Genomic DNA, 50,237 nt, shown 5'->3' on the forward strand with positions numbered 1-50,237 from the left:
CCCTGACCATCTACGCAACCGTCCATCATCTCTACACCCGGCATCTGCCGAAACGCCGCGCCGGCGCCCAGGACGCCCCCGGAGGAGCTCACCCGATCCCGAAAACGGCTGATCACCACGCAGATAGAGGGTGGGGAATTTTACTCCGACAGTTTTGGGGAAGCTACGTCCGACGTTGACAGCAGGACAACTTCGTTCAACTCGAAGTGTGGGAAGAGCAGGAGTTTGTCGAGCGCGAGCTGTTTCCGCGCGACGACAGTTGGGGCTTGCCCCGGATCGACGAGCTTCGGAGGGGCGCGACCGGGATGGCCTTCATCGAGCGCATCGAACCGCGCATGGTCGGCACGCCCCGATATCGGCTTGAGGGTGCGATCGACATGCTGCAATTCACTGCGCTCGCCACGGCCATGTACGACCGGCGCCGGCGCGCCGACGGCGACCGCCGTCTGGTAGAAACCAACAGTTCGACGGGCGAGCAGCGGATCGTGACGGTGCGCGAGCTCACGCCCGGTTACGATCAGGTGCGCTGGTCGGGTCGCCGCTTTTTCGACGACTGGAGCGCGTCGAGCGCCGGTCGTGCAGGCCACCGGGCCTGCCTGCGCTGGACCTTCAATACTTCTGATTACACCGATCCGAGTGGCAAGCGGGAGCTGAGCTTCGTTCCGCAGTGGGCTCATACGCGCAAGATAGCGGAACTGAAAAACACCGGTAAGCTCGATGTGTACAGCCTGTACGGCAAGCTCACACAATTTGATGAGCGCATCGGCATGCCGTTCGCATGGTACTTCTACGGCCTGCACGGCAACCTCGTAAAGAGCGGCCAGATGGAGCGGGTGCTCGAGGCGGCCGAAGACGGGCTGATCGTGCTGCCAGAGCACGACTACCAGGTGCTTCGCCGCTGGAGCCAGAATCCGTACGGGTTCTGATACACCTGTCTGTTGTTGGCTAGTGGGCGGCTGGTCCGTCCGGTGAGCTGTCACGGAGCGCACGGGATAAGGGACAGTCCGTTAGTCGGACGACACGCCGTTCGCCGGTTGTTAACCCTGCCCGGCACGGCTATACTGTAGACACGTCTGAAACAGCAGACGTCGGGTTTGGCGACCTGAACAAATCAAAGCGCAAACGCCGCGCAAAGCGGCTTTTTTGTGCCTGCGCCTCTGCACGCCGGTTCTATGGGCGGGCCCTGGTGGGGAGACCTTCGGGTCTGCCGGTTTCTTTGGTTCCGGTTCGCCAACCCTGCCTTGTGCCCGCTCACCCCATTTGGCGATGGGCAGCGGAGTTCGACCGCAAACCAAAGAGGCCGCATCATGAGCAACACCGCCGCGCCTGGCTTCAGGCAACCTTCCCATCGTTTTCCTTCCTTCTCAGTTCGCATACCTGCATTTCTTCTCGCCGTCCTAGCGACAGGCATTTCTGCCTGGATATCCATCATCGCGGGAATTGAACGAGGGGGAGCAGCGTCAGAACGTCTCGCGTGGGCGGCCGTAGGGCTTGTCCTGTTGCTCGGCGCACACCTGATTCCAGCGCTTACTCATGGGGCGACGTTGCATGTGCGTTGTACGGCCGTGCTGCTATGGCTAGTGTGCATGGTCAGCACCGGCTATGGGCATGCGACATTCTTTCTTGCCGCGCAGCGCCATGCTGGCGAGGCGCGTGCGGCTCAGGTGCAACGTGACTTGCCCGCAGTGCCCGCGCTTCCAGGTCGTGCGCCGGACGCGATCGCTCGCGAGCAGGCCCGCGTGACCCGTGCACTGCTCGTGGCGCGCTCGACACATTGCACAGTCCGCTGTGAATCGCTCGACATCAGGCGTGAATCGCTTGCGGCCCAACTGGCGGCGCTTGGAACCGAAGCGAACGAAGCACGCCGGCGTGAAGAAGCCGCCGACAGGGAAATTGCCGCGCGCGATGCACTGAACGCTAAAGCGGATGCAGCGAGAAATGATCCAGTAACGTCGCGGGTAGCAGACGTGCTTGGCGCACCGCGGGGAACGATCGATCTTGTGTTTGCTCTCTCGATGGGCTGGTTGCTGGAAGGCGTCGCCTGCCTGGGCTGGATGATCGCGCTTTCCGGCCCCTCGCGCATCAGCAGTAGTGCAGAAGACGTCTCAGTATCGTCGAGTAACGCCGCCTTGCTTGCCGGTAGCATGTCGCTGGGGGCCAGTCCCGTAAAGGGCGAGACGGCCGTAGCGGACGAGCATGGTTACCGGGTTGAAGTCACCGGTAGTCATGCGATTCAGACCGGGAGTAGCGGACGCACCGATCATCGGATGCACAGCGTCGTCAATTCAGAACTGGTGCAGCTAACGAGCGCGATCGCCGACGGGCGAGTGCGGCCAACCGTCAAGGAAATCCGAAGATTCATGCAATGCTCACAGGCGAAGGCCATGCGGTTGAGACACCAGTTTCTGGAGGTCGCCGGTGAATCACAGGACGGCCTGCGGCTGGCCGCTTCGGGAGCCGGTGTGGGTTCGGTTAAACCGCGACTTGTGCATTCCTTTGCCGAGCAACCGCAGGCTGCGTGAGCGAACGGCGCTGCGTTGCGTCAGCCTGCCCTTGTCGTTACGCTGATGGACAAACTATTACCGGGAAGAGGATGAATACAGTTTCCCTCGACGCGATCGGGGCAGGCCTACCGCTTGCCGCCGCCGTCGCATACCTTCCGCGCACGCTGGATGTAACGACAAAGTTCACGTGCGCGATGTTCGTACTATCGGTGGTAATCTCATCGGCGTTCTCGTACTGCGATGCGAATGCCGTCCACGTCGTGCCGGGTGCGATCCTCCTATGTGTGAGCATCTGGCTTCCGCGCGCGCGAGGTCACAATCGCGAGATTCCGGCTGCGATGATCTTCGCGTTGACGTTCATATCGATTTTCCCGGTCGATATATACGGTGCCTACACCTGCCATGCTTCGAGCGGGCAGGCCCGGATCGGGGGCGCCGGTTTTGGTGATTCTCTGCTCCACACGCCGCTGTCCCTCTCAGTAATCCACAGTTTGATCTACTACTTTTGTGAGCGGGACGAAAAGCGTGGCCAGGTCCCGTTTGGCAACTTTCTGCGGCGGCAGTGGGCGTTCACGCTGGGCGATGGAAAGCCGGGCGCGGCCGCTCCGGCGGAGTAGCGACAATCGGTTGCCGGACCGGCGGGTGGCCAACACAGGCCGATTGCGGCAGGTCACGGTAGCTGTACCCGCACGCTCTCGCTACTCGAAAGAGTCCAGCGCGAACAGGGAGCGTGCGGCCCTCGCGTAGCAGGCCCCTGCATTCCACGCAATGCTCTATACTGTATAAACATACAGTGTTTGGAGGGCTTATGGGCGCGTTGCCGGCACGTGTCGAGGAAATCCATCCGTCGCTGTGGACCTATACCCGTGGAGTACATAGTTTGAGAGCGAAAAGCGTGAAAGCGTTCTGCGGTGGGGTCGCCAAGGACTCTCCGTTTCGATGTATGCATACATCGAACTACATCGTTTCGGTTATCGGCTGTTCAGGCTCCGAGGATCTTTCGTATTGCACGCGCGAAGCCGACATCGAACACAGTCCGACCGTGTTCGTTCACAATCTCCCCATGGCTGCTTTCGTGTAAGCCGTGTCCATCAAGGTAGTCGGCAGAGACCGCCTTCTCCAGCGCTTCACGTTCTGAAGGAGTGAGCTGCGCGTCGTGGCCGTGCGTCGTTGTTGGCAAGACGATGGCGGCTCCTGGGCCGCGCGCACCGATTGGGCGCCGGTCCACGACGACTTGAGCGTTAGATTTCAGAAGGTTGACCTCGGCCCGGAGCTTGTCTCGCTCCCCGATGATCGCTTGCATGATGGAGCGGATCGCGGGGTCTTGAATACGCATGAGGTATTCGTGGCTTGCCAGCGGTTTCGATGGTTGAAGCGTCGGTGGCCCGGCATACGTTGCCCAGGACAAAATCAGCTTGCGGTAATCCGCCGATTGCATGTTGTAGAGGACGCGCCCCTTTAGGATGCCTTCCGCCTCCGCCAGGCGACCAATGGTTGAGAGAGAAAAATCGCACGAGCCTAACTCCTGATGCCTACGGCAAATCTCATGCAGCGCTGTCAGCCTAGCAAGCCGATGAGCGCGGCCGCCTTTGGCGAGCAGCGTGCCAAGAACAATGTCCGGGTGGCCGATTGTTGGGCTGTTCATCCTTGCGACTCGTCGATGGATTGAGGCTTGCGCGTGAGCATGCCGGTGGCATTGCATTCCGGCAGAAACGTGGCGAAATCGACGCCAAATCGCTCGCTCAAGCTCTGGCCAGCATCCATCAAATTGATGACTTGCCGCGTTCCCAGCACCGGATTGGCGGGGTTCATCTGCCGTGCGAGACGGCGCATGAATGCGTTGCCAACGCGAAGTTGCTCTGCCTCACTCAGCATCATGAAGACGGGCGACAGGTTATCGCGATATAGCACAGCATCGAGCAACTGACTTCGACGAAATATCGCCTTGCCAGCATCGAGATCAGGATAGAGTTCGACGTCTTCGCAAACTCCAGCAAGCTGAAGCAATTCCGATTCGGTGTCTTCAAACGCGATATGCACGTCGCTCGCGGTGCCCACGGCCACCAGTTGAGTAGAGTCTTCGACGAGCCGGTCGAGCGCGGCCTTACAGCGTTCAATGAGCCGCCAACAAGCGGTGAGATCCTCCGCGAAGTCGTTGAATCGCTTCATCGATCCTTCCCACACGCGCTCTGCTTGCCGAAAGGTATCGAGATGAAGGAAGACCTCGCCAGCGTCTTCAGCGTCAGCTTTCTGCTTCTTCAGATCAAGAAGCACGCCCTCATTCGCGAGGCAAGCATTGCGGGCCTCGTCGAAATGGTAGGCGATCGTGTTGAAGTGCGCGGCGAGCGATGGAAGGTAGTGAGGCTCCGTCACAAACCAGCGGCATCGAACGCAGTTGCGATTCCCTCCCGGAACGGGAGCGTGCTTTGCGTTGCCAACAGCAGTACCTGGCAGAACCATCGGACCTCCGTTGTGGCATCCACCAATCGAACGGTTCTCCATCGAATCGCTGGCGTTTCCTCCAGCGAGGCACAGGCCGTGGTGCATTGGCATCCAGCCCAACGCGTTTCTTGCCGCTGGATGCTCAGCGATTGCATCTGCAACACTACCTACACTATTGCAGATCGCGCTTTGCACAAGTTCCTCGTGCGCAGTATCGAGCAGGAAATTCTGAATGCTCGCATTCTTATTGGCATCCAAACGAGTCTTCGCATCGAGGAGGACATCGCGAATATGGGTGGCTCCAGGCTTGGTGTAATACAAGGTCATGACCAACCGGCTATGACCGACAAGCTTCTGCAGCACAGGGAACGGCACCTGGCCTTCCAAGGCCAGGGCGGTGACAAGGGAGACTCGCAAACTGTGAAGTGGGAACAACGTCCTCTTCTTGGATTGGGGCGGCAGCAGCCGAATCGGCGTTCCATTGTGGTGAGTCTCGGAACGCACGGCGAGCCGTGATTCAAATGCCTTCAGCAAATAGAACCAGCACGAATTGAGCGCCTGATCCTGAAGCGGAAAGTTACGCATTTGTGCCGTTGGGTATTCTGGCAATCGGAAGAGAAAGCACGCGTCGGGATAGCGCGCCAACTGGAAATCAGTCTTGACGATGATATGTCGACGATCCAGTTCGGCCCATGAGGTTCGACGGGAGATGGGGTTGTACTTCTCTTGCCAGTTACGCAGCTTCTCGATCCAGTAGAAAACATTCTGGTGAACTGCTCCGCCGTGCATCCACGGCAGCAAATAGCCCTTCTCCGGCCCTGACTTCGAAACATCGGCAGTCTTGTTCGTGTTGATATACAGGACCGCTAGTGGGTCCTCGCTGCTGCTGCGATCATAGTCGCGCCTGAACACACCCTGCTGTAGCGGTCGAAATTCGCTCCCCTGCGCAATCTCATTGCTGTTCAGTTCCCAACGACCTGCCATATAGCGCCAGGTGTCTGCCTCTCCAGAGTCAAGCACACGGACCTGGCTAGTGCGTAACGGCAAGATGAGCTTCACAAGCAATGCGACCCAGCGCACTGGACTCCACATCTGCAACACTTGACCACCGCGATAGTTTCGACTCAGCTTACGTATGCGCCACACGCAATCCGGATCGTCGCGATCAATCTCGTCTTCGGTCACGTCGAACCAATCAGGTGCGCTCGCACCCATATGGCCGATCTTGCTCCCGAGCGCCCCTTGCGCCCATTGCCAGTCGCGAAAATGGGGTCCCGCCGCCAGCATCTGCCGAAGTTGGTCGATGTAGCCATAGGGCAGCGGTGAGTAAACGCTCTCGCCGCGCTTCGGCAACCCCGCTTTCGACATACGACGTACCGGGTTGCGATAGCCCTGCATTAATACGGCATTATCGTCTTTACCAATCTGACTGAAATGCCGAAGCAACACAAACTGCAGAAAAGCGTGGATAAGATTATTCGCGCTGATGCCCCAAGGAGAGTCAGGACACGCCGTTCGGTGAAATTCTGGAACCTGTGTCGTTTGCGCCAGGAATACACTCGGGTCCAGCGGCAGGCTCTGCAGAATGAGGTAGCGCTCGAAGAAAGTCGATAGGGCCTGCAGTCTCTGGTGTAGACCATGCGTTTCCCCACCGAGCCACTCCAAGGCGAAGACTCTCCAGGCTGCAAGTTCTGGATAGAACTCCACCACCCAGGCCAGGGTTGCATCCGAATCGCGTCGCATGCTGCGCTCGGTCCTTGCCGCCTTGCGACGCCCCTTCGGTTTAGTTGGAGAGGTCTTGTACATGTGTTTGCTCGGTCACGTGGAGATGTGGTTAGTCCGATGAACGGACCAAATCCGACAGAGGCGTCGTAAGAAGTCCATCCAGCCGGTGCGCCGCTTGCTGAAGTGCTTCTCGGGCTTCGCTAAAGCTTGCTTGTGTGTAGATCTCCTGGCTCTCGATGGAGGCGTGATGCATGAAGCGGCGAATCATCGACTTATCGATCTCTGCACGCCTCAAGCGCTGGCCGTAGGCGTGTCTGTGCCCGTGAGGGGTGGTGCCAAGCGCCTTACCGACCTCGAGTCCTATGCGTTTGCATGCGGCCGCATGAGCCTTGTTGTATTGAGTGAGGGTGTACATTGCACCGTATGGCGCGTGTCGAAGGTTCACGAAGGCGAAGGGATGATCCCGGTCAAAATGCGCCAGCTGCTTCAGATAGCGTTGCCATAACTCGAGAAACCACTCGCCATACTCCGGCACGAACCAGTAAGCTTGCTTGTAGTAAGGGCCGTCGTGCATACTGCCTTTCCAGCCGGCATGGCGACGGTCCATCAGGTCTGTACGCGGCACAAGGCGGAAGCGCTGGCCGAGGTATTCTGCTCGGTTCGAGTTACGCGGTCGTCCTCGCTCGTCACACCAATCGGCAGGCGCGATCCCGTAGTGCGGATGGTGGATGAGGACCTTGGCTTGACGCGGGTCCTGTGGATCTGGAAATACGTCCTGAACGTAAAGGTGAAAAGGCTCCGACTCTCGAAATCCCGCGCCATGGAGCAGTAGCGTGATCAAGATGCCACGATAGTCGTAACGATCGCCGTTGCGAAAGCCTTTGAAGAGCAACGCTTCAAAGTGACGTTCTGGAAAAGCTGGCGGCTCACCTCGCGCGACCCTCGGGATTCTCCCGTAGCGAAGCCAATATCGTGTGGCGCGCGCGGTGGAATTCGACGACCACGTATGCCCAAGGAAGGCCTTGCTTCTACGATATTGGTAAGCGGCTTCATCAATCTGTCGATCGAACGTGCTGCCGAGGTACCGAGGATTGACGCTGGCTGCTTCAGGACGAACTTCGCCCAACCAATTGAAGAAGTCGCTCAAATGGATGATGATGCGTGCCGCGTCGTGCGGCGAGCGAGGTGGCCAGCAAAGGCCCGTGGCGTCGAGTCCTGTTTCGCGATTGAACGTTCCTGTGTACAGGCGCTTCGCGAAATTCTGAAACAGTTGATGAGGGTCGCGTTCGGCGGGGTTGAGCTGAATGTACTCAAGAAAGAGCCGCACCGATCGCGTCACCTTGCGCATCCATTCCAGACTGCGATCGTGGCTTCTATGCAGGAAATAATCAATCAGCGGCTCGAGTATCCCCGTCGCGGCAAGCAAGGCGGGGATCTCAGTGTAGACGCCGGTTTCGTCCGTGAGGACCTTTGCTCTGATGCTGACGAACATCGCTCGACAGAAATAGCAAACATCCTACGCACGCTTTAAGTCACCACGTTGACCGTTGTAAGTCATCGCTGCTCCTGAATCGACTCACCGATGAGAGAGCCGTGCCGGCGCGCACTTCGCTGCGATAAAAAAGCTGAAGGCGGATAGCGACGAGACAAGCAACACCGTCCATTCGACGGCGACATACCCATGCGTCAGTCCCCAGATGCTCGCCGCTGCGATGGGCGCGATGCCCTTCGCAATGTTCGACGGAAACGACAGCATGCCGCTGATCGCGCCGTAGCCCTCCGTCCACAGAAACTGCTGGACGATCGTGCCGCGCAGGATCGTCATCATGCCGTTGGCGGCGCCATAGCAGAGCGCGAAGATCCACAATAGCGCAGCGGATTTGCCAGCCACGATCAGGACGACCGTCGAGACGGGAAAGAGTGTCACCACGATGAAACCAACTGTCGTGATGGTGACCTTGCGATCGAATGCGAACCAGACCGCGCGGGCGATGACTTGCGCGGGTCCGATCAGCGCCATGGTGATGACCAGAACCGTGTTGGTGACGCCGCGCTCGACCATCAACGGAACCAGATGAAATGTGAGCGCGGCGAAGGTCGCGTAGTAGGTTGTGAAGCACAGCGCGAGCGCCCAGAAGGTAGGCGTGCGCAGTGCACGTCGCGTTGCCGCAGCATCGACCGCCATGCGCTCCGCGCTCGGCTGGGAAGCGTTCGGGTCGATTCGTGAGGAGCGGATCGCGACGACATGAATCGGCAGGCAAATGATTAGATTGCACGCGGCCAGTGCGACGAGCGCGAGACGCCAACCGGCCACATCCACGAGGAACTGCGTGATCGGAATGAAAACCGTGCTCGCGAATCCCGCAACGAGCGTCACCAGTGTGATCTTGGTCTTGTATCGCAGCGGATAGCGATGCGTGAGCACGGCGAAGAGCGGGTCATAGAAGGTCGCCGCCATCGACAAGCCCAAGCCGATCCACGCTACGAAGAGAATCGTGAGCGACGATGTGGCGGACCACATCAGCAGCATGGCTGCCGCGATCAGCGATCCGATGGACATGACCCGACGTCCGAGCCCGTGGTCGATCCATTTGCCCACCGGATATGCTGCGAAGCCCGAGACCAGCAGTCCGAGCGAGAGGGCCGCATTCGTGGACGTGCGGCTCCAGCCCATCGTCTGCTCCATGGGTACGACCAGCAGCGAAAACGAATAGTAGACCGAGCCCCACGACACCAGTTGGGCGAGCGCGAGCGCCCAGGTGGCCAGTGATTCGGCGCGATCCGTCGAATTACTCGACTTCACTGTCGTCGGTGTCGGCGTTCTGTGTGCTGTGCTCATGGCTCATTGCTGCATTGGCGAGGGCGGAAACAGATGTAGGGGTCTTCTCTTTACGCTCGCTGTACCTGTCGGTCAGGTAATCCGAGCGGTCGCGCACGAGCAGCGTGAATTTATAGAGCTCCTCCATCACATCGACCACGCGGTCGTAGTACGGCGATGGCTTCATGCGTCCGTCCTCATCGAACTCTTGAAACGCCTTGGCAACGGAGCTCTGGTTGGGAATGGTCACCATCCGCATCCAGCGGCCAAGCACGCGCAAAGCGTTCACCGCATTGAAGGATTGCGAGCCTCCCGACACCTGCATGACCGCTAGCGTGCGCCCTTGCGTCGGCCGGATGCTACCGGAATCGAGCGGCAGCCAGTCGATCTGATTCTTGAACACGCCGGTCAGTGCGCCATGTCGTTCCGGGCTGCACCACACTTGGCCCTCGGACCAGATGGACGCTTCGCGCAATTCGACGACCTTTGGGTGGTCTGCGGGCACGCTGTCGGCGAGTGGCAGGCCATGCGGATCAAACACTCTGGTCTCAGCGCCGAACTGCCGGAGGATGCGTTCAGCTTCAAGCGTCAGCAGCCTGCTGTACGACGTGGGTCGAAGTGAACCGTACAGTAGGAGGATTCGGGGCGGGTGCTGCGAAATCGCATGCGCCTCAAGCTTCGCGAGATCGGGTATGTCGAGATGCGAGGCGCTGACGTGCGGCAGGTCGTTGATCATATAGATGTGCGGTTACAGATGGCTCGTGTCGACGTCCGACTTGCCAATCCGGAAGGCTCCGCAACAAAAGTGGCGTGCGGACATTAGCGCCGACGCTATCGACGAAGCCAAACTGCCTTCCGCCCCGTTGCGCGTTTCAGCGACTCGCGCTTCGTCGCTCGTTAGAAGTCCAACACCGTTCGTGTCACAAAACCGAGCGAGTCGCGATCCCTCGTACCGGTCGTTTAATCGGTACAGCGCGCCTGACAGGCTGTGCTCCCTGCGGCCATTCACCAGAATCGCATAGACCTTGAATCCGTCGTCAGAGAGGCGGTTGCGTGTTTGCAGGAGCGGAGCTTGCCAGTTACAGCGCGGGACCTGAAACAGGGTTGGCACATCGAGTAACAGGACAGCAGCCGCTGTTGTGCCGCCTAAGACAAATCGCATCAAGTCCTCATGCCCGCTTCGAGTCGCGGTTAAATCCATTGCTTCCGCGAACTGCCCGGCCTCCCGGCCAAGCGATCGTAAGAGTGCATCGATCAAGGTTGAGGTGGACATACTGACTGACTGCAAAGCAGCGGGTACATTCGATCCAGCGATGTTCCTGAGTCTCGCGCTGCTGGACTTCCGTGCCGGGCGCAATCGAAGCGCGATCGCAGCCGTCATCGGGTTGCAGCGCGAGCCAGAGGAACCAACCCACAACGAGGGTGCTGTGATGTCAACATTGTTCATGACTGGACTCCAATTAAGTGCCATCCCGCGCTCGCGCGAGCTACAGGGTAATGGCACGCGACATGAGTACCGCACTGGCCGGACACAGGGTGCAAGCCTGTTGCGTCATTAGGATCGTTGGGGGCGCCGCCTCGCGCATGACGGCCCTGAAACCAGTCTTCTCGAAAAAGGCCGAGGTGTCCGTCGTGAGCAGCCATGCAGTGCGAGCACCTGCATCGAATGCCTCGTGCAGCAATACAAATAGCAGGTTGCGACCGATGCCCATGCCTCGATGCCCGGACGCGACGACGATCGAACGGACGAGCGCATCACTACCGTACCGTTCGAATCCACCGTAGCCGATGTGTACACCGGCTAGCGTGCTGAACTTAAAGAATGCGCGTCCGGGCTCGGACAGGTCATCGACCGGTAGTTGGGCATCCCTCATAGTCTGCACGAAGGTGGCGTCGTCGCCCGGGATTGCCCGGGCGACGATGAACGGTACGCCATCCTCCTTTAGCATCTCGCGCTCGGGTGCATGAGCCAGTACGTCAACAACAGCGTCCGAAGGTCGGCATAGACGTGTGCCGCGCGGCGTCACGACAATCGGTCGATTGATCAGCATCGGATGGACCAGCATCGCGTCAATCAGTTGCGCATCGGTCAATGCCGCATCGTCGAGTCCGAGTTCCGCATACGGCGTGCCTTTGATCCGGAGTATGTCCCTGACCGCCAGTCCGGTGTCCGTGATGATCCGCTCGAGCGTTGCGCGATCCGGTGGTGTCTTCAGATACTCGATGACGCATAGGTCTTCACCGGCTTCGCGCAACATAGCGAGGACATTGCGCGACGTACCGCAATCAGGGTTGTGGTAAATGATGATGCTCACGCCCGCTCCTCACGCGGTCTCGTACCAGCGCTGCGAGCGGTTCACAACGCCAACCACGAGCAGCATGACTGGCACCTCAATCAGCACGCCAACGACAGTCGCGAGCGCCGCGCCCGACTGGAAGCCGAACAGGCTGATCGCGGTCGCGACGGCCAGCTCGAAGAAATTGCTTGCGCCGATTAGACTCGAAGGCCCGGCTACGCAATGCGCCACACGGAGCTTACGGTTCAGCAAATAGGCCAGCCCGGAGTTCAGAAAGACTTGAATGAGGATCGGGACAGCGAGCATCGCGATGACCAGCGGCTCGCGGACAATAGCCTGCCCCTGGAAGGCGAACAGGAGGACGAGCGTAGCGAGAAGCGCGCATATCGAATAGGGGCCCAGACGAGACACCGTTCGATTGAAGTGTGGCTCACCCTTCGCGAGAAGCGTGCGACGCAGGACCTGCGCAATGACCACTGGGATGATGATGTAGAGACCCACCGACGCGATGAGCGTATTCCAGGGGACAGTGATGGCGGATAGGCCAAGGAGAAGCGCCACGATCGGTGCGAACGCAACGATCATAATCGCGTCGTTCAGCGCCACTTGCGACAAGGTGAAATAGGGATCGCCCTTGCAAAGCTGCGACCAGACGAACACCATCGCCGTGCAAGGGGCGGCGGCCAGCAGAATGAGGCCGGCAATGTAGCTGTCGAGTTGCGCTGCAGGCAGCCAGGGAGCGAAGACGTGGCGCACGAAGATCCATCCGAGCAGCGCCATGGAGAAAGGCTTGACCAGCCAGTTCACGAATAGCGTGACACCGATCCCGCGCCAATGGCCTTTGATCTGGGCCATCGCACCAAAGTCGATCTTGATGAGCATCGGGATGATCATCACCCAGATGAGCACGCCAACTGGCAGATTGACCTGCGCGATCTCCATGCGACCGATAGCCTGGAACAACGACGGCAACCATTGGCCCAGCGCGATGCCCGCGATGATGCACAGCGCGACCCACACCGTCAGGTATCGCTCGAAGAAGCCAATGACGGGGCGGCCCGCGCGAGCAACCGAATCAGTGCTGCTCATTGGATTCCTCGGCCGGACGTTCGCCAATTGCACGCACTTCCTTCTGCGCTGCATTGCGATCAAGTATGTTCAACGGCAGGTTCACAAACTGACTCACCCGCGTCAGGATCTGCCGGTAGACCTTCGTAAAGACTGCGCGCTTCTGCTCGTCGCTGCCCACAAATGCGGCAGGATCCTCAAAGCCCCAGTGCGCGGTGATCGGCTTGCCGGGCCAGATCGGGCAGACCTCTCCCGCCGCCTGGTCGCATACGGTGATCACGAAGTCCATTTGCGGTGCGTCCGGCGTACCGAACTCATCCCAGCTCTTGCTGCGTAGCCCTGCCGTGTCGTAGTCCAGTGATTCGCAACGCTCGAGCGCAAACGGATTGACCGCACCTGACGGATGACTACCTGCGCTGAACGCATGGAAGCGGCCCTTGCCGAGTGTGTTGAAGAGCGCTTCGGCCATGATGCTTCGGGCACTATTGCCCGTGCAGAGGACCAGAACGTTGTAGGTCTTGTTGCTCACGTGGCGCTCCGTTTAATATCTGCGCCCGCGCAGCAGGCATTTGAAGAAACGTAGGTACTGCGTGAACGGTCGCGCGACTCACCATAAACTGGAGCATGCTCAAGCGTTCTAAATGTCTCCCACGCGACTCCCTGAGGATCGACAGTCCACGCCTTGTCCGACTTTGCGTAACAACAAGTCGTCGCCGTCTGGTTTGAAACAGGCAGCTCAGCGCTTGCAAAGCGGGCTCGCATCTCGGCGAGTTCATCATCTGACTCGACCTGGATGCCAAGATGATCGATGCCCGGCTTCACGCCACGCTTCGAAATGGCGAAGTTGACCTTAGGATCGCTCAACTCCCACTTGCGATAGTCCGACTTCGATACGGTCGGCTCCGTGCCTCCGAACATAGCAACGTAAAAGCGAGTGCTCGCTTCGAGGTCTTCGACAGCGACATGAATGTGCATGCGTTTCATGATTTAGCTCCTGTGCATTGCGGCACACCTTGAACGGAACAGTCGGCGCCAGCACAGCAGTTCTCAGTCAAAAACCCGAGCAAGCCGTTCATCGCGTCGAAATTGGCTGAATAGAAGATGAATCGTCCCTGCTGGACGCTGTTGACGAGGCCAGCATGCGACAGGTCTTTAAGGTGAAACGACAGACCGGATGGCGAGAGGCCAAGCTGCTGAGCGATCTCACCAGCCGGCATGCCTTCGGGGCCCGCGACAACCAGTGCGCGGAAGATCGCCAGGCGCGATTCATGAGCGAGCGCGCCGAGCGCGCGTACAACGAGGTTCGAGTCCATGGCAGCATCATAGACCTGTCGATTCAAAGATTCAAGTAATCTTGAAACGACAGAGCGACAGTGTTTGGTCGATTAATTAGGGACGGGAAATAGCGGGCGGAATCGAAGAAGATTGGACTCGACCTCCAACCTGGAACTCAAACACTTGGGCTAGAATACCTGTATATTTATACAGTACTTCTGGAGCTAAATCGTGAGTCGGACTGCGTTAGCCGCACAGCAGTTACGCACGCCCGAGGAACGGGCGCGCTCCATCGATGCTGCGCTCGACAGAAATATGTATTCGGAGTCGGGGGGAATAACCTTGTGGCGCGGAGCGCAGCTGGCGCGGGGCGGTGGACGGACGATCGATACAGGCTATGCCAGCCTCTCGACGGAGCTGCCGGGCGGTGGATGGCCCTTGGGCGCACTCACTGAGATGATGCTCCAGCAGACAGGCATTGGGGAGCTGCGCCTGCTGGCTCCGGCGCTCGCCGCCACGAAGCGACCCATCACCTTGGTCCAGCCACCGCAAGAGCCAAATGCTCCGGGGCTCGCGTATGTGGGCGTCCCGCTGGAAAACACCTTGCTGTTACGGCCCAAAACGACTGCCGACTCCCTGTGGTCTGCAGAGCAGATCCTCCGTGCGGGGACGTGCGGCGCGCTTCTTTTCTGGCAAAACCACGTCAAAGCGGAATGGCTGAGGCGGCTGCAGGTCGTCGCGAAGTCAAGCGAAACCCTGTTTGTCGTTTTCAGACCGTTGGCGGCCGCGATGGACCCGTCGCCGGCTGAATTGCGGCTCTCGGTCCGGCCAACAACTGACGGCGTGTCCGTCGAAGTCGTTAAACGAAAGGGACCTGCCGCCGCGCAGCCGATCGTGGTCGAGCTTCACCCGTCGCCCGTGCTGCTCAGCCGCCACGCCAGGACCCGCCGTCCTGCGACCGTAAGTCGACGAAGCCTCGCCGAGACCACGTCGGCGTGACGAACGCGGACACGGCGCGTCGGTCGTGTTAACGTTACGGGCACCGCCCCGAGGTTAGTCTTTGCTGCCCAGCTCGCTATGTTTGTGGGAGTGGGTCGCACCATGAATCAGTTCGTAATGCGCGCCCTTGCCGCTGCGGGTTGGGGGGAAATGCTCGCCTTCGACACACGTCACTTCAAAGCCACTTCCGCCGTCGCCTTCCCGGACTACCTTGTAGATGCCCGAGGTCTTCACAATCTCGCCGGGTTTATGCTGCTCTGCCATGTCTTCCTCCGCGGTTGTTCTTCGCCGACGAGCAACCGCTGTGCCTCCGCCGGAGGAGGCACACGACGTGCGCATGCTCTGCACCGATTCCGCAAGGCCTTCCCATGATTGACGTGCGACGACTGCGCAGATTAGGGGCCGTCAGGGCTGAAATGCCCGGTCGTATCGCGCCGCAGCTTGCCGTGCTCGCGAAGCAGCCGCCGGCGACAGGGCAATGGTCTTACGAGATCAAGTTCGATGGCTATCGGCTGCTATCGAAATGCGTGGCGGGCGTGCCGACGTTTTACACGCGCAACGGCCATGACTGGACCGATCGTCTGCCGGCGCTGGCCGACTCCCTTGGCTCCTTGCCAGTGAAAAGCGTCTGGCTCGACGGCGAAGCTGTCGTGCTCAATGAAAGCGGCCTGCCCGACTTCAGCGCATTGCAGAATGCTTTTGCACGCCGTCGCACGTCCAGCATCGTGTACTTCGTATTCGATCTTCTGTACCTGGACGGATTCGACCTGCGTCACGTGGCTCTGCATGAGCGCCGCGATCTCTTGCGGCAGTTGTTGGCGGAAATAGACGACGCACGTCTGCGATTCAGCAATGACTTTGAGCAGGACGTCCATTCATTGTTGGACTCTGCCTGCCGCATGCAGCTCGAGGGCATCGTGGGCAAGCGGGCAGACGCGACCTATACCGAGGGCCGCTCGCCCGACTGGGTCAAACTGAAGTGTCGGCGGCGCCAGGAGTTCGTGATCGGAGCCTACACGCAATCGCGAGGCGCGCGAAGCGGCGTTCGGGGCCTGCTCCTTGGCGTCTTCGAGCGCGACGGCTCGTTGCGTTACGCGGGGGCGGCCAAGGCTGAACTCAGGCCGAAGCAGCTGCAGGCGTTCGCGGCCTCGCTGCACGAGCGCAAATCGCCGCCGTTTCTTAATCCGCCGGCGCGAGACCCTGATCGCGAGGTCGTCTGGGTTGAACCCGAGAAAGTGGTCGAAGTATCGTTTCTTGAGTGGACGCCGGTAGGTGAGATTCGGCAGGGCGTCATGGTCGGCCTGAGAGAAGACAAAGACGCCAGGGAAGTGCGAGAGGAAGGCGTCGATCTCGCGATGTCAACAGGCGCAGGAGAGCGTCTCTCATCCGGAGTCCGTCCGGTGCGGATCACCAATCCCGGCCGGATCATCGATCCATCGTCGGCCGTCACAAAGCGCGACCTGATCAGCTACTACGAAGCGATGGCCGACTTGATGCTGCCGCAAATAGGCAACAGGCCCTTGATGCTCGTGCGCGCCCCCGACGGCATCAGCGGCGCGCTAATTTACCAAAAACACGCCGAATCGCAGCGCTTCGTGGCGGTCGAGAGCTTGCCGCCGTCTCTCCATCCCGGACATGCCCCCCTGCTTGTCGCCAACACGCCCGCTGCCCTCGTGGAGTTGGCCCAACTGAACGTCGTCGAGATCCACTGCTGGAACGCGAGCGCACCGAATCTCGCTAGCCCTGACCAGTTCATCCTGGACCTTGACCCGGACCCTGCGCTGCCTTGGAGAACGATGCGGGAGGCGGCCATGCTGGCCAAGGTACTCCTTGACGAGATCGGGCTTGAGTCGTTCTGCAAAACCAGCGGCGGGAAAGGTTTGCATCTTGTCATCCCGTTGCGGCCGATTCATGCATGGGACGAGGTCAAGCGGTTCTCGCATGCGATTGCACGCCATCTTGCGCGTGTCGTGCCCGAGCGCTTCTCCGCGGTGTCTGGTCCTCGAAACCGAGTCGGGAAGGTCTTCGTCGATTATCTGCGCAACGGGCGCGGCTCCACGACGGCTGCCGCGTATTCGGTTCGCGCTCGCCCCGGGCTCGGCGTGTCGGTGCCAATCAGCTGGGACGAACTTGGCGCTGTTGAAGGCGGCGACCAGTGGAATGTGCGCACCGCACGGCAGCGCAGGGATATGCCGTGGGGCGGAATCGAGCGGCAGCAGGTCATCACCAAGCAGATGACTGCAAGGCTCCAAGCATGAGCGCCACGCGCAATACTCAAGATCCTGACGTTGGTTGCCGTAACACATGATGGCCCGCCGCGTGTGACGGCCTTGGATATTCACATAGCAACGCGCAATCCTTATATAATTTCACTCATTGCATTTAGTGATTAAAATCAACATTGCAGGAGTGGAGCATGTCACAAAAAGATCGGAAAGCGGAATTCCGCAAGGCACTTATCGAACTGGTGAACTCGCACATCAAATCCAGCGGAATCACGCCGGAGGAGGCCGCCACGGTGTTTGCCGAAGAGGCGAAGACCGCGCTGGACCATCTCGGGTGGAAGCCTCAACCCCAGCGGGCCGCAAGCGAGCATCTGGTCGTTGCGGCCGCCTGTCTGAACGACGGTCTGGTAATTCCGGTGCCACGCTTCGACGCGCTGTTCCCTGTCTCTGAATCGGCGATTTAGCGCGTTCGAAGCTAGCAGTCCCAAGAGCATCGCCTTGCCATGCAGAGAGGGCGGGCATGGCGCGCAAGAAGCCAACGCCGGTACGGGCTGACGTATCGATCACTTATAGGAATAAAAGATGAAATCGCGCAATCCACATGATGTTTCCGCTTCACGTTACGGCCGTCGCTGGATGATCGGCATCTTCGTCGCGTGGCTGGTTGTCTTCGAACTGTTCAACGGTCGCATGTACGGATGGTCGGCGCCCGCAACGAACCATGACATCGTCCGATCGGCTGTCGTGCTGGTCATCGGCTGTGTCGTCGCGCTCGTCGGTGGCAAGCGAGCGGAAGCGAGATACAAGCGTAACCGGCGAAGCGCGTTCTGAAAAAGTCCATCCATATGAGTGAGCAACACAGCGAGACAGGCGAGAGCTCGGCGGTTCTTGAGACCGTGGAATCGACAGACAGCCTCGAGGCGAGAACGCTTAATGTGAGGCAGGGAGCCTTTGCCATTGCGACCACGCAGGACACGTTGAACCGCCTGCGCACAGGTAACCTCGGGCCGTGCGTCGCCTTCTACGGCATCAACCGACGAGCCGGCGTGACATTCATGAGCCACGTCGACGGCAACCTGTGCGGCTTTCGCGCATTGGAGGATCGTCTCTCGAGCGCTACCAATGGGGACCTCGAAAGTTTCGCGCTCTATGCCACGACCAACTACACGATGACGGCGAGGCTAGCATGCCTCGCTCTTGTCGGCGCGGCGTATCACTGGTTGCCCTTATGGTTGTGGCTGGGGTTGATAGCCGTCGTCGTCGGCTTTGGTTTCGCAAGCCTTCTGCAGATCTACGTCTTCGCCCGGCGAGCCTTCGGCACATGGCGCATCAAGCTTTGCACGCCGTGGCAGTTCTCCGGACGCGTCGAGGTCAGTCTTGATGCTGCATCAAGCGGTGGCCCGGACGTGCCGCGACGCGAGACCGTTTCCCGCGCTGAAAGTGAGCGTCGCTACGGTCGACTCCATTGTTGGGTGTCGGGTCAACGGGAAATGACCCCGACACGAGAGGTTTTGAACCTTGCGTCGGAGCGCGATGCACTGCGCGAAGTTGTGCAGGCGCTGGACTCATTCCAGCGCGAGTACGGCGCGCAGGCGCTGGACCCTGACGGCATGCCGGGCAACGAGCATTACCGGCCGAAGCTGGTCGAGCTGGTGTCGAAGGCCCGTGCCGCGCTAGCTAGCCGCCCGACAGAGTGACGGCGATGACAGTAGGGCGCGATCTGACGCCGCCAGTAGACCAACTTAGCTAAGTTGGCTAGAATGGTGTCGTCCAAGGGAGCGATGTCATGCAAAATGCCAACATTCACGAAGCCAAGACGAATCTGTCGCGGCTTGTCGACGCGGCAATAGCCGGAGAAGAGGTCGTGATCTCCAAGCGGGGTAAGCCGGCGGTCCGGCTCGTACCCGTCGAATCCGAAAAACCTCTCCGGCGCTTCGGCGTAATGCGCGATAGCATCCGCATCGCCGACGACTTTGATTCGCCGCTGCCCGACGACATTCTCGCCGCTTTTGAGGGACGGTGATGCGCCTGCTGCTCGACACGCATATCTTCCTGTGGGTGGTCGCCGACGACGCAAAACTGAGCGCCGCGGCCCGCGCGACAATCTCGGAGGCGGCAGAGGTGTTCGTCAGTAGCGCGAGCATCTGGGAAGCCTCTATCAAGGCGGGGCTGGGAAAGCTGGACGTCGATATTGACGCCCTCGTAAGCGCCATCGAGACGAGCGGGTTCAACGAATTGCCCGTCATCGCGGCGCACGGTGCCGCCGTACGCCATCTTCCAGACTTCCATCGCGATCCGTTTGATCGGCTGCTGATCGCTCAAGCGAAACATGAGCCAATGCATTTCATGACGGTTGATGGTCATCTTGAACAGTACGCACCTGACCTCGTCATGAAGGTCTGATGCGGGTGAGCCACGTCGTTCCGGAAACAACCATGTCGCCACAACAAGCCCTTCAAATCGTCCAGCAGCTCGCGGACGGCATAGACCCGACGACCGGCGAAGTGCTGTCTGCAGAGAGTCCGTTCAATCAGCCGGAAGTGATCCGCGCGCTAAATCTCGCATCGAACGCACTCAAGGCACACGGGCTAGACGCCAAGGCAGCACCGACGCAAAAACCCAGACCAGAAAACGCCGGCCGGTCGTGGTCGCCGCAAGAAGATGCAGAGCTGCTTGCCGAATTTGATGCTGGTATCGTGCCTAAGGAATTGGCTGTCAAACACGGCAGGACTAAAGGCGCAATCGAGTCCCGCCTCGTGAAACATGGCCGTATCCAGCGGTGACGCTTGCCATACTCCAGGCGCGATGAAATGTGTCCGTTAAACCAAAGAAAGGAGTAGATCTTGTTGCGACGAATGATGACCGAAAAGGGCTATCCCGTGGAAGCGTACGCGATGGCTGCTGTGCTCTACGGATTCTGTGCGGCCGCGATGTTGATCGCAGAGTTCAGCACGCTTGACCTGTATTACTTTGAGGCGTGGTCTTTCCGCTGGATCGGTGGCCTCGTCGGCGTGATCGCTCCGCCTTTGGTAGCGGCAGTTTGGTTCGTTCGTAATGAGTGGGACACGTGGCTTCCGAAACGGATTCTGGCAGGGTGGTGCCTGGGTATTGCAATCGCCGCTGCCGGCGTGACCATCCGTGCTTGGTTGCATATCTAACTCGGGAAATGCCGCCGTCTATCACGAGCAAAGCGAGCCATGTCCAACCTTACCCCGGCGCTGGCCTTGCGGGCCGCAATCAACCTTTTGCGAGATTCTGCCGAATCACGCAAGATGCCCAACGGCGAGCCCCTAACTGATGCCGTTGTGCAGTTCCATTTGGACGCCGCTGACACGCTGGAAGAGTCCCTAACGGACCTCCGGGACCACGAGTAAGAAAACAAGAGCATCGGGGCAAGCTGGACATTCTCAATCTGCTTGAACGAGGCGAATCGGGGCAGCGGCCGCACCGGATTGACAGCTATTTTCGAAAACTTCCGCAGCTAAAAGATGGTATTTTTCCCCGCCTTTTTATTTGCCGCATACGCCAATCTGGTCATTGCTATTCGCGGTCTTGTCTTGAAAGGACGTGACGGGGTTGTGGCGCAGCTGCATTTCGTGTGCTGCCTCGTGGGCGTACTCGGTTTGTTGTTGGGATTCGAGATGGTCCCCGATCCGACCAAAGGCATCGCGGGCGACGCATACAACTGGAGCCCCGTTGCATTTTTTGGGTTCGGGGCGGCAACCATCGCGCTCTTCGTTGCGCGGCTGCGTAAGCAGGAACGCCAGGATCGTCGCGACCCGCTCACGCTGCGCTTCGGTACAGCGATGCTAGCCGTACTGGCAGGGCTCTACATCTGCGGCACGGCGGTTGATCACTGGTGGTTCTTTCGTGATTCTGAAAAAGCAGGCACAGCAGAGGCTTCCTTTGTAGGCAAGGACGTCAATTGCAGCAGCTCAGTGCTTGTGAGACTGGATGGTAGAACCGCGACCTACCGATGTCCGACGCTGATCGAGTTCGGCCGCGATTACAGTCAACCGTTTGTGCCTTGGCCTTCCTATTCTCAAGGCATAACAGACGGTCGACATATTCTCGATGCGCTGGCGAATGCCGACGCGCAGACTGAAACCAAACAAGCGGTACGACACACGCCAGCGGACACGCAACCCGCGGCTTCCGGCCCGTAATTGATCGGGGCATCGAGTTCGATATACCCCTGATATAGTTTCGGCCATGAATACCTCTCTTCCCCCCGATTCCGCCAACAGGGACCGCATGCGCGCGCTGTGCGAGCTGGCCGGCTCGCAGGCTGAAGCGGCCGCGTTGATCGCCAAACATACTCGTCGTCCATGTAGCGTGAGCGCCATCAAGTCCTGGACATGCTCGCCTGACTCGACGCGCGCAAGAACGTGCCATGAATGGGCGGTCGAAGCCCTGGAAAAAGAACTAAAAAAACTTGGTCGCAGCACTTGACGCGGTGTACATGTACACCGCATTATTGAGTTGTCTGTCATCCATCTAGCGATGGATTCCGTTTGTGTTTGCGAGACAGGTGCGCCGCCCGGGGGCGGTGCCGCAAGCAGAACCAGCAACTCAACAAGAACGCAAAATGACCAAGTATCTTCAAGACCTCACCAACGCCGTAGCAGGCATGTCCGTGCTGCAGGCGACTCTCTTCTGGCTTTTCATTGGCATCGCGTTCGTCGCCATCAGGCGGATCTACGCGCGACTCGTCCATCACAAAAGCGCGCCCGCGGCGCCGGCACAGCATCACAACATCGCCTTCTTACTCGCGCTCGCTTCGGTGTTCGCACTTTGCCTTTCCTTTCCGTTCCACATCGTTCTCGCCGACGACCAGTTCGACTGGATCTCTGCCTGCGTGGTGCTTTATGGAACGTGCTGGGTGGCGATCGGTGCCGTAATGAGCAGGGAGCAAGAGGTCGACATGCTTTCGTTGATCGACACGCAGAAGGGGGCGACACCGAATGCGATTGAAGTGGCCACCGTTAAGGCCCTCGTCGATGCATCGCGTTTTTGCCGCAACGGCCTAATCTTTGTCGCCCTCGGTGCCGTTATCCAGATGGGCCATCTCGTCTACAAAGCTCACCCCGAGCTGTTTTTCAAGGTCGCAGTTGCGCAAGCTGACCCGGCGATGGGTGCCACCATCACGCAAACGCCGGCGCTCGCCGCCTTGCGCGACAGCCAGCCGTCGTGACGATGACTTACTGGCTGTGAGCTGGTAGCGCTCTATGCCAGTTGGTGAGGACGAAGGCAATGGGCGAGTGGACCAAAGAAAGCGAGTATTGCCTGTCGCATCCGAGCGGTTGGACGATCGCCAAGTGTTACGTGCAAGGCGTCCCCCGCTACGTTCTCTGGGAAGGCGATACGCGCAAAAACCAGTTTAACGACGTACGCGACGCGATGCGCGAGCACTCGCGGCTCACACGTGTCGAGCAGGCAACCGAACGGGGCGGCGACGCAGTGGCTCCGCCCGGCCCGCAAGAATAAAGCAGCAGCGGCCAAGCGGCCCAAACAGGTGGTGGCTCGCGATACCAACAGCAAGCGACCCACAACGCATCGATTAACAGACCGAGGAACCAAATAATGAAGACGAAGAATACGGCCATCTTTGCAAACGACATCACCACGATCAAGCGGACCGCGCAATACGCGCTCGCGACGCTGGCGTTCGCGGCACTCGCGGCGTGCGGCGGCGGCGGTGGCGGTGGCAATACCTCCGCGGCGTCGAATGCGCAGGCCAGCGCAAACGTTCAAATCGTATCGTTCGGCGACGAGCTGTCGGATGTAGGTACATACGCGCCGGTCATCACCGCGAGTTTTGGCGGGGGCCGCTTTACCACGAATCCGGGCGAAGTCTGGACGCAGAAGGTCGCGGAATATTTCGGCGGCTCGCTCAGCGCTGCCTATCTTGGCGGCTTTGGTCAGCCGCTCGCAGCGTCGACAGGCCTTGGCTACGCGCAAGGCGGGGCACGCGTGCAGGACCCGGCCGGCGAAGGGCATGCGGCGTCGTCGGTGCCGAACGCCGACTACGCGCAGGCGACAACCGTTCCAGTCACGCAGCAGGTGCAGAACTACCTGAGTGCACATGGAGCCTTCAGCTCCAGCCAGGTCGTGCTGGTGAACGGCGGCACGAATGACATTCTCCTTCTCGAGCCTTCGATCGAGAGCCTGGTCGCATCGGATGTCGCTGGAGGCATGGACCTGACCAGCGCGGTGCAGAAGGAAGCAACCGCCGCTCTCGTGCCGGTAGCTCAGAAGTTCGCTGCGACGGTGCAACAGATCGCGACCGCGGGCGCCGGCCACGTCGTCGTGGTCAATGTGCCGGACCTCGGCCAGACTCCCCTTGGGGCAAAGGTCGGTTCGAGTGGGCAGCAGCTGCTGACGGCGCTCGCAACCGTCTATAACCAGGCGGTCAGTCAGACGATTCAGAGCTTCGGCTTGCCGGCCGGCAAGGTCGTTCCGGTTGACCTGTTCGGGTGGCAAAACGGTGTTATCGCTGCCTATCAGGCGAATGGCTTCTCCGTTGCCAATACCGGCACAGGCTGCAATATTTCGCTGATGGTCCAGAATGCGACCAACTCTGGCGTGAGCAATCCGCAAGCGTTCGGCTCGTCGCTGTTCTGCGCGCCGGCCCTTTACACCGTTGCTGGTGCCGATCAGTCGTACATGTTCGCCGATCTGACCAATCCGTCGACGCATCTCCACGCCCTGTTCGCGCAGTATGTCGAACAGCAACTGGCGAGCGCCGGCGTCAGCAAGTAACGCGCGCGACGCGGTAAAAGTCTGATGTGGGACCGCTCAGGGATGTCGCGAAAGTAACCGCGTGTCACTTTCCAACCTGTGCGGTTCACAACTGCGACGATTGAAGCAAGCGCTCGAAGGCGCAAGTTGGTTGAATCATAAGTCCGTCATGAAGGAGGTTCGATGTTCACTCTTGTCGCCAAGGTCGCAGTGCACGGCGAGTTGATCGACGTGATGCAGACTCCAGTTTCGCCGGTCGACGGCGAACGCATGCTGCAGGCAGCATTAGCCGACGATCGGGCTCTCCCAAACAACGGGCAAGATCTCGAAGACGGTGAAATGTGGGTCGACATGCACGACGCCGAGGGGAATATTGTCTCCAAAGAGCCTGCATGTTTTCACGCTGCCGACGCTGCAGATGCTCTTGAGCTGCATTTCAGCGCCCCAGCAGGTCTTATCGCTAAAGCCCTGTCAAAAAGCAACGTGATGGCCCAGTACAAGGATCACCGGGCCGCCGTGTGTTTCGCGCTGCACGGTTAACACGATGGCGGGGGAAATCCATAAACGGCTGGTGACGCTTGGCGAAAAATGGCTGAAGCGGCAGGGGTTTGCCGTAGTCGCGAGCGAGCTTGTGACGAGCGGCACGCGGGAACAAGCCGATGTTATCGGCTTCAGGTCTAACTGCTCGGCCGTGATAGAAGCCAAGGCGTCCCGGTCCGATTTTCTGGCCGACTCACGCAAGCCACATCGCATATCGGGCGGTCTAGGTGTGTATCGGTTTTATCTCTGCCTGCCCGAAGTGATGGACGTAGCCGATCTGCCGGAGCGGTGGGGCCTGCTGTACGCCGATGGGCACACCGTGCGCGAAATTCTGCGGCCGACCGGAAACGGATGGCCGTCGCTGGGTGCGAAGTTGGGAGACTGGTCCGCGTTCCAGCACGAAGCCGACGTGATTGCAGAGCGCGCCGTTTTGTTCTCCATCGCACGCCGGCGGTCATTACCTCGCTCGGTTGAGCAGTATGAAAAGCGATTGCAGGACGAAGTCAGACGGGCCGAACGGCTTGCCAGAGAGAATGTCGATTTGGCCGAACGGGTGAGAAAACTGGAACTCGCTCTGTATCTGGCAGAACGAGGGCTCACAGCGGACAAACAAAGCCCAGCCGAATTCAAGACAGCGATGCGGCGAAAGATTGCGTCGTAAAAAGGGTTGCGCAAGCGCCAACCACTCCTCAACGAAAGATTAAACAAACAATGGAACAACGCATGACCACCTGCTCGAAAATCGCCTTAACTCTTCTGTCCTGCGCCTCAGCACTGATGCTGGCTGGTTGTGGCAAGCCGGAGCATATCGACCTGCTCGGCGTCCGAGCTGGAATGTCGCTCGATGAGGTCAAGGCCGCAGCCCCTGCCGGCGCATCCTTGTACTGCCTGGGCGACGGCGACATTATGTTTGATCAGCGTGCCCGCCTGCCCCCGAGCACTACGCTCAAGTTCTGCACCTGGTCAACGCTCGGCGCCGACGGCACTCGAAGCGTCGCCCAGCTTCAACTTGGCAACGCAACGAGCTTTCAGCAGACGCTCGCGTTCAGTTATTCGGCGGCCGGGTACACGCTCAGCTCCTTTGGCATCGAATTTCCCTCTGCGGCTTTTAGCGGGATCGTCACGAGCCTGACGGAGAAGATGGGCAAGCCCGACTCAGCGGCCGGCTTCGCCGGACTCAACGAAACTGTTCAGTGGGATGGCAAGGACGGGACGCTGAAGGCCGGCCTCGACGTCTCCGGCGCGCCGATCGCGCTGGTGATGTTGCAGCGGCCCTCGACTCCGCGCAGCTGATGGCGCCGGCGACACAGAATGTACACCTCCTCCATTGGTAACCAGGCCTACACTATCGCGGTCTGGATGTTTGCCGACTGGCTCAGCCGGAACCCCTTGATGGCGGGCACTCCGCCCCAGCATTCGCCTCCTACCTGGACAACCGAACAATGGGCGCACGCGGCGACACTGGAAGATGCCTTGCGCCTGTTCGGCGCCGACGAAGACAGTGTTGAATTGCGGTCCATCAACACCGCGACGCCTACTGAGGTACGTCGATGGGTACGGGAAGACGAGCGTGACTTATGCCGCGCCGATGATGGCGTCCTGCGTCGATTTCCCGACCAGCTGCTACAAATTCTTCTCATGGGACGGGGAGAGGTCGAGCTGGACGCGGCCGGCGCAATGGCTGATGCCGTCGATCTCTTCCGCAATGTGACGCAGTGTTCTTAGCCGGTGACCGGCGAGGGAGATGATATGGAAACAATCCGGGGGCTTCTTGTCTGGATAATCGACCTTCACGACACGGACGCGATGAATCGGGTAGTCGCCGCTCAGCGCCGTGCAGGGCGTCGCATGTTCTACGCGCTGGTGACTGCCTCGGTCCTGTGTGCAATCAGCCTGGTCATGGCGCCCGACGTGTCGACTACAGACCTGGCAGCGCCACCGGCTGCTATCGCGTGGAAGCTGGCCGTCGCGCTAGCGGTCGGCGCGCTGATGACAACGGTCGTTGGCATGATGTACATCGCGCGGTATGTCATCCTCTTGCGATGGCCCGATCGCTTCGTACGTGACTCTGACTAGGGCGGAAGGCGAGCGCCTGAGCAATCGTTTCAGCCGTGTACAAAGCGGATCAGGAACGCCCCGGCCGTCCCAATCACAAGAAACGGCCACGACCGTAATGACAAGCGCCAGTCGACGCTGGACGGCCATGCCGCCATTAGCAGCTGCGCGAGACATAGCCACAGCATTGCATCCCACGCGGACGGGTGGAATCCATGACGCACTCTTAGCCATGCGACGACAGGTGCGATTGCAAAACCGAGCAGCGGAGCGAGGCTGGCAGGAGCCGCGTTCCACCACCGCACGTTCGCGAATACGACAGCACCGAACACGTAGGAACCGTCCGCTGCGCGATGGGGCCATAGGGACAAGCGTACCGGTCGCGCCAGCGTAAGAAATCCGACGATGAAATGCAGCAGTTCGTGTGCGATCGTACCCGGGAGCGCCACCAATGCGAAGGCGAGGTTGGCACGACCCCAGCGCGCTAGAAGCAGCGCGATGATCGCTGCCGGGCAAAGATATGCCAGCATCGATTTAACAGGCAGATGCTGGACTAGCGCGAGCGAGGTCACCATGAGTCGGCCGAGGGGCGCGCAGCATTATTCACTGCGCGATTTTCAACGTCATATAACCGTTGGCGTATCCAATCTGGAAACGGTTGAGTACGTTCATTCCCAGCAGGGGGAACTGCAGGTGCTCGACGACCTGCACGTCGACGTCGCTGACCGTAAAGCCGCCGAAGCTGAGGATGTTGGCCTTGCTCGTCCAACTGGTTGCCATACCGTTAGCGGTAGAAACGACAACCTGCTGGCCAGCGCGAATCCCTGCATTACGCGCCTCGTGCAGCGGAATTGCCGAAACAGTGGCGCCTGTGTCGACCAGGAATACGACCGGGTAACCGTTGATCCAGCCGGCGAGGTGGTACTGCCCGTCCGCTGACCGGGGCACCAGATAGACCCCGCGATCCAGTTTCGGTGACTCGTTCTGGACCGGCGACCGCGCGGCCAGAGGCAGCTGCGCTGGAGCATAGTTGCGACCGTCGAACACCCCGAAATGGATCGTCTGAGTGTGGCCGTAAAGAGGGAGCATCATCATGCCAGCTGCGAGTGTCGCCGCGGCTGCGGCTGGCGTGGAAACGAAGAGAGATCGTTTCGCATGCGAAAGCAGCTTCAGTGTCATTCTGCGGTATTGAAAGCGTGCGGGACGGCCTGGGATAGATCGGGCATTGCATCGCCGGCTGCCCATTGCACATGGTTGAGCCGGTCGTTTTCCAGCAGCTCGCCAAGGGCCGCCATAAAGCCGTCGGACGCGTTGCCCGGGATCATATACACCGCGGTGTGTTTCTCCGACGTGTCGCTAAGGATCACCGAAGCGAGTGGCCGTGAGGACGGGAGATTGTAGCGGAGACCTTTAACGAACCGTCGTCCGTTCGTAACGAGGCTGTCCAGCAGGTTTTTTTCGTCGACGTTCGAAAACGGCAGCCAGTGCTCGTTGGCAAGCATCAGGGCCATTTCTTCGATGTCTGCAATGCCGGCACCGCCCACGCTAAACGTCGCGATCATGACGAGGTGAATTTCGGGGAATGCGTTCCAGAGACTGACCTCGTCCTTGTAGACCTTTTCGAGCCGCTTGTTCAGATCGCTGCTCAACATGAACGGAAAATCTGGAACCTGCTTCAGGATGACCTTCTTTCCGTAGCGTGCTGCGGTCACTTCCTTGATCTCGCCGACAACAATGAAGAGCTTCTGTCCCGTCCTGCCAGCGCTCTCGGCAGAGGCGATGAGCGCGCTTCGCCGCTGCGCGATTTCCCCCTTGCGATCGACGTAGAAGGGCTCGGGTACATAAAGCGTACTCGGCAGATGCAGTCCTTTTGTATACTTGCCCTGGGCCGCGCGGACCAGGTACTTGTGGATCGTGGCCCAGCTGCGCTTGCCCTCCATCGCTGGATTCCAGTGCGTCAGGTGCGCTTCGTCCCACAGAAAATGCAGCAGAGACCGGATGGTGAGCTTCGAAGTCTCGCCCTTGATGCTTTCCTGCTCGCTGTTGCTGGGCTGTGGCGGCGCTCGCCCCGGAACCTTGTTCAGGGCGAAGTCAAGCCGTAGGGCCGTCGTTCCGTCTTCGATATCTTCCTTGATCGCGTGACCCAGTACCTCGCCGAGCCCACTGAGTTCCGCCGGCGGGTCGTACGACCCACAATCAGCGGCGTGGCCTGCTCCCGACTCTGGCATTCGCTTGATCAGATAGTGACCGTTCGACTTCGCGACGTACATTGGAATCCCCGGCCGCACGCAAAGGCACAATGGCCGGATCTTCGTGTGGTGGATACGGCCGAGTGCAGCCTGCAGTGCGGGACCGTCTTCGTCGAACAGCCGTCCGTCGATCTCATAGCGTTGCATTGCCAAACCCCGTTTTTTTAAGTGCTTGTAGGACGCAAGGTAGCGCTTCCGACGTTACTCGGTTCACGGCTCATTTATACCGCGGCTTTGCTCCTGCTTTCCCGGCGTCATTTCCTGACTCTGCTCGACCGACTTCTTCTGATCGACTTCCTGATAGTTCATCTGCACTCTCTGGCCAACGCGAACCGCACCGCTAACGTCTGAACGGGCAAACTCAACGGCATCCGTACGTCCAGTTTGCACGAGCACGTGCTTGTCTGTGACCCTGATCACCTCGCCGCGCACCACGATGTTGGGATCGAGATCGCTTGCTTTCGTGACACGTAAATGGGTTCCCGCGGTCGCCTTCGCCCCGGTCGGCTCATCGCCATCCGCAGTCAGAACAGCTTGCCCGCTACGTCCTGTCGAGCTTCCTCGTTCTCGTGCATCTCCTTGACTCCTTTCATGGCGCTGCGAATCCACTGCGAGGCTATCTCGCGGTGGGAGTCCGGCTGCCTGTCGGTAGGCGGCATCGTCGATTCGTCCGGCGTCTCGCTGCTGTTCGATTCTGGTTTGGAGTCGTTGCTGGATGTGTTCATAGTTGCCCTCTGATCTCAAGACGTTGACGTTTTCGAAACCCTGCAGATTGACCGGGTTGGACCGGTCGCGCACATCAATGATGTCGAGAAGTAGATTATTTCCGAAGTATGCGCTCAGCTGCGAAAGCGAGTCGGGCAGGCCACCGACGATCCGCGCGATGGTTCCGATGCTTGAACCCCGGCCCTCCTCGTAGAACCGCTGCAGCGTCTTGTCGAGCGCATCTTCGACCTTGGGATGTACGACCATAATATGCGCCCGGTAACCGGCATCAAGCACCTTCTGGATCTTGTCGCGGCTGGTGTCGAAGCTCGACATCTGCCCCTCAAAAACCATCACGGCATCCTGCGGCAGTCTGTTTTCCTTGAGCATCAGCGACGTTTTGCCGGCCCCTGGAGAGCCGGTCAGGAAATACACCGTGTCACGGCCCGCTTCGCGCTTCCCCTGGAGGTTTTCGGTGAAGAGGGCGGAAGACAGAACCGCCGCCGTGTTGTGCACCGGCTGGTTGTATCGGTTTCGCGCCTCCCGCGACGCGCTGAACTCCGGGAACGTCTCCTTGAAGAGATCTGCCGCAACGTACCGTCCCTCGAACGACCGGACATCGCTTTTGTAGGCCTCGATGTACTTCTCCGGCGCGGACCTTGCCGACTCTATCGCCCGCTCCTGTACGCGGCGCCGGTCCGGTTCGTCGAAATTGACGTACCGGATGTTTTCAAGCTCCATCTCACACCCCGCATAATTTGATTTTGTTAACCTGCATCCGTGATTTTAATTCGTTTGTCACGGTTGGCAAAACGTCTTCAGATCTTCCCGGCGATCCGCACTCGATGCCTTGCCGCAACGTGTTGAAATTACAACGGTTAACGGCCCCGACGAAAAGCTATGACATGGTTGGTAGTGCACAACGGAAGGTCGTGCATCGCCAGAAAAACTAAATTATAATCACCCCGTCGCCTGATTCAGTTTTTTACACAAAACGGCGCGCACACTACGGGGACGTAATGAGGACCGACCATCCCAACGCCATCTTTCGCAACCGAACGCCAGTTCTTCTCGGCGTCGTTGCGATTCTTCAGCTGCTCGACTGGCACAGCACGCTCACCGCACCGCATGGTCGGCATGAGTCGAACAAGCTCCTTAACTGGATTTCCCAGTGGATCAGCTTTGCCTACGAGTTGACGCTGATCAAGGCCGCATTTCTGCTTTTGCTCGCCATCGGCTATCTCTACTGGCGAGCGCACAAAGGAATGTATGAGCTGGAGTACGGCCTGTGCCTCGCCGTACTGATCGTCGTTTACGGCTGCGTCGTCCTCAATAACTACCTGTCCTAAGCCATCGCCGTTACGGGGATCGGGGACCGTCATGAATTGTGTCGGTACATGCTGGCGTGGTTTTCACAGCCTTGCGCCGCGCACCTGCATGCCACGCTCCGACGCCGCACACCGCAGATGGATTTCTGTCGTATCAACCGAACCGTCTGAAAGTTCGATCGCCGATAACGGCACCAACCGGAGCAACAGACTCATGCGAAGCATTTCCAAACTCACCGCCGCGCTCGTTATCGCGGGCTACGCGGCACTCGCTCACGCCGGTTTCCCCGAGGAGCTTGTCAAGCGCTTTCCGGCCGCTCAGGGTGCCAAGATCCAGCCTTCGATTCCCGGCTTCTGGTCGGTCGTCAAGGGCAGCGAAGTCTTCTTCGTGCGCGACGACTTCTCCGTGCTGATCACCGGGAACGTCATCGACCTGCGAACCAAGCAGAACCTGACGCAGGCGCTCGAACAGGCGAACCGGCCGAAGATTGATGTGGCACAACTGAACCTGAAGGATGCGATCCGCTTCGGTAGCGGCTCGCGAAAGCTCTATGTCTTCTCCGACCCCGACTGTCCTTACTGCCGTCGGCTCGATGGCGAACTCACCCAGCTCAAGGACGTTACGGTCTATATCTTCCCGTTCCCCCTCGCGCAGTTGCACCCGAACGCACCCGGCGTATCGGAAGCCGTCTGGTGTCAGTCGGATCGGGCGGCCGCGTGGGCCAAATATCAAGACCTTGCGCGTGACGGTTTCTCCGGCCCGCCGCTCGATGCGGACCCCGAAGCGGACTACAAAAAGCGATCGGCGCGCCTGATTTCTTCGTGGCGCGATTACCTGCATTCGCGCCGTCAACCCGATCAGCCGACGTGCGAGAACCCCATCGCCCGCAATCTTGCGTTCGGTGAGAAGTGGAGTATCAACGGCACGCCGGCCCTGATTTTCGAAGACGGAACGCTGGTGCCCGGCCTGACCCCCACGGCCCGTATCGAGGCGCAACTGACGCAGTCTCACGCAAACCTGACGGCATCCAAATGAGCACCCTGAAATTTCGCCTTCTTAGCGCCGTTGCCGCGCCCGGTCGCTACACGGCGCTCCATGCCGGCGTCGTCACGCTAATCGCCACGGCTGTTTTCATGATGCTGACAGCTGGCGACCTCGGTCCGTTGGGGCCACTAATCATCGCTGCATCGTTCTACGTGATTTTCGCTGCGGTGGTGATCGAACTGGTTCTCGGGCTGATTTCCTTCGGGCGTTGGCTGGCCCGAAGGGGCTTGAGCAAGTACGCGTGATGATCCGGGCCTTCGTCACGCTCGTGATCGCGCTGGGTATCTGCCAATCCGCGCGAGCTGACGCTGACCTGCGGGCATGCTTCGAGCACGCGGCGCAGCGTCGGCACATCAGCGTGAAGCTGTTGCTTGCAATCGGTCACGTGGAATCGCGCTATCGGCCAGGAGCGGTCAACACGACCACGGGCGCGATGGGGGTGATGCAGATCATGCCGTTTCACCTGAACTGGCTGAAGCGATATGGCATCAATCGTGACGATCTGCTAGACGGCTGCACGAACATCAATGTGGGCACTTTCCTGCTCTCCGACTTTATCCGCATGTATGGCAATACCTGGCGTGCGGTCGGCGCATATGGCGCGGGCATCGCACCCGGCAACGAAAAGGCACGGCTCGAATACGCGCGCCTCGTCCAGCAGCAATACGAGCGGTTGATGAACCCGGAGAGCGAGCCTGTGTTTCCTCGAGCCGCCCGGATCGAGACGCAAGCGAGGCCGACGCGACCAACAATGGTGGTGGACAAATGAACAGAAGATTTTTGCAATGCGTTGTGTTCGCACTCGCGGCCACTGCGCAGCTTGCTTGTGCCGAAGACCTCGGCGTGAAAGCGCAAACCTACGCGCTCGATCGCGACGCCACGGAGCAGATCAAGGACGTCATGCGTCACAAGCAGCAGAGCGGCGAGATGGACACGTTCTGGAAAAACTACCGGGACAAGGTGATTGCGTCGATCAAAAACCCGCCGTCGCTCGGCGTCAGAAGCGACTACACGACGCGCACGGAGTTGCACGACCTTCGGTTTGTGATTCCGTCGGACTATAAAGACCAGAACGGAAACGTGATCGTCAAACGTGGCACGGTTGTCGAACCGTTGAAAGTTATGCCGTTGACGTCTGGCCTGCTGTTCATCGACGGAACCGATCCAAAGCAAGTGGAGTACGCAATCCGGCGTAGCCAGCGGGAACCGATGAAGATCGTGCTCACGGCCGGCTCGCCGTACCTGATGCGCATCAAGTATCAGAACGTCCCGTGGCGCGGTGAGAAGGGCGTGCCTTTCTATTTCGACCAACGCAAGATCATCATCAGCACGCTCGCAAAGCTGTATGGCATCCAGATTGCCAGCGTTCCGGCTGCGCTATTCCAGCAGGGTGACAAGCTCGCCGTCCAGTTCGGTATGGGAGATATGAAATGAGACTTCTCTCGCGATTCTGGATTGCGATCGTACTGGCGTTCAGCCTGTCGGGCGGCGCCCAGGCACAGCAGATCTGCAACGGCAGTTTTCCCAATCTCATTAACGACGTCTGCTACGACTGCATATTTCCGATTTCCATCATGGGGGGGTTCATCAACCTCGGCGTTTCCTCTCAGGACTACGACACAGGCGCGAGTTCTTTTCCGGTCTGCGTCTGCGCCAACAACCTGTCGGTGGGTTCACCGGTCTCATTCTGGGAGCCGCGCTACATGGTCGATACCACGACAAAGCCCGGCTGCATGCCCCTGCTCGGAGGAATCGACATCAACACGCCGTACAACTCCGACGAGTACGGAACGGAGAACTACACGACGGCGCATCTAAACGGCAAGCGAAAGTCGGCCTTCGTACAGGTCAATGAGTACATCAATCCAGTCATGTCGGCGATCGGCGTGGTGGTGAACAACCCGTGTCTGGACAACCGCTCTTTCGACGTACCTTTCCTCAGCTGGGCAGATCCGACATGGAACGATGACTCGCTGTCGCTAATGCTGACGCCGTATGCGTATCCGTTTGCAGGCGTTCCAAGTGTTGCGGCCGAGCTGCCCGACGCGATATCGGCCACCTTCGGCTTTCCCTCGGAAATCCTCTTCTGGGTTGCTGGGGCCTGGGGCCCGATGTATCCGCTGGACGGCAACGTCGCTGTTGCGAACACGCAGGAGCAGGTTTCGCATCTGATGATCGCACGCTTGTTTGCAAAGCTGCACGCAGCCGGGGCGCAGCAGTCGACAGCTGGTCAGGACGCTCTTCAGTCATGCGGCGCCCTTGGCGTGCCGCAACTGATCATGGACAAGCGGCAGTACAAGACGAACCGGACGTTTCCGTTTCCCGACAACATGTGCACGCCGATCGGTCGGCCTCTTGCGTTTCAGGAGATCGGCGCGTCCCGTCCGCAGGACAAGGACTACGGGTACTTTCTCTTCCAGCGCAAGGACTGCTGCGCAACCTACACGGTCGCTCAGTAAAGGAGAGCAAATGAAAAGACTGCTCGCAACCATCATGCTGTGCTGTGCGGCTTCGACCCACGCTGAACAACCGTCGCTTGTCGATTCGATGACCGCACCGTGGAACACGCTGGTATTCGTCTCCACGAGGATGCCACAGGCCTCCGTGATCGAGCTGGCCCGCGAGGCCAGTCAGGCGGGTGCTGTGATTGTGCTCACCGGCTTTTCGGACGAAAACGGCACGCTGACTGCGACCCAGAAGTATGCCGCGCAGATCAGCAGCGCCTGCTGTGGAAAGAAGCCTGCCCATTGGATCATCGATCCCGTTCTGACCCGGCGCTATCACGTCACTGCAGCACCGACGTTTGTCGTTGCTCACGGCGAAAGTGACGACCCTCGCGAGTACTCAAAAGTCGCGGGCGAGATCAGTCTCGCCCAGGCACTGAAGTTCGTCGCGCAGACATCGAAACTGCCTGCCGCGAGGGACGCGGCGAGCCGCGTTTATTACTCGGCCTACGGCGATAAATACTAATTGTGATCAGTCTTCCTAGTGATTAAAATAAATGTATGACAAAGTCCAAAATGATTCTTTCGGGGTTAGCCGTCGTGTGCGTGCCGGCGTTTTCGGCACCAGCATCGGACGGCGTCACGTACGTCCAGCAGGGTCGGTACGTGTCGGGCGCTGTGGTCGTTGCGCCGGCGAATGGCGGCGAATATGTGTACTCGTCCAAGCCGGCTGACGACGGACGCGGCACGCAGCGATTCATGCTGGGGCAGGCTCCTCGCCAGAACTATGACCTGTTCAGCTCTGTGGAAGAGGCCGCACTCTGGCGTACTCGGGAACTCCAACGCGAGGCGATGGCGGCGGCGAATGCGCGGGCGAGAACGAAGCACGTCAGTCGACGCGCGGCGCCGAAGCTCAACTGGCCCAAGGTCGTTCTCGTTGGCGACAGAACGTGTGTCCCGCAATCAGCGTTTGCGTCTGCTTCGGACTGGCAGCAACACCTCGTCTGCTGGTTCGCTGGAGATCGACGTGTCGAATAAGACCTTCCGCATTCCAAAATATGGCGGCGCTGAAAGCGCGTTTCTAGGCGTTGAGTTCAAAGACACATACATCCTCATCGTCAGCGTGTTCGTTGCGCTAGTGGCAGGAAAGATCTACGGAACTGGCGCGTATCTGGGTATTCCGTTCGTCGGCTATCACGCGAACAAGAAGTACATCGAATGGCGTAGCACCCGACTGCCTGGTTTCATTCTGGTCTGGCTTTACCGCTTCGGGCTGCGAGGGTTTTCGAAAGGGTTCAAGTCGCAGCGAACGGTGTATGTCGGGGATGCCACGGTGATCAACCCCGCCTCGGACCGTCTTCTATCTCAGATGATGCGCAAGCAGGACGTCGCTGATTCCGAACAACAAGTCACTGAATAGGGCAACAACGATATGGACCTTCCGAACCGAAACAAGTCAGTCGCGGAACTCCGAAAGAAGAATGACTTCCTCATGATCGTAGTGCTGTGTCTCGCCGCGGCAGTACTGCTGTGCGTCGGCAAGGTCGTCTTCATGTCGGAAATTGTTGTGAACCGTGTTCCCGGCATGCCCGATGGCGCGAAGATCGAGCGAAACGGCATGGACGTCGGCGCGCAACAGGCGACCGCCTATGCCGTAGCTTCGGCGCTTGCTTCTGTTAATCCGAGCACCGGTGAAAGCATCAAGAAGTTTGTACAGCCGTTTTTCTCCGCCGCTGCCTACACGAAGGTTAGCCAGGCCATTGACAGCAAGGTAGCAACGCTCAGCATCCAGCACGAGCTGGGCAGCTACTACTTCATCCTCAAGCGTTTCGAGGCGGACGACAAGCTGGGTAGGGTATTCGTGCTTGGCGACGTTCACACGGTCAACGCGGCAAGAGATACAGCTGAGCCGTGGGTCTTCGAGTTTCCGGTGCATTTTGCCAACTACCAGATGATCCTCGACGACGCGATCGCTTATTCCGGTGACAAGGCACATAACTCCGAATGGATCAAGGCTCAACAAAAGAAATGAAGACCACCACACGCTACCTGCCCGCGCTGCTGTTGGCCAGCCTTGGGCTCTCGCTCCCGTTTGCCTCACGCGCTGACAGCGCGCCGGCCACGGTTGATTTCGGCCAACCGACTGGCGCAGTTTCCAGTTCGACGCCTTTTCCGTCCGCCGGCGCGCAAGGTGCGGCACCGACCCGGAAAAAGGTGGTCGCACATGTAAAAAGCAAAGCCGCGCGCAACGCGCTGACGGTCGATTCGGCAATCGCTGTGAAGGCGACGCCCGCCAAAGAAATCGACTTGCCCGGTGTACTGCACGTGCCGGGGGAGAAGCTGGGCATGGACGATCCGACGCGCTCACAAAAGGTCTCGTGGACCAATCAGGGATCGAAGACCGTCTATCTCAGTGTGACCGAACCGAACCGCATCGTGCTTCCGTTCAAGAACCCGTACATCGTGCGGATGAGCGATGTGACGGTCGACCATCGCCCGGAGAGCAACAACCTGTACGTATACTGGAACGTCAATCGTCCTGAGGACGCGCAGCCGCGACAGATCTATATCGAGCCGCCGGGTGGTGGTGGTCAAGCCCTTGGGCTCGAGATTGTTCCGAAGACCATCCCGGGGCAGACGATCCTCGTTGCGGACGATACCGGCATTACTGCGAGCCACAAGCCAAAAACAGGTGACAGCAGCGATTACGTCACCCACGTTCAGGACCTGATGGCGTCCGTCGCGCTCGGCGAGTCGCCGAACGGCTTTTCGCAGGTCGACGTGAACCTGCCGCCGATTGGGATGGATGGATTAACCGTGACGGCCGACACGCGCTACAGCGGTCAGGAAGGGGACGTTTGGGTCTACACGGTGAGGAATCCGCGTCAGACGATTGCACAACTGCGGGAACAGGAATTCGACGGCCCCAACGTGCTTGCGGTTTCCATCTATCCGAAGCCGTTGCTGCAGCCTGGCGAAAGAGCCCGGGTCTTTGTGCTGGCCCGCAAGCGTGAGGAGCAGTGAGCATGGCACTTGAATGGCAATGGCTCGACCAGAAGAAGCAGGAATGGAACGACATGCAGCCTGGGTTCCGTTACCTGCTGATCGCGGTGACCGTGCTCGGCACGGCATTTATCACGTACAACCACTTCACGCGTCGCCCGCCGCAGACCTCGACGAGTGCAGCGTTACCCGCACAGACCGTGGCGATGCCGACCCCCGCTGCAGCTCCCGCAACCGGGGCATCGGCTCCCACGTTTACGGGTGTCGTGGGCAACGTGCTGCCGTCCTCGCCGCGCAATCAGGGACTCGAGAACGTCGTGACGGACATCGAGAGCCTGAAGTCGCAGCTCGCGGCACTCCAGCGGCAGCAGGGTGGAAATCCCGCGCCTGGGGTCGTCAACACGCCGTTCAAGGCGAGTGCCCCCGCGCCGACGACGCCCGCCACCGACAGCCAGGGTTCGAATCCGCTCGGCAAGGACCTGCCGGAAGCGGTGAGCTTCGACCAACCGGGCTCGCGCGCCAAGGCACGGCCCATTGACGCGTCCGGCGTGACAGCGAGCGCAGATGCCGCAGCGCCTGCGCCCCAGGTGGCGAACCTGCCGCCGGCACGTCCGACGATGATCGCCGACCCGGTCCCTGCCCGATCCAGCAGCGATGACGACAAGCGCCCCGATCTGGTGCTGCCGATGTACACGGGCATCGAGGCCGTCATGCTCTCTGGGATCAACGCGCGACCCAGCGGCTCGAACGGTGGAGGAGCTGCCGGAAGCGTGACATCCGCGCTCGACGTTGGCGCGCCGTTCGTTTCGCGCGTCAAGGGCATGGCGATCATGCCCAATTCGTGGAAGGCCAGTGATCTTGCGAACTGCTTCGTCGGCGGCTCCGCGACTGCCGTGCTATCCGCCGAGCGGGCCTATGGAATCGCCGATCACATCAGCTGCATCTTCAAGAACGGTGACGTGTACGAAGCGCCCATGAAGGCCTATGCGCTCGACGTTGACGGCACGCTGGGCCTGGCGGGGAAAGTGGTCAACAAGCAGGGTGCGATGCTGATGCAGGCCGCGTTGACGGGTATGGCTGCAGGCCTTGGCGCTGCGCTCGCGCCGAGCGCGGTGCCCAGCTACAACACGAACGTCGGCAGCGGCTCGGAGCAGAGCTACACCTATCCGAGCCCGAGCTATCTGGCGGGCACGGCAGTAGGCCAGGGCATCAATCACGCGGCAACTGAGCTGTCGCAGTTCTATCTGAACTTTGCCAAGGAGACCTTTCCGGTCGTCGAAGTCACGGCAGGCACCCGTGTGACCTGGATTCTCAAAGAAAACCTCGTGTTGAAGAAACGATTGGTCAACAAGGAAGCAGTCCAATGAGCAACCTTAAAAGCAAACTTGCGGTGATCGCCATTTCCGTTTGCGCTGTGCCGGTCCTATCGGGCTGCCCAGCCGCCTTTAATCCGATCGGGTCTAACTCGTACGACTGCAATCGCAAGCAGGACCCGTCGAGCATCTACTGCCACAGCTTCAAGGCTGTTGAGGCTTCGACAAACGGCGAGTTGCCGCCCAGCCGCTTCGACTCCGAGCTGAACTTCAGCCAGTACGACAAGGCGACCGACATCGCGCCGGTCGGCCAGCGCAATACGGCGGCCTCCCCGATTCGCTCTGGTTCGGGCGAGCCGGTCGTTATGGGCTCTGGCGGTCCGGCCGTTCAGGGATCGGCGACTCCAGGAACGGTTCGCACGGTTGCCGTAGACGGCATGCCTGACGGCATGCCGGTCCGTGAGGGCCCCGTTATCCAGCGGACGTGGATCAAGCATTTCGTGGACGGCAACGACATGCTGACCAGTGACACCACCGTCTACAAGGAGATCGTTGGCTCGCACTGGTCAGGATTCGATGGGGGCAACCCCGCCGGCGCCGCGCGCGGCGTCTACCCACACAAGCCTGCGGACAGCAAGGCGCTCGAGGCCGCGAAGCCCTCGCAGCCCGACACGTCCCAGCGCACCGATTTCATCCAGCCAGGACCGCAAGCATCGGCTGGTGAAAGTAGCCCAGGCAATTCCTTGCCGTCTTCAATGCCACAGTAAAAGTAGAGGAAAACCATGAAACAAAATGCTGTCTTGACTCACGCTCACGCACCGGCACGCTCGTTCCGGCCCGTAGCCGTGATGGTGCTTACGATGGGGGCGATGCTTGTTTCCGTTGGCGCACTCAACGGTGGTACGGCGCTGGCCGCAAGTGCGTGGGACACGCTTGTTTCGACCGTCCAGACGATGCTCGGCAGTACGCTCGTCATGGCGCTCGTGCTGCTCTCGCTGATCGTAACGATCTGGCAACTCGCGCATGGCGGTGGATACCGCAACCTGACCGTTGTGCTGGGCATTCTGGCGACTGCGCTGATCGGACCGTCTCTTGTCCAGACCGTTGCAACGGCGACGGGCCCGGGCTATGCGTCGACGGCACATCAGCTGGAAACGGTCGATCTCGCGCACTGACCCTATCGCGACACCTCGTAGGAGAAATCGCGGCGCGTCCATCCGGTCGCGCCGCGTTCCGCTGACGCCGACAGAGAGATTCATCTTGACTGCCAAGATCACGCAAAGCCGCACCAAACGTGCGAGCGACATCATTAACCTCGAAACCTATACCCCTGATTCGCATCTTCTGATCAGCAAGGCCGCGGGCGGAGAGAAGCCGTATATCGGCGCGGTCTACCGTATGAGTCCCCTTGCCGGCGGCGGCGGCGAATTCAGTACCGTCGTGCAAAACGTATTCAAGGCGGTCCCCGACGACTCGGTGATCACGGTCAGCCTTCTGGTTCAACCTGACCACCATGCTCCAGCCGCGTTTGCCAAGGGCAAGGTGAATGGCGGCTATGTTGTTACCGACCTGGTCAACAGGCAGCGCAGGCTGTATGAGCAAGGCCTTCGCACCGGCACGCTTGCCGACATGGGCATGATCAACAAGCGTACGGTGTATATCTCGCTCGCGGTGCCTTGCCGCAAGGCTGACGCCGAGGTCATCGAACAGGCCGAAAACCTGCAGACCGAATTCCTGACCAACGTGCGCGACTGCGGCTTCCGGGACGCGCAAAAACTTACGCCCGGTCAGGTCGTGGGCACCTACCGGCAGTTCACAGACATCTTCAACGAGCATGGCGAAGTCCAGCTCGACCAGATGATCGATCTGAAGTACCAGATCTACGGGCCCGATCAAAGTTTCGATTTCTCGGACTCGAAAATTGGCGTCATCAACGAGGACACCTACTGCTCGGTCGTGACCACCAAGAGCTACCCGGTTGAGCCGTTCCACGGCATCATGAATCTGGTCAGCGGAGCGCCCTTTAACAAGGGGCCGACGAAAGAGGGCGGCGGCCAGCGTATCGAAACCGCCTACATCCTGTCCACGACGGTGCGGGTCGCCAGCCAGCGCAAGGAGTGGACTCGCATGGAAAGCGCCATCAAGTCGCGGACCACTGCACAAAACTTTCCGATCAAGCTCGGTGTCGAAGACACCCAGGCAAAGCTCGCGGATCTGCTTGAGCTGAAGCGCCAGGTCGCTGAAGACGGCCAGAAGTTCGTGTACGCCTCGACCAACGTGTTTCTGTTCGGCCGCAAGCGCGAGGAGGTGGTGCGCGCGACTGCGACGGTGAAGGGCACTCTGGACAAGCTCGGCTTCGACGCCCGTGCGGTACTTGGCACCGGGCTGGTTCGACTCTCGCAGATTCTGCCCCTGAACTTCTCGTCCGCAATCGCCAACAATGTCGACGGCGAGGCCGTGATGGCCAGCTCCGAAGTGGGGTGCCTGCTTCCCGTCTACGGCGACTATCTCGGTAACGTCAACGCTTCATACCCGGTGACGGGCGCTGCGTACCTTACGCGACGCGGGTCTATGCACTACTTTGATCCGTACGTCAGCAATTCCAACTACAACGGTGTGCTCGCCGCGAAATCCGGTGCCGGCAAGTCGTTCAATCTGCAGTACATGATCGAGTGCGACCTGGCTCAGGGCGATTTCGTCATGCTCTTCGACAACGGCAAAAGCTCCAAAAAATTCTGTCGCTCAGTCGGAGGCGAGTTTAACGAGTTTGGCGGGCCCGATGGCTATCGACCGTCGCTGACGCCGTTCACTGGCCTGTCTGACGACGATTTCGACGCCCAGCAGGAAACGATTACGTCCCTGCATATCATGATGGCGTACGACGGCGAGACGCCCGACTCCGGCGCCCGGATTGCCGCGAACGAAGCGGTCAAGGCGGCTTGGGGCAAGGAGGGCAACAAGGCCGAAACCTCCACTGTCATCGACTGCCTCGAAAAGATGGTCGAGCAGGCTCAGTCGAATCCGATCAAGAACCAAGTCATCACGGCCGCTGCCAACCTCATTCCGCGCCTGAAGGCGTTCGTGGAATCGCCAACTCGCGGCCCGTACTTCCGCGGTCCAAGCACGCTGAATCCCCGCTCCCAGTTCACGGTGTTTGAACTGGCGAGCCTCGGCGATGACGACCACCTCAAGCGCGTTGTGCTGTTCTGCTGCCTGAACGTCCTGATGTCGCGCGTCAGGACCATTCCCGGCCGGAAGCGCATCTATGTCGACGAGGCGCAGGACCTGTTCCAGGTTCCGGCGGCCGCAGCCGCGATGGAAGGGCTCTATCTGAAGGGCCGGAAAGAAAAGCTCGCGGTCTGGATCATCGTCCAGTCGCTGCTGAAGATCGCCGGCTTCCCGGCCGGCGCCGTGATCCTCCGGCAATCGGCGTGGAAGGTAATCATGGAGCAGGAACCTGAAGAAATCGACGCGGTGATCGCGCAGAAGGTCATGACGGCATTCGCCGACGATCCGTATTTCAACCGCCTGTTGCGAAGCGTTGAATCGAGAAAGGGATTCTGGAGCGAGTCCCTGATCATGGGCGACAAAACGTACGAAGTTGTCCGTCTCTATGTGGACAAGTTCACTGCAACGCTCTTCAGTTCTGAAGGTGACGATCGCGACGTCGTGCTGCAACTCATGGATGAAGGCATGGACGTGCTCGACGCAGTCCGGAAAGTGATGGGCGACAAGAAAGCCCGCCGCACCGAGTGGTTCCGCAAGATCCTCGCAATGTGCACCGATCACGATGGACTCACACCGAACGAAGTCATCAACGAGATAAAGGAGCTGCAGTAATGAAAGGACTTATGACAGCGGGCTCGGTGCCGTACTCCGTCGTGATGATGCTGTCGCTTGCGGTCTACCTCATGGGACACCAGACGGCCAAACCGGCTCCGCGCATTGCGGTGGCCGAGAAGAGCGCGGTCATCCTCGAGGCCGCCCTCAATGATCCGTCTGCGTCCCAAGAGAAATTGAAGCAGCAGGTCGCCGTGCCGATCCGTGGGGTGATCCAGCGGTACGAAAAGGCTGGCTTCGTGGTGGTTAATACCAGCCGCAATGATCAGGGCGATATAACCCTCGACGCCCTGCCGGCTGACACGATCGACATCACGAACGAGCTGCGCACTGCCGTGCATCTTCCTGTGCAGAAACCCGACGTTGCGTCCCCTGCGCCGGCGGAAGCGACTGCTAGCGCGAGTGCAGCGGGTGCCCGTCAATGATCCACGACGCAGCAGCAAGCGCAGAAGCGCCGGCCTACGATCGCGGAAAGTTCCTCATGTTCTTCCTTGGGGTGCTGCTCATTGCGTGGGGGTTCTGGAGCAAGCCGATCATCACGATCGGTTTTGACCCGCAAAACGAGCGCTGCCTTCCCGACCTGCATCTAGCGCTGCTGGTACACCGTGCTCCCGCAGCGGTCCACGACGGCGATCTGCTGTTCTGGACGCCGTCTGGCGCGTTGGCCGGCTTCAAGGAACGCTTCATCCTCAAGCAGGTTGCGGGCGTGCCCGGCGATCGCGTGACGATTCGCGACGGCAAGGTCCAGATCAACGGAAAGACAGTGGTGCAAGGTTTCCCGCTCGCGCGCTTCTACCACCGTGGTGAAAAAGAATTCGAGCGCGACGAGATCATTCCGCCCGGGGAGTTTTTCATGGTTGGTGTTCATCCCCTCTCGAATGACTCGCGCTATTGGGGCTACCTCGACGCAGGCCGGGTCGCAGGCTTCGCTTACCGTCTCTTCTGAACGACCAGTATGGTTCGCCGATTCCACATCATTCGATTCAGCTGTGCGCTCGCGTATTTGCTCACAACCACTTGTGCCTTGGCCCAGGCGGTGTCTCCGCGAGGCGACGCGTATGGCGACGCGTTTCTGAACTATCAGCCATACGTGACACCTGCAGCCCCGGCTTCTGCACCGCCGCCCGTCGCCGCAGCACCCGCCGCTCGCGCCCCCGCGCCAGCCTCTGCTCCGGCATCGGATGGCAAGCAGGCCGTCACGGTGGAATTCCTCCGCAAGATCTACCCCCAACTGGAAGAGCGGGCGATCAACAATCCGACGGATGCGAATGTCTCCGACTACATGTATGCCAAGCGTGTGATTTTCGACAAGGCGCAACGCTTTTCGGAGGCAGTGGTCCGGGTTCTTCACGAAGACCCGGTTCTGGACGAGAACAATCGCGTTCCGTATGCGTCGATTGGCGCACGCTCCGTCCGGAACGCCGACTATCAGGCGCAACAGAAGGCCGTCGAGGAGCTGTCGAAGATCGGTGGCCTCGTTGTATTTGTTGACGGCTCCTGCCGCTTCTGCGCCATGCAGCTACCGATTCTCGACATGCTCCGGCGTGGCTACAACGTCGAGTATCTGGTGATCTCGCTCGATGGTACCCGTCCCAAGGGATTCACGGGCAGCATCATGCAGGACAACGGCATGTTCCATAAGCTCGGGCTGAAGCTGACGCCGTCGATTGTCTTCGTCCCGCACCCCCGCGCCTATAACGGGCCCGTGGACCCGAACAAGTACCTGATCGTCTCGCAAGGGTTTTACGCCGAGGACGAACTGGTCAAGCAAATCGCATTTGCGGGTCATGACACGCAGTTGCTCAGTGCGGACGTCATGCGAGACCTGAACGTCTGGGACCGCGGCGTAGCGAGCACGCAAGACCTGAACAACCTGCGGCTGGACCCAAGCAAACCGGGTTCATTCAAGGAAACCCTGCAACCATATCTGCTCAAGCAGTATTAAGGAGTCGCCCATGCGTATAAAACATATTCTGGTGGCCATTGTGCTCGCGCTTGCGCCGATGTTCGCGTTTGCAGGGATTTTCGCTGACCTCGGCTCGATGGTCATGAGTAATTCGACGGCGCCTGGCGTGCTGACTACCAAGGATCGGGTGGGTGTGTTCATGGGTGGTTTCTCGATGCGTGCGCCGATCCAGTCGGTGAACCTCATCACCTTCGACCCGCCTCGGATTGATGCCGGGTGTGGTGGCATCGATCTCTATGGAGGCTCGTTCAGCTTCATCAACGGTCAGCAGCTGATCCAGATCTTCCGGCAGGTAGCCGCGAATGCGGCGGGCCTCGCATTCAAGGCCGCTATCAAGGCGATCTCACCGTCACTGGACGCGCTGATCACCGAGTTCCAGACGCTGCTGCAGAACCTGAACAATCTCGCTAAGAATTCCTGCCAGCTCGCCCATCTCATCGTCGACCCTGCGGCCGCGGCGCTGTCCAACGCGGTCAACGGTGACGGCAACATCGCCAGTACGGATTCGGGCATGCTCAGTGACGCCTTCTCCGGCCTCACGAGTTACCTGTCGAATGCGAACTCGTTCCTCAAGCAGCAGTCGGCGAACAATCCGAAGAGTGGCAACTCGCTGGTGAAGACAGTCGTGTCCTCCGGCGCATCGTCGATCATGGGCCTCGCGGGACTTCCGAACGTTGACGGCAGCAGCGACGACGCGACGAATCCGAACAGTCTGAACAACCAGATTCTGTATGCGCTGCTCGGGTACAACATCGATGCAGTCCCGTGTAACAGCCTGAACCAGAGCGGGCAAGGCGTCAGCAGCTCCACGCCGTCCGGCAACAGCATCGGCCAGGTTACCTGTTCGGGCCCGGCATTGATCACCCTCGACGACATTGTGAAGGGCGGCGGCACGGGCTCGCTGCGTCCGAGCACCCCCTTGTCGCTCTACCGATGCGTGAACCCGAGCGGCAGCATCGCAGGCGGCATTGACGCACAGATCTGTACGCAGATGCAGGTGGTGTCGTTCAACTATCAGGGCATCGAAGGTTGGGTTAATACGATGCTGTTCGGCCAGGCTGACCCGGCCAACGGTGTGTCCGGCTCCTCCATCGTCGGTCAGGTCAACAGCGGTACGTCGACAAGCTTCACGACTGCACAGGTTCAGTTCATGAAGCAGGCGGGCGTGCCTCTGGCCGCGCTGCTGTCGAAAACGTCGAATCCGAATACCCGCGTTGCGATCGCGCAAAGGCTTGCGCCGCACATCGTGGATTGTGTCGCCTCGCATATGGGCGAAGTGCTGTACAAGGGCGCCAATCTGATTCAGACCTCGACCGGCTTCGATCTCACCGACGACGAAAAGGACCGTATCAAGCAGTTGCGCGGCGACTATCTCGTCAAGCAGACCGCGTGCAACAACAGCGACGTGATGCTGAAGATCGTTACGGAAATCAACGAAGACACGCGGTTCATGTCGTCCAACATCAAGTAAGCGCAGCGAGGGGAAACAGTGGCTATTCCAACTCTCACCATCTATTCCACGAGCGCCGACCTGACGACGCTCTACGCCGTGCTGAACGGGGTAGCGATGATCTGCAAGGAGGACGCGTGGATCTGGGGCTTTGCGCTTGTTGTCGCCATGTGGCGACTGCTTGCGTCGTCCACCAGCGCCGTCCTGAGGAGCCCAGGCGGGCAGGGTGCCGCCGTCCTTGGTCATGGCGCATTCAACACACTCATGCCCTTCATTTTGGCTATGACCCTCACCAATCCGATGCTCAAGGGCACGGTGCAGCTCGAGGCAACGGTCAATGGTGCGGTTACCGAGGTCGATAACGTTCCGCTCGTCATTTCGGCGATTCCGGCCGCCGGCAGCATCCTGTCGATGGATCTGAACGCGGCATACTCGACTGCGTTCCAGACCGTTGACGCGGACTATCCCGCAATCTCGGCGAGTGCAAATGGTTTCCTGAACCCACTAAAGGTCTTGCTAACCTCTCGCACGGCGATGGTGAGACTCGGCGGTGTCGACTCAGAAGTGAAAACCGTGCTCGCAGCCTGCCTCGGGCCCGATTCCGGAGTCAACTACGCGAGCATCCAGAATCTCGTCCAGAACGCCGGCAACACGGGCGCGACGAGCGCACAGTCCATTTCGATCAACGGGCTGAACCCGACCGCTCTTGGCGCATTGCTGTACCAGGCATCGCTGAACACCAACGGCATGGTGAATGATCCTGGGCTCAGCTCGACGCAGATTCTTTCCTGCTCGGATGCCGCGTACAAGGTCGCGGACGACATTACCGACGCACTCAATTCCGTCGAATTCACACGTGTCATTCAGGGCGCGGTCAACGGCATGGACCAGCCGTTGCCGGGGGCAGACTATAGCTTCAACACGGTTGCAGCGCAGTATTCTGCAGTCACGCGGGCAAATACCCTGGGCAACGTGTTCTCCGGCGGGACGGGGCAGGCTAATGCAGAGTTCATGAATCTGCTTTTCTCGGAGATAGTCGAGACGAACCTGAACTGCCTGAAGGCGAGTAGCGACACGCTAGTGGAATGTCAGGCGACCGCACTACAGGCCGCCGAGGTCGAGCGAAACAACCTCCAGCAGGCGGCCAGCGAAGTGCCGATGCTGCGGTACGCGGGCAGCTTCGGCAATTACCTGCTTGCGATGATCATCGGGCTCGGCCCGGCCATCGTCATGCTGATGATGTTCGCGGGCATCGAGGCGGGGAAATGCGTCAAGACGGTCGCGCACATCATCGTGTGGCCGTTGCTCGTGGTGAACGTCGGCGCGGAGCTCGTGAACAGCATGATCTGCGTCGACGTGGCGAACTACCTCCAGTCGCTGCGCCAAGGCGGCTGGATCTCGCAGGCGTCCACGCTTTCCGCGTACAAGGAACTCAGCCTGCAGATTGGCGTCGGCTCCCATATCATGGCGAGCCTTCCGGTGTTGATGAGCCTGATCTTTGGGCTGGGTGAATCGTCCGCGATGACGAGTGTCGCCACAACGATCGCACCTAAAGGTCGGGATACGGCCGATAACCTCGCGCCAGCGCCCGAATCGACGCGACCGATGTTCGAGAACAGCGCGGTGGGCACGATCAGCCAGACAGGCAATGGGTCCGGCCGCCTGGCGATGACGGGTAGCCTTAACGCCGTCTCCACAAGCAATACCTTCGGTAATTCGGTACGCGAGGCCGCGCGATCACTGACCGAATCGGACACGCGGTCGAGGGCCTTGACGGCAGGGGAGTCGAACCTCGCCGATATTCGCAGCGCCATCAGCAGCGGCAACTACCAGAGCATCGGGCTGGATCGCCAGGTCGGGGAGGCCCTTGCACGCAACTTCAACGCAGAACAGCGCACAGGTAATGACATGCAGGCGGGTGGCGCTGTCACGGGCGTGCGCAGCAACTCCAATCAGACGTCCGCTGGTGGGGGCGGAAGCGCGAGCTTCAGCAACAGGGGACTTCGCTTCAACGTGGGCGCGCACGGCGACACGGCGACGAGTGCGAACGATTCGTTGCAGGACGCACAAAGCCGCACGCGTAATGAAAACTACAACGACTCCGTGGCGATGTCACGCGCCTTGTCCAAGACGATGTCTGAGTTCCAGAACACGAGTGCGGGGCAACGCTCGTCGAGTGAACTGTCCAAGAGTCTGTCTATCCAGCAGTCCTACCAAAAAACACTCAGCGAGGTGCAATCGGTCTCCGACTCCGCGAGCCAAGGCGTGCGCGACACGTCCAGCATGGTCAACATGAGTTCCACCATCGGTGCAACGGAGCTTGCATGGCAGCAGAGATCGAACAGCGAATACGCCGCGTTCCAGCTAACGTCCGGCCGCCAGTTCTCTGAGAACTCGGCTGTACAACCCTATATTGCCAAGGCCGAGTCGGACGCAGCGTCCGGAGCGACGGACCGCGTCGTTGGCGATCGTGACGCGCAGGATGCGGTTAATCGGCATCGCGCAGCGGTGATGATGGCGCAGGACGAAAAGGCCGCGCCGGCGGATCGTCTTGCAGCAGCGCGATACCTCGCGGACGAAGGCCGCGCGCTTCAGCACATGCGTTTCGAGCCCAACGTGAATAGCGGGCCAATGAACCTCGATATCGGCAAGCCGGTTGATGGCACGGGCGTGGATGGCGGCGGACTGGCGAACGCGGCCGGAGCGCGGATGCACGGACCAATGGTTGGGGCGATTCCTTCACAGCGAGCGCCGGCCAGCGTTCCTCAGGCGCATCCCACAGCTCACCCGGCGGCGGCGCACCTTGCACCGGCTCACCCAGGTTCCCGCGTGCCGAACGCTCCCGCCCTCGCAGGTCGACCGCAGGAATTGCCCAAGGCGGCGGACCCGAACTTCAACCTTGCCCCTGATCTGCAGAACGAAGTTCAGTCGAGGGTTGCCGGCGGTCGTCATAACGTTGAGCAGGCGGTCACGGGCGCCGAGCGGCTCGCTGCTGATTCCGGCCTCGACGCGAACGGTCACGGCACAGTGATCAGAACGGCTGCGAATGTCGCAGACAACGTTGTCGACGTGGGCCGAAAGGACGGGCAGTCTTCCCGTACGCGTCTGGGCAATACCGATCGTGTTGAGAAGCCTGCGGATAAGCCCGCAGCCCAGCAAGGTGAACCGCCGAAGTCTCACTTTGTACGTCGTGGCCCCGGCGGCCAGTAGAGGATTTTGACCAGCACGTAAAGGGGTGGTCTTGATTCCCGTGCATTTTCCGGGTTAGGGCGCTCTAGCTCCGACAAGGCTTTGCCTTCTGGCGCCAAATTAATATCGTTTGTCGGCTGGTTCGATGAAAAGAAGCGAGTAATACGTGCCGCCGCGGCTTTCGTTGAGAAGTGACGAAAAAGCGTCGCAGGCAACTACGTCTGGTAGTCATGCAACTTCAGAAGACATGAAACGACTCCTGGACTTCGCTCTTCGAAACCTGGCCCTGCTGTATGTGCCGGCCGTGGCGCTAGTCCTCATTTTGGTCCTTTTTTGCGCATCATGAAGCGATACGTGAACGAGGGTGTCTTGTTCAGGCGCTCGCGTCAGCCTGACACTGCCCGAGTGGAAACCGCGCCAGAGCGTTGCCCCTCTCGGAAGACCATATCGACTTGGAGCCGGCCCTTCGTAAGATTCAGGAACTGGCGCGTGAGGAAGATGGTTCGGGCGGTGCCTATTGGAACCACGTCGGTCGGCTTCTTGAACGAGTAGCGGAAATGCAGACGGAGATAGACTCGCTCACCGAGGAGCTCGAACGATGCCGTGCAGTGCTTCGCAAGACAGACTGACCCAAGAAGTAACTATGACGCTGCCGCGATTCAATCCTCAGTTGCAGTTCGTATTCGTCACGTTGCCGCTGCGAACTCAGTCGCAGTGCGTGCCCGTACTGAACGTCTGGAGGGTCATCTCTGGGAACTGCCGTGCATTGACTCTCCGCATTTAGGTCTCCCCATGCGTTCCTGCATGAAGACCGCATGGAGACGGTGGCGACTCGCCGCCTGAGATACGGCGAAGGGCCGAAGATGTGAACGGAGTGTGGCCCTAAAAGAGACTTCTGTTCTTAGCTTTTTGAAGAAAGCCTAATATCTTGGAACGAACTCTTTTTAGTATATTAGAGAATCGGATTTATACGCAGACAGCTAAGCAGTCGCGCGACCAGCACTTCGCACGAGCGC

General features: G+C 59.7%; 57 protein-coding genes and 1 pseudogene. 42 read left to right on the top strand and 16 right to left on the bottom strand.

Features of this window, described 5'->3' with window-relative positions; genetic code table 11:
• Nucleotides 1–182: 182 nt before the first annotated feature.
• The 3 genes and pseudogenes from BG60_RS31745 to BG60_RS31755 all read left to right on the top strand — a co-directional run.
• A pseudogene (locus tag BG60_RS31745) lies at nucleotides 183–926 on the top strand (hypothetical protein); the annotation flags it as partial.
• A 381-nt stretch (nucleotides 927–1,307) separates the two neighbouring features.
• The gene (locus BG60_RS36520; protein ID WP_051996766.1) at nucleotides 1,308–2,522 is read left to right on the top strand and encodes a hypothetical protein; all 1,215 of its coding nucleotides are present in this window, start codon (nucleotides 1,308–1,310) and stop codon (nucleotides 2,520–2,522) included.
• Nucleotides 2,523–2,593: 71 nt separating this feature from the next.
• On the top strand, nucleotides 2,594–3,121 hold the full coding sequence (locus tag BG60_RS31755; RefSeq protein ID WP_033536806.1) for a hypothetical protein: 528 nt from the start codon (nucleotides 2,594–2,596) through the stop codon (nucleotides 3,119–3,121).
• A gap of 365 nt (nucleotides 3,122–3,486) precedes the next feature.
• On the opposite strand, the gene gmtX is transcribed toward BG60_RS31755, so the two are convergent.
• From gmtX to BG60_RS37435, 11 genes are all read right to left on the bottom strand, one after another.
• The gene (gene gmtX, locus BG60_RS31760) at nucleotides 3,487–4,149 is read right to left on the bottom strand and encodes a gamma-mobile-trio protein GmtX (protein ID WP_033536805.1); all 663 of its coding nucleotides are present in this window, start codon (nucleotides 4,147–4,149) and stop codon (nucleotides 3,487–3,489) included.
• On the bottom strand, nucleotides 4,146–6,752 hold the full coding sequence (gene gmtZ / locus BG60_RS31765) for a gamma-mobile-trio integrase GmtZ (protein WP_034473959.1): 2,607 nt from the start codon (nucleotides 6,750–6,752) through the stop codon (nucleotides 4,146–4,148). The genes gmtX and gmtZ overlap by 4 nt, the downstream gene beginning before the upstream one ends.
• A 28-nt stretch (nucleotides 6,753–6,780) precedes the next feature.
• Entirely contained in the window at nucleotides 6,781–8,163 is a 1,383-nt protein-coding gene (gmtY, locus tag BG60_RS31770; protein ID WP_033536795.1) for a gamma-mobile-trio recombinase GmtY, read from the bottom strand.
• A gap of 84 nt (nucleotides 8,164–8,247) precedes the next feature.
• Nucleotides 8,248–9,510 (bottom strand): MFS transporter, encoded by a 1,263-nt coding sequence (locus tag BG60_RS31775; protein WP_033536794.1) that lies wholly within the window; start codon nucleotides 9,508–9,510, stop codon nucleotides 8,248–8,250.
• The gene (gene arsH, locus BG60_RS31780) at nucleotides 9,461–10,225 is read right to left on the bottom strand and encodes an arsenical resistance protein ArsH (protein WP_033536793.1); all 765 of its coding nucleotides are present in this window, start codon (nucleotides 10,223–10,225) and stop codon (nucleotides 9,461–9,463) included. The genes BG60_RS31775 and arsH overlap by 50 nt, the downstream gene beginning before the upstream one ends.
• A gap of 12 nt (nucleotides 10,226–10,237) precedes the next feature.
• Nucleotides 10,238–10,936: a hypothetical protein gene (locus tag BG60_RS31785; RefSeq protein ID WP_144403771.1), complete on the bottom strand. Its 699-nt coding sequence runs from the start codon at nucleotides 10,934–10,936 to the stop codon at nucleotides 10,238–10,240.
• 40 nt (nucleotides 10,937–10,976) lie between these two features.
• On the bottom strand, nucleotides 10,977–11,804 hold the full coding sequence (gene arsN2, locus BG60_RS37430; protein ID WP_075583598.1) for an arsenic resistance N-acetyltransferase ArsN2: 828 nt from the start codon (nucleotides 11,802–11,804) through the stop codon (nucleotides 10,977–10,979).
• Between the two features lie 9 nt (nucleotides 11,805–11,813).
• Nucleotides 11,814–12,875 carry an ACR3 family arsenite efflux transporter gene (arsB, locus tag BG60_RS31800; RefSeq protein WP_033536791.1) on the bottom strand — a complete coding sequence of 354 codons (1,062 nt, stop codon included), beginning with the start codon at nucleotides 12,873–12,875 and terminating at the stop codon, nucleotides 11,814–11,816.
• Entirely contained in the window at nucleotides 12,862–13,383 is a 522-nt protein-coding gene (locus tag BG60_RS31805) for an arsenate reductase ArsC (protein ID WP_033536790.1), read from the bottom strand. The genes arsB and BG60_RS31805 overlap by 14 nt, the downstream gene beginning before the upstream one ends.
• Complete coding sequence (locus tag BG60_RS31810; RefSeq protein ID WP_033536789.1) at nucleotides 13,380–13,838, bottom strand: ArsI/CadI family heavy metal resistance metalloenzyme; 459 nt, start codon at nucleotides 13,836–13,838, stop codon at nucleotides 13,380–13,382. The genes BG60_RS31805 and BG60_RS31810 overlap by 4 nt, the downstream gene beginning before the upstream one ends.
• Nucleotides 13,835–14,167: an ArsR/SmtB family transcription factor gene (locus BG60_RS37435; protein ID WP_075583599.1), complete on the bottom strand. Its 333-nt coding sequence runs from the start codon at nucleotides 14,165–14,167 to the stop codon at nucleotides 13,835–13,837. Before BG60_RS37435 ends, BG60_RS31810 begins: the two co-directional genes overlap by 4 nt.
• Nucleotides 14,168–14,444: 277 nt before the next feature.
• On the opposite strand from BG60_RS37435, the gene imuA reads away from it, so the two are divergent.
• Nucleotides 14,445–15,128 carry a translesion DNA synthesis-associated protein ImuA gene (gene imuA / locus BG60_RS31820; protein WP_033536787.1) on the top strand — a complete coding sequence of 228 codons (684 nt, stop codon included), beginning with the start codon at nucleotides 14,445–14,447 and terminating at the stop codon, nucleotides 15,126–15,128.
• Nucleotides 15,129–15,182: 54 nt separating this feature from the next.
• Here imuA and BG60_RS31825 read toward each other — a convergent pair whose 3' ends face one another.
• Nucleotides 15,183–15,392 (bottom strand): hypothetical protein, encoded by a 210-nt coding sequence (locus BG60_RS31825; RefSeq protein WP_033536786.1) that lies wholly within the window; start codon nucleotides 15,390–15,392, stop codon nucleotides 15,183–15,185.
• 104 nt (nucleotides 15,393–15,496) lie between these two features.
• Here BG60_RS31825 and ligD point away from each other — a divergent pair, with 104 nt between their 5' ends.
• From ligD to BG60_RS31910, 18 genes are all read left to right on the top strand, one after another.
• Nucleotides 15,497–17,386 (top strand): DNA ligase D, encoded by a 1,890-nt coding sequence (ligD, locus tag BG60_RS31830; RefSeq protein ID WP_235366298.1) that lies wholly within the window; start codon nucleotides 15,497–15,499, stop codon nucleotides 17,384–17,386.
• Between the two features lie 158 nt (nucleotides 17,387–17,544).
• On the top strand, nucleotides 17,545–17,817 hold the full coding sequence (locus BG60_RS31835) for a hypothetical protein (protein WP_033536785.1): 273 nt from the start codon (nucleotides 17,545–17,547) through the stop codon (nucleotides 17,815–17,817).
• 118 nt (nucleotides 17,818–17,935) lie between these two features.
• Nucleotides 17,936–18,184, top strand: a complete 249-nt coding sequence (locus tag BG60_RS31840; protein ID WP_033536784.1) for a hypothetical protein — start codon at nucleotides 17,936–17,938, stop codon at nucleotides 18,182–18,184.
• Between the two features lie 14 nt (nucleotides 18,185–18,198).
• Nucleotides 18,199–19,050: a hypothetical protein gene (locus tag BG60_RS31845; RefSeq protein WP_033536783.1), complete on the top strand. Its 852-nt coding sequence runs from the start codon at nucleotides 18,199–18,201 to the stop codon at nucleotides 19,048–19,050.
• A gap of 89 nt (nucleotides 19,051–19,139) precedes the next feature.
• Nucleotides 19,140–19,376, top strand: a complete 237-nt coding sequence (locus BG60_RS31850; protein ID WP_033536782.1) for a type II toxin-antitoxin system Phd/YefM family antitoxin — start codon at nucleotides 19,140–19,142, stop codon at nucleotides 19,374–19,376.
• The gene (locus BG60_RS31855; RefSeq protein WP_033536781.1) at nucleotides 19,376–19,756 is read left to right on the top strand and encodes a type II toxin-antitoxin system VapC family toxin; all 381 of its coding nucleotides are present in this window, start codon (nucleotides 19,376–19,378) and stop codon (nucleotides 19,754–19,756) included. Before BG60_RS31850 ends, BG60_RS31855 begins: the two co-directional genes overlap by 1 nt.
• 32 nt (nucleotides 19,757–19,788) lie before the next feature.
• Nucleotides 19,789–20,136 (top strand): hypothetical protein, encoded by a 348-nt coding sequence (locus tag BG60_RS31860; protein WP_033536838.1) that lies wholly within the window; start codon nucleotides 19,789–19,791, stop codon nucleotides 20,134–20,136.
• Between the two features lie 60 nt (nucleotides 20,137–20,196).
• Nucleotides 20,197–20,511: a hypothetical protein gene (locus BG60_RS31865; protein ID WP_144403770.1), complete on the top strand. Its 315-nt coding sequence runs from the start codon at nucleotides 20,197–20,199 to the stop codon at nucleotides 20,509–20,511.
• 330 nt (nucleotides 20,512–20,841) lie between these two features.
• Complete coding sequence (locus BG60_RS31870) at nucleotides 20,842–21,519, top strand: hypothetical protein (protein ID WP_033536779.1); 678 nt, start codon at nucleotides 20,842–20,844, stop codon at nucleotides 21,517–21,519.
• A 46-nt stretch (nucleotides 21,520–21,565) separates the two neighbouring features.
• On the top strand, nucleotides 21,566–21,805 hold the full coding sequence (locus BG60_RS39380; protein WP_075583600.1) for an eL13 family ribosomal protein: 240 nt from the start codon (nucleotides 21,566–21,568) through the stop codon (nucleotides 21,803–21,805).
• Between the two features lie 136 nt (nucleotides 21,806–21,941).
• Nucleotides 21,942–22,547, top strand: coding sequence for a hypothetical protein (locus tag BG60_RS31875; RefSeq protein WP_033536778.1), 606 nt, complete (start codon nucleotides 21,942–21,944; stop codon nucleotides 22,545–22,547).
• 59 nt (nucleotides 22,548–22,606) lie between these two features.
• On the top strand, nucleotides 22,607–22,840 hold the full coding sequence (locus BG60_RS31880; RefSeq protein WP_033536777.1) for a hypothetical protein: 234 nt from the start codon (nucleotides 22,607–22,609) through the stop codon (nucleotides 22,838–22,840).
• A 96-nt stretch (nucleotides 22,841–22,936) separates the two neighbouring features.
• On the top strand, nucleotides 22,937–24,115 hold the full coding sequence (locus BG60_RS31885) for an SGNH/GDSL hydrolase family protein (protein WP_051996772.1): 1,179 nt from the start codon (nucleotides 22,937–22,939) through the stop codon (nucleotides 24,113–24,115).
• A gap of 162 nt (nucleotides 24,116–24,277) precedes the next feature.
• Complete coding sequence (locus BG60_RS31890; RefSeq protein WP_033536776.1) at nucleotides 24,278–24,634, top strand: hypothetical protein; 357 nt, start codon at nucleotides 24,278–24,280, stop codon at nucleotides 24,632–24,634.
• Between the two features lie 4 nt (nucleotides 24,635–24,638).
• The gene (locus BG60_RS31895) at nucleotides 24,639–25,295 is read left to right on the top strand and encodes a hypothetical protein (RefSeq protein ID WP_033536775.1); all 657 of its coding nucleotides are present in this window, start codon (nucleotides 24,639–24,641) and stop codon (nucleotides 25,293–25,295) included.
• 62 nt (nucleotides 25,296–25,357) lie between these two features.
• A complete protein-coding gene (locus BG60_RS31900; RefSeq protein WP_144403769.1) occupies nucleotides 25,358–25,927 on the top strand; it encodes a hypothetical protein in 570 nt (189 codons plus the stop codon).
• Nucleotides 25,928–25,945: 18 nt separating this feature from the next.
• Nucleotides 25,946–26,359, top strand: a complete 414-nt coding sequence (locus BG60_RS31905) for a hypothetical protein (RefSeq protein ID WP_033536773.1) — start codon at nucleotides 25,946–25,948, stop codon at nucleotides 26,357–26,359.
• Between the two features lie 24 nt (nucleotides 26,360–26,383).
• Entirely contained in the window at nucleotides 26,384–26,710 is a 327-nt protein-coding gene (locus tag BG60_RS31910) for a hypothetical protein (RefSeq protein WP_034473960.1), read from the top strand.
• Between the two features lie 29 nt (nucleotides 26,711–26,739).
• On the opposite strand, the gene BG60_RS31915 is transcribed toward BG60_RS31910, so the two are convergent.
• The 4 genes from BG60_RS31915 to BG60_RS36525 form a co-directional block, all read right to left on the bottom strand.
• Nucleotides 26,740–27,264: a hypothetical protein gene (locus BG60_RS31915; protein ID WP_235366297.1), complete on the bottom strand. Its 525-nt coding sequence runs from the start codon at nucleotides 27,262–27,264 to the stop codon at nucleotides 26,740–26,742.
• A 28-nt stretch (nucleotides 27,265–27,292) separates the two neighbouring features.
• A complete protein-coding gene (locus BG60_RS31920; protein ID WP_051996774.1) occupies nucleotides 27,293–27,868 on the bottom strand; it encodes a retropepsin-like aspartic protease family protein in 576 nt (191 codons plus the stop codon).
• Complete coding sequence (locus tag BG60_RS31925) at nucleotides 27,865–29,085, bottom strand: DUF1173 domain-containing protein (RefSeq protein ID WP_051996776.1); 1,221 nt, start codon at nucleotides 29,083–29,085, stop codon at nucleotides 27,865–27,867. Before BG60_RS31925 ends, BG60_RS31920 begins: the two co-directional genes overlap by 4 nt.
• A gap of 63 nt (nucleotides 29,086–29,148) precedes the next feature.
• Nucleotides 29,149–30,384, bottom strand: a complete 1,236-nt coding sequence (locus tag BG60_RS36525; RefSeq protein WP_081851911.1) for a KfrB domain-containing protein — start codon at nucleotides 30,382–30,384, stop codon at nucleotides 29,149–29,151.
• Nucleotides 30,385–30,662: 278 nt separating this feature from the next.
• Between BG60_RS36525 and BG60_RS31935 the strand changes: the two genes are divergently transcribed.
• The 20 genes from BG60_RS31935 (at nucleotide 30,663) to BG60_RS32030 (ending at nucleotide 49,242) form a co-directional block, all read left to right on the top strand.
• On the top strand, nucleotides 30,663–30,992 hold the full coding sequence (locus BG60_RS31935; protein WP_033536832.1) for a DUF5658 family protein: 330 nt from the start codon (nucleotides 30,663–30,665) through the stop codon (nucleotides 30,990–30,992).
• A gap of 193 nt (nucleotides 30,993–31,185) precedes the next feature.
• Nucleotides 31,186–32,007, top strand: a complete 822-nt coding sequence (locus tag BG60_RS31940; protein ID WP_034473962.1) for a DsbC family protein — start codon at nucleotides 31,186–31,188, stop codon at nucleotides 32,005–32,007.
• Nucleotides 32,004–32,261, top strand: coding sequence for a hypothetical protein (locus BG60_RS31945; protein WP_033536770.1), 258 nt, complete (start codon nucleotides 32,004–32,006; stop codon nucleotides 32,259–32,261). The genes BG60_RS31940 and BG60_RS31945 overlap by 4 nt, the downstream gene beginning before the upstream one ends.
• Nucleotides 32,225–32,785, top strand: a complete 561-nt coding sequence (locus BG60_RS31950) for a transglycosylase SLT domain-containing protein (RefSeq protein WP_235366296.1) — start codon at nucleotides 32,225–32,227, stop codon at nucleotides 32,783–32,785. The genes BG60_RS31945 and BG60_RS31950 overlap by 37 nt, the downstream gene beginning before the upstream one ends.
• Nucleotides 32,782–33,450, top strand: coding sequence for a conjugal transfer protein (locus BG60_RS31955; RefSeq protein ID WP_034473963.1), 669 nt, complete (start codon nucleotides 32,782–32,784; stop codon nucleotides 33,448–33,450). Before BG60_RS31950 ends, BG60_RS31955 begins: the two co-directional genes overlap by 4 nt.
• The gene (locus BG60_RS31960; RefSeq protein ID WP_033536767.1) at nucleotides 33,447–34,475 is read left to right on the top strand and encodes a TraU family protein; all 1,029 of its coding nucleotides are present in this window, start codon (nucleotides 33,447–33,449) and stop codon (nucleotides 34,473–34,475) included. The genes BG60_RS31955 and BG60_RS31960 overlap by 4 nt, the downstream gene beginning before the upstream one ends.
• 10 nt (nucleotides 34,476–34,485) lie before the next feature.
• Nucleotides 34,486–34,986 (top strand): TrbC family F-type conjugative pilus assembly protein, encoded by a 501-nt coding sequence (locus BG60_RS31965; RefSeq protein ID WP_033536766.1) that lies wholly within the window; start codon nucleotides 34,486–34,488, stop codon nucleotides 34,984–34,986.
• A gap of 35 nt (nucleotides 34,987–35,021) precedes the next feature.
• Nucleotides 35,022–35,498, top strand: coding sequence for a hypothetical protein (locus tag BG60_RS31970; protein ID WP_033536765.1), 477 nt, complete (start codon nucleotides 35,022–35,024; stop codon nucleotides 35,496–35,498).
• Entirely contained in the window at nucleotides 35,488–35,880 is a 393-nt protein-coding gene (locus BG60_RS31975; protein WP_033536764.1) for a hypothetical protein, read from the top strand. Before BG60_RS31970 ends, BG60_RS31975 begins: the two co-directional genes overlap by 11 nt.
• A 12-nt stretch (nucleotides 35,881–35,892) precedes the next feature.
• Nucleotides 35,893–36,492 (top strand): TraE/TraK family type IV conjugative transfer system protein, encoded by a 600-nt coding sequence (locus BG60_RS31980; protein WP_033536763.1) that lies wholly within the window; start codon nucleotides 35,893–35,895, stop codon nucleotides 36,490–36,492.
• A complete protein-coding gene (locus BG60_RS31985; protein WP_233392240.1) occupies nucleotides 36,489–37,484 on the top strand; it encodes a TraK domain-containing protein in 996 nt (331 codons plus the stop codon). Before BG60_RS31980 ends, BG60_RS31985 begins: the two co-directional genes overlap by 4 nt.
• 2 nt (nucleotides 37,485–37,486) lie before the next feature.
• Nucleotides 37,487–38,830 carry a TraB/VirB10 family protein gene (locus tag BG60_RS31990; RefSeq protein ID WP_033536761.1) on the top strand — a complete coding sequence of 448 codons (1,344 nt, stop codon included), beginning with the start codon at nucleotides 37,487–37,489 and terminating at the stop codon, nucleotides 38,828–38,830.
• Entirely contained in the window at nucleotides 38,827–39,543 is a 717-nt protein-coding gene (locus tag BG60_RS31995) for a TraV family lipoprotein (protein WP_144403768.1), read from the top strand. Before BG60_RS31990 ends, BG60_RS31995 begins: the two co-directional genes overlap by 4 nt.
• Nucleotides 39,544–39,558: 15 nt before the next feature.
• A complete protein-coding gene (locus tag BG60_RS37450; protein ID WP_075583601.1) occupies nucleotides 39,559–39,951 on the top strand; it encodes a hypothetical protein in 393 nt (130 codons plus the stop codon).
• 85 nt (nucleotides 39,952–40,036) lie between these two features.
• Nucleotides 40,037–42,616 carry a TraC family protein gene (locus tag BG60_RS32005; RefSeq protein WP_033536759.1) on the top strand — a complete coding sequence of 860 codons (2,580 nt, stop codon included), beginning with the start codon at nucleotides 40,037–40,039 and terminating at the stop codon, nucleotides 42,614–42,616.
• Complete coding sequence (locus tag BG60_RS32010; protein WP_033536758.1) at nucleotides 42,616–43,041, top strand: hypothetical protein; 426 nt, start codon at nucleotides 42,616–42,618, stop codon at nucleotides 43,039–43,041. The genes BG60_RS32005 and BG60_RS32010 overlap by 1 nt, the downstream gene beginning before the upstream one ends.
• Nucleotides 43,038–43,562, top strand: coding sequence for a signal peptidase I (gene lepB, locus BG60_RS32015; protein WP_051996779.1), 525 nt, complete (start codon nucleotides 43,038–43,040; stop codon nucleotides 43,560–43,562). The genes BG60_RS32010 and lepB overlap by 4 nt, the downstream gene beginning before the upstream one ends.
• Nucleotides 43,563–43,640: 78 nt before the next feature.
• Nucleotides 43,641–44,561, top strand: a complete 921-nt coding sequence (traF, locus tag BG60_RS32020; protein WP_233392244.1) for a conjugal transfer protein TraF — start codon at nucleotides 43,641–43,643, stop codon at nucleotides 44,559–44,561.
• Between the two features lie 10 nt (nucleotides 44,562–44,571).
• Complete coding sequence (locus BG60_RS32025) at nucleotides 44,572–46,053, top strand: conjugal transfer protein TraH (protein WP_033536757.1); 1,482 nt, start codon at nucleotides 44,572–44,574, stop codon at nucleotides 46,051–46,053.
• An 18-nt stretch (nucleotides 46,054–46,071) separates the two neighbouring features.
• Entirely contained in the window at nucleotides 46,072–49,242 is a 3,171-nt protein-coding gene (locus tag BG60_RS32030; protein ID WP_051996780.1) for a conjugal transfer protein TraG N-terminal domain-containing protein, read from the top strand.
• Nucleotides 49,243–50,237 lie beyond the last annotated feature (995 nt).

The organism is Caballeronia zhejiangensis (genome assembly GCF_000698575.1).
Lineage (GTDB): Bacteria > Pseudomonadota > Gammaproteobacteria > Burkholderiales > Burkholderiaceae > Caballeronia > Caballeronia zhejiangensis.

Bases quoted from the DNA above. Each gene is read 5' to 3' on its own strand.
- BG60_RS36520 (WP_051996766.1), top strand. From the start codon at position 1,308: ATGAGCAACACCGCCGCGCCTGGCTTCAGGCAACCTTCCCATCGTTTT.
- BG60_RS31755 (WP_033536806.1), top strand. From the start codon at position 2,594: ATGAATACAGTTTCCCTCGACGCGATCGGGGCAGGCCTACCGCTTGCC.
- gmtX (WP_033536805.1), bottom strand. From the start codon at position 4,149: ATGAACAGCCCAACAATCGGCCACCCGGACATTGTTCTTGGCACGCTG.
- gmtZ (WP_034473959.1), bottom strand. From the start codon at position 6,752: ATGTACAAGACCTCTCCAACTAAACCGAAGGGGCGTCGCAAGGCGGCA.
- gmtY (WP_033536795.1), bottom strand. From the start codon at position 8,163: ATGTTCGTCAGCATCAGAGCAAAGGTCCTCACGGACGAAACCGGCGTC.
- BG60_RS31775 (WP_033536794.1), bottom strand. From the start codon at position 9,510: ATGAGCACAGCACACAGAACGCCGACACCGACGACAGTGAAGTCGAGT.
- arsH (WP_033536793.1), bottom strand. From the start codon at position 10,225: ATGATCAACGACCTGCCGCACGTCAGCGCCTCGCATCTCGACATACCC.
- BG60_RS31785 (WP_144403771.1), bottom strand. From the start codon at position 10,936: ATGAACAATGTTGACATCACAGCACCCTCGTTGTGGGTTGGTTCCTCT.
- arsB (WP_033536791.1), bottom strand. From the start codon at position 12,875: ATGAGCAGCACTGATTCGGTTGCTCGCGCGGGCCGCCCCGTCATTGGC.
- BG60_RS31810 (WP_033536789.1), bottom strand. From the start codon at position 13,838: ATGAAACGCATGCACATTCATGTCGCTGTCGAAGACCTCGAAGCGAGC.
- BG60_RS37435 (WP_075583599.1), bottom strand. From the start codon at position 14,167: ATGGACTCGAACCTCGTTGTACGCGCGCTCGGCGCGCTCGCTCATGAA.
- imuA (WP_033536787.1), top strand. From the start codon at position 14,445: ATGTATTCGGAGTCGGGGGGAATAACCTTGTGGCGCGGAGCGCAGCTG.
- BG60_RS31825 (WP_033536786.1), bottom strand. From the start codon at position 15,392: ATGGCAGAGCAGCATAAACCCGGCGAGATTGTGAAGACCTCGGGCATC.
- ligD (WP_235366298.1), top strand. From the start codon at position 15,497: ATGATTGACGTGCGACGACTGCGCAGATTAGGGGCCGTCAGGGCTGAA.
- BG60_RS31835 (WP_033536785.1), top strand. From the start codon at position 17,545: ATGTCACAAAAAGATCGGAAAGCGGAATTCCGCAAGGCACTTATCGAA.
- BG60_RS31840 (WP_033536784.1), top strand. From the start codon at position 17,936: ATGAAATCGCGCAATCCACATGATGTTTCCGCTTCACGTTACGGCCGT.
- BG60_RS31845 (WP_033536783.1), top strand. From the start codon at position 18,199: ATGAGTGAGCAACACAGCGAGACAGGCGAGAGCTCGGCGGTTCTTGAG.
- BG60_RS31850 (WP_033536782.1), top strand. From the start codon at position 19,140: ATGCAAAATGCCAACATTCACGAAGCCAAGACGAATCTGTCGCGGCTT.
- BG60_RS31855 (WP_033536781.1), top strand. From the start codon at position 19,376: ATGCGCCTGCTGCTCGACACGCATATCTTCCTGTGGGTGGTCGCCGAC.
- BG60_RS31860 (WP_033536838.1), top strand. From the start codon at position 19,789: ATGTCGCCACAACAAGCCCTTCAAATCGTCCAGCAGCTCGCGGACGGC.
- BG60_RS31870 (WP_033536779.1), top strand. From the start codon at position 20,842: ATGGTATTTTTCCCCGCCTTTTTATTTGCCGCATACGCCAATCTGGTC.
- BG60_RS39380 (WP_075583600.1), top strand. From the start codon at position 21,566: ATGAATACCTCTCTTCCCCCCGATTCCGCCAACAGGGACCGCATGCGC.
- BG60_RS31875 (WP_033536778.1), top strand. From the start codon at position 21,942: ATGACCAAGTATCTTCAAGACCTCACCAACGCCGTAGCAGGCATGTCC.
- BG60_RS31880 (WP_033536777.1), top strand. From the start codon at position 22,607: ATGGGCGAGTGGACCAAAGAAAGCGAGTATTGCCTGTCGCATCCGAGC.
- BG60_RS31885 (WP_051996772.1), top strand. From the start codon at position 22,937: ATGAAGACGAAGAATACGGCCATCTTTGCAAACGACATCACCACGATC.
- BG60_RS31890 (WP_033536776.1), top strand. From the start codon at position 24,278: ATGTTCACTCTTGTCGCCAAGGTCGCAGTGCACGGCGAGTTGATCGAC.
- BG60_RS31895 (WP_033536775.1), top strand. From the start codon at position 24,639: ATGGCGGGGGAAATCCATAAACGGCTGGTGACGCTTGGCGAAAAATGG.
- BG60_RS31900 (WP_144403769.1), top strand. From the start codon at position 25,358: ATGACCACCTGCTCGAAAATCGCCTTAACTCTTCTGTCCTGCGCCTCA.
- BG60_RS31905 (WP_033536773.1), top strand. From the start codon at position 25,946: ATGTACACCTCCTCCATTGGTAACCAGGCCTACACTATCGCGGTCTGG.
- BG60_RS31910 (WP_034473960.1), top strand. From the start codon at position 26,384: ATGGAAACAATCCGGGGGCTTCTTGTCTGGATAATCGACCTTCACGAC.
- BG60_RS31915 (WP_235366297.1), bottom strand. From the start codon at position 27,264: ATGGTGACCTCGCTCGCGCTAGTCCAGCATCTGCCTGTTAAATCGATG.
- BG60_RS31920 (WP_051996774.1), bottom strand. From the start codon at position 27,868: ATGACACTGAAGCTGCTTTCGCATGCGAAACGATCTCTCTTCGTTTCC.
- BG60_RS31925 (WP_051996776.1), bottom strand. From the start codon at position 29,085: ATGCAACGCTATGAGATCGACGGACGGCTGTTCGACGAAGACGGTCCC.
- BG60_RS36525 (WP_081851911.1), bottom strand. From the start codon at position 30,384: ATGGAGCTTGAAAACATCCGGTACGTCAATTTCGACGAACCGGACCGG.
- BG60_RS31935 (WP_033536832.1), top strand. From the start codon at position 30,663: ATGAGGACCGACCATCCCAACGCCATCTTTCGCAACCGAACGCCAGTT.
- BG60_RS31940 (WP_034473962.1), top strand. From the start codon at position 31,186: ATGCGAAGCATTTCCAAACTCACCGCCGCGCTCGTTATCGCGGGCTAC.
- BG60_RS31945 (WP_033536770.1), top strand. From the start codon at position 32,004: ATGAGCACCCTGAAATTTCGCCTTCTTAGCGCCGTTGCCGCGCCCGGT.
- BG60_RS31955 (WP_034473963.1), top strand. From the start codon at position 32,782: ATGAACAGAAGATTTTTGCAATGCGTTGTGTTCGCACTCGCGGCCACT.
- BG60_RS31960 (WP_033536767.1), top strand. From the start codon at position 33,447: ATGAGACTTCTCTCGCGATTCTGGATTGCGATCGTACTGGCGTTCAGC.
- BG60_RS31965 (WP_033536766.1), top strand. From the start codon at position 34,486: ATGAAAAGACTGCTCGCAACCATCATGCTGTGCTGTGCGGCTTCGACC.
- BG60_RS31970 (WP_033536765.1), top strand. From the start codon at position 35,022: ATGACAAAGTCCAAAATGATTCTTTCGGGGTTAGCCGTCGTGTGCGTG.
- BG60_RS31980 (WP_033536763.1), top strand. From the start codon at position 35,893: ATGGACCTTCCGAACCGAAACAAGTCAGTCGCGGAACTCCGAAAGAAG.
- BG60_RS31985 (WP_233392240.1), top strand. From the start codon at position 36,489: ATGAAGACCACCACACGCTACCTGCCCGCGCTGCTGTTGGCCAGCCTT.
- BG60_RS31990 (WP_033536761.1), top strand. From the start codon at position 37,487: ATGGCACTTGAATGGCAATGGCTCGACCAGAAGAAGCAGGAATGGAAC.
- BG60_RS31995 (WP_144403768.1), top strand. From the start codon at position 38,827: ATGAGCAACCTTAAAAGCAAACTTGCGGTGATCGCCATTTCCGTTTGC.
- BG60_RS37450 (WP_075583601.1), top strand. From the start codon at position 39,559: ATGAAACAAAATGCTGTCTTGACTCACGCTCACGCACCGGCACGCTCG.
- BG60_RS32010 (WP_033536758.1), top strand. From the start codon at position 42,616: ATGAAAGGACTTATGACAGCGGGCTCGGTGCCGTACTCCGTCGTGATG.
- lepB (WP_051996779.1), top strand. From the start codon at position 43,038: ATGATCCACGACGCAGCAGCAAGCGCAGAAGCGCCGGCCTACGATCGC.
- BG60_RS32025 (WP_033536757.1), top strand. From the start codon at position 44,572: ATGCGTATAAAACATATTCTGGTGGCCATTGTGCTCGCGCTTGCGCCG.